The following is a 56,814-nucleotide window of genomic DNA, read 5'->3' as shown; positions in this document are numbered from 1 at the left end:
TGCGGGCGTAAAGGTGATGACGAGGTCGGCGCGGTCGCGAGTGGCCGCCACGACACGGGCGTTGGCCTCGTCCGAGGCATGCACGAACCGCTCGGCGTCGGCGCGCGGGCGCCCGAAGCGCTCATGGCGGTCGACCAGCCGCCGGATCCGCTCCGCGGCGTCCAGCTCCACGTACCAGACCTCGTCGAGCAGTGCGCGGATCCGCGACCAGGGAGGGGAGTCGAGGAGGAGGTAATTGCCCTCGGTGACGATGAGCGGGACATGCGGTGCCACGGGGATGCTGCCGGCGACCGGTTCCTCGATGCGGCGGTCGAAGGCCGGGGCGTAGACGGCGGTGTCCGGCTCCGGCGAGCGCAGGCGCGCCAGCAACGCCGCGTATCCGGCGGGGTCGAAGGTGTCCGGCGCGCCCTTGCGGTCCGTACGGCCGAGGCGGTGCAACTCCGCCTCGGCGAGGTGGAAACCGTCCATCGGGACGAGCGCCGCCTGTCCGGCCAGCTCGGCCACGAGGTGGGCGGCGAGGGTGGACTTGCCGGCGCCGGGCGGGCCGGTGATGCCGAGCAGCCGGCGCCGGGCGGGAGTCGCGGAGGCGGCGAGCCGACGGGCGCGGGAGAGGAGGTGCCGGGGATCCATGGTGCGTCCATCGTGCCCGATCGGCGGGTTGCCCGGTACGGCCCGATGCTCCCCGCGGCTCAGCCGTGGTACTCCATGCCGTATTGCGCGCCGATCTCGTTGAGGCGGCCGAGGTCGGGGTGGCCGCCCTTCATGACGACCGGTCCGGCCTCGAACATGTCCTCCACGAACTGCTCCCAGCCGCCCGGCGAGGAGATCTGCAGACAGCGGGCGGGCGGCTGCGAGGCGTTGCGCAGGGCGTGCGGGACGCCGTGCGGCAGCAGGGTGCACATGCCGGGGGTGAGGCGGTAGGTGGCGCCGTCGAAGTCGACCTCCATCTCGCCTTCGAGGACGTAGACGAATTCATCGGCGTCGTGGTGGATGTGCGGCGGGATGTCGACGTCGAGCTGGTTCTCCAGGATGGCGAGCCGGCCCTCGGTGTCGGTGGTACGGGCCTTGACGGCGAAGCCGGGCGGCAGGGGGATGCGTCCCGGTCGCCGTTCGCCGGGCTGTAGGACGTGGAAGCGCTCCTTGGACATGGTGATCGCCGGTCCTCTCTCCGGGGTTCTCCGGATCTTGTGCGGATCCGCCTTTGCTGCGCGCCGGATCCGCTGCGCGTCTGTGTGTGCATACGTGGAACCGGAATCCGATTCCGTTTAAGGAGCGTAGCAGTAGCATCGGCGATGTGGCACCCTCTTCGACCTCCCCCACCCCTCACCGCAGGCCGCGCGCCGACGCCGAGCGCAACCGCACCCGAGTGCTGGACGCCGCGCGGGAGGTGTTCCGTGCGCGCGGCGACGAGGCGCAGATGCCCGAGGTCGCCCGCGCGGCGGGGGTGGGCATCGGGACGGTGTACCGGCACTTCCCCAGCCGGGCCGCACTGATAGCCGCCGTGGGCGAGCAACGCCAGGCGGAAATCGTGGAGTTCGGCCGTACCCGCTGTCTGCCGAGTGCGGTGGCCGCCGACGGGCTGGCCGCCTATATCGAGCACATCGGCGAGGTACTCAGCGACGAGCGCGGGCTGTCGGCGTCGATCGAGGCGGCGTTCGGCTCCACCGAGCCGACCGGGGAGGGGCGGGCCCGGGCCGAGACGGTCGCGGGTCAACTGCTCGCCCGTGCCAAGGAGGAGGGCACGGTGCGCCCGGACGTCGAGGTCGGCGATGTGGTGATGATCGTGTGCGGGCTGGCGGCGGTGATCCGTAACAACGCCGGGGACTGGCGGCGTTACGTACGCAATGCGTGTGCGGGGCTGCGGCCTTAGGGCGTGTCTTTCGGATCGGCCCGGGATGGCGACCAAAAGACACGCTGGCGACCAAAAGACACGCCGGCGACCCAAAGGCATGCCTTCGGGCAAAAGGCACGCCTTGAGGTCGCGGCTTCAGGGCTTTCAGGCGGAGCGGGACGCGTCCTGGTGCGGGTCGGGCTCACCCTCGTGTGCGGCGCCCAGGCGCCACAGGGACGTGACCTCGGCCGCGCGGGCCACATGGAGCGGGTCGGAGGTGTCACGGGCGCGCGGATGGCGCGGGGTGATGTCGAGTCGGTCCAGGACTGTGAGGCCCGCCTTGGCGAACGCGTCGAGGAGTTCGGCGTGCGGGCGCAGGCCGAGGTGTTCCGCCAGGTCGGAGAGGATCAGCCAGCCCTCGCCGTCCGGGGTCAGATGGTCCGCGAGGCCGTCCAGGAAGCCGTGCAGCATGCGGTTGCCCGGGTCGTAGACCGCGTGTTCCACGGGGGAGGTCGGTTTGGCGGGCACCCACGGGGGATTGCAGACGACCAGCGGGGCGCGGCCGGCCGGGAACAGATCGGCCTCGACCACCTCCACCTGCCCGGCTACGCCCAGCCGTTCGGTGTTCTCCCGGGCGCAGGCCAGTGCGCGAGGGTCCTGGTCGGTGGCCACGACCCTGCGGACGCCGCGCCGGGCGAGCACCGAGGCCAGTACGCCAGTGCCGGTGCCGATGTCGAACGCCAGCTCCTGGGAGGGCAGTGGTGCCTCGGCGACCAGGTCGACGTATTCGCCGCGGGCCGGCGAGAAGACGCCGTAGTGCGGATGGATCCGGTCGCCGCCGAGCGCCGGGATCTCCACGCCCTTCCTGCGCCATTCGTTGGCGCCGATCAGGCCGAGGAGCTCACGCAGGGAGACGAGGGAGGCCGTGGGGTCCGAGGGGGCGGTGGGGTCCGGGGAGAGCGTCGGGTCCGAGGCGGCGAGGTCCGAGCCCTCGGTGGCGCCGGATGCCGTCCCGGGGGCGGGCTCCCCGGGGCCGTACGCCCTGGTGCAGGCCTCGCGGACGTCAGGGGCGCGGTGCAGCGGGACCGCGTAGGTCGCGTCGAGGGGGATCAGCAGCATGCCCAGGATGCGGGCGCGCTGGTTCTGCGCGGCGCGGTGCAGATGGAACGCCTGGGTGACATCGGCGGGCGGCGTCTTGCGGGGGCGGCGGTCGATGCGGCGGGCCAGCGCGGTCAGCAGCTGGCGGGCGTTGTGGAAATCGCCGCGCCACAGCAGCGCGGTGCCCTCGCAGGCGAGTTTGTACGCCTCGTCGGCCTTCGTCCGGTCGTCGGCGATGACGATACGGCGGGGCGGCGGGGAGCCGTTTTCGGAGCGCCAACGGGCGGAACGGGGCCGGTCGGCCTCGGTCCATTCGACGACCGGTGGTGCGTTCACCGAAGTGTGCCTCGCGTGTGTGGTTCGGACCCCTCCCATGGGGCCGCCCTGATGCGGCGCCGGTCCGGCGCCGGGGGAGCGGCGGGCGCTCGCAAGGGGCGGTGGGACGGGAGTGGTGTGACGCTCGACTTTACTCCGTATCGGGATCGCACCTGGTCCGCAGCGGGGCGGGAGCAGGACGGCCCGGCTCGGTGGCGGCGCGGAGGGGCGGCGCCGGGCCGAGGTCAGCCGATGCCGAACGCCTGCGCGTAGCGCACCGTGCCGCGTGGGGGTATGGAGCCGTCCAGGGACAGCGCCATGAAGGCCTCGTCGGGCCAGGGCTGCGGGGGCAGGATGCCGAACCGGTCGGCGGCCGGTGCGAACCCGAAGCGTGGGTAATACGGGGGATGGCCGAGCACGATCGCGGTCCGCTCGCCGGCCGCCCGGGCGGCCTCCAGGAGCGCCCGGATCACCGCACCGCCCGCACCGTGCTTCTGGTACTCGGGCAGCACCGCGCACGGGGCGAGCGCGACGGCCGGAGCATCGTCGATATGACAGCGCGTCAGCAGGGCATGAGCGGCCGGGGTACCGTCCGGTGCGTCGGCGACGTAGGAGAGTCCGGGCAGCCAGGCGGACGGGTCGCGGCGCAGGGCATCGACGAGATCCGCCTCTTCGGCCGTCCCGAAGGCGCCGAGGTTGACCCGGCGGACGGCCGGTATGTCGTCGGTGGTCTCGGGGCGCGGATGCCAGCTGCGGATGCTGACGGCAGGGGTTGCCGGGGCGTTGCCGCCGGCGTCGTTCGAGGCGTTGTTGTGCGGGTCGTTCGAGGCGTCGGTGTCGTTCGTACCGCTCATGTTCTTCATCGTCGCACCGGGGTCTGACAACCGGCCAGGAGTTTTCCGCCGTGCGGTCAGTGCGCGGTGCCGCGGTCCGGGCGGCGCATCAGGAAGGCCGCGGCCGATCCGGCGGCGAAGAGGGCGACGACGGAGAGCGCGGGGCTCACCCAGGACGTGCCGAGCCAGTGGCCGCCGAAGTAGCCGAGGCTCACGCTGTAGGCGGCCCAGGCGAGACCGGCCAGGGCGGACCAGGGGAGGAACTCGCGGACCGTACGGTGTGCGACGCCGGCGCCCAGGCTGACCACGGACCGCCCGGCGGGTGCGAAGCGGGCCAGGACGACGATGCCGCCACCGCCTCGCGTCAGCGCCGTGCCGAGCCTTTTCTGCGCCGCCGTCAGCCGGCGGGAGCGGCCGATGGTCCGGTCGAAGCGGTCGCCGCCGCGCCAGGCGAGCCGGTAGGCGACCATATCGCCGAGCACCGAGGCGGTGGCCGCGCAGAGCACCAGGGAGAACATCTGGGCCAGGGGGGCGCCACCGTGGACGGACGAGGTGACATCGACGCCGCCGACCGCGTCGGCGGCGGTGCTGGTACCGGCGGCCGTGGTGGCCGCGGCGATCACCAGGACCCCGCTGGGCAGGATCGGTACGAACACATCGAGAACGATCGAGAGGCTGACGATCACATAGACCCAAGGGGTGCCGCTGAGGGACCCCAGGCTTTCCAACAACGTCCTACTCCCGGTCCGAACCCCGCCGCGACGTCGCTCGGTGCGGCAGGGGCGGCTCTACAGCCATACAGCGTACGCCTGGCTTCTGTGGCCGGGAGGCGTGGGGTGGAATGTGTTGGAGGTGTCACCGCGCCCGCGGATGCGGCACGGCCCGTACGGCGGAGATGCCGTACGGGCCGTGAGGAAAGCACCGGGACGGGGTCCCGCTTGTCCGCGGATCAGGCGGCGGAGGCCACCGCCCGCTCGCGCTCGCCGAAGAAGACGCGGTCGAGCGCCCAGGCGCCGGGGCCGATGAAGAAGATCAGTAGGAAGGCCCAGCAGAACATCGCGGACGCCTCGCCGCCGTTCTGTATCGGCCACAGCGCCGTGCCCTGGTGGGCGGAGAAGTACGCGTAGGCCATCGAGCCGGAGCTGATGAACGCCGCGGCGCGGGTGCCCAGGCCGAGCATCACGAGGATGCCGCCGGCCAGCTGGATCACGGCGGCGAACCAGCCGGGCCAGGCGCCGGTGGGGACGGTGCCGCCCTGGCCCATCGCGCCACCGAGGACGCCGAAGAGCGAGGACGCCCCGTGGCAGGCGAAGAGCAGCCCGACGACGATGCGGAAGAGCGCGAGCGCGTGCGGGGTGACTCTCTGGGTGAACGAGTTCAACGGTGCGGACATGTGGGGGACTCCTACGGTTTCTGGGGACGAAGAGGTAACCGTGGAGGCATAGGTTAGGGGTACCTAACCTATACTTGCAAGTTCAACCGTTGGTCAAATGGGACCTTTGATCCGAACCAGCCGTGCCCGCGCCCTCGACGGCCTTCCCGACCGCGGCCCGCAGTGCCGCCCGCGCCACCGCGTCGGTGTCGGCCAGCGTGACCGACCCCACCCCGGGCCGCGCCCCCGCCGCCGTCACCCAGTGCACGCCCTCCGTAGGAACCCCCACCGCGAAACGCCGCGGATGGTGCCTACCGTCCGCCTCCACGAGGTGGTACGGACTGGGCGACACATCGAGCCCGCCGGTCTCGTAGCCGTCCGCGAGGTGCGGCCGGCAGCCGCCGTCGGTCAGCAGCCCGGCCAGCAGCTCGTCCGCGGTACGCCGTAGATCCGGCTCCGGCAGCCGCGCCTCGATCAGCGCCGTCGCCGTCACCTCGGACCCCGGAACGTCCGGCGAGTACGCCGTGAAACCGGGCCCGCGGCTGTCGTCGGCGCCGAGCCGGACCGTCATACGGGGGCCGACCACCTCCAGCACCCCCGCCTCGATCAGCGCGGCCATCTCCGCTATCCGGCGCCGCGGCGGCCCGATGGACAGAAAGGCGTTGAGCGGGGTGTACCAGCGGTCCAGATGGTCGCGGCGGGACGCGCCGGCCAGTCCGCCGTGGTCGACGATCTGCCGCAGCTCGTTGCGCAGATCCCGCAGCACATCGAGGGCCGCCTTGACCGGACCGGACACATTGCCCTGCCGGGCGTGAGCGACGTCCGTGCGCAGATGGTCCAGCAGCCACTCGCGGAACGCGGCCCGGTCGGCGAACGACCGCTCCGCGTGCGGCCGGGAGACCCGGTCCCAGTCCCAGCGCTCGGCGGGCGCGATACCGAAGGCGTCCAGGGCGGCGGCCTCTTCGGGGCTGCGGTGCGCGCTGCCCAGGAAGCGGTCGCGGAACCGGTCGTGGCACTTGGCGCGGCCGATCCCCCGCCGCACCAGCAGCGCCTCGTAATAGACCGTCTCCACCTCCTTGGCCACCAGGGGCCAGACCTCCGCCAGGAAGTCGGGGAGATCGCCGGAGTCGGCGCGCTTGCGGAAGCCGGCGATCACGTCCGGTGTGAGCAGCAGCGGCAGATGACGGCCGTGCGCGCCCTTCGCGTTGTCGCCGCGCGCGTGGTACGGGATGCCGCGCCGGGACCCCGCGAACAGCCGGGGCTCGCGGCCGGACGGCAGATACGTCAGCGCGCCGTCCCCGCCCGGTACGAACCGGCCGCCGCGGGCCGTTGTCAGCAGCGCCATGTGGTCGAAGAAGTTGAGGCCGAGACCGCGCAGCAGCACCGGCCGCGCGGGTGCCAGCGCCTCCAAAGGGGCGGAGAGATCGGCGGGGTTGGCGGGCGGCAGATAGCACAGCCCGTGCCCGGCGGCGTAGTCGGCCAAGTGCCGCTGCTCGCGGTCCAAAGCGGTCGGTAGATGGCCCTGCGCGAGGACCACCGCCCCCAGGCCGTGCAACGTCCGGCCGTCGTCCAGGGTGAGCGACTGGGTGCCGCCGAGGGCCTCGGCCAGCCGCACCGCGCGGGCCGTGTGCGCCACGACGGTCACATCCTCGGGGGCGGTGCGCACCGTGTGGCGGAACACCCACTCCAGATAGCGGCCGTACAGCGCGCGCCCCGGATAGTCGTCCGGTCCGACCTCGCACCCCTGCCAGGCGTACAGGCTCGGCCCGGTGCGTATCGGGCCCGCGCACTCCACGCTGTCGTCGGTGAACAGCGTGACCTGCGACGCCACGGTGTTCATCAGCAGCTCGGGCGGCTGGGCGGTGCGCCACACCTGGCCGGCGCCGGGCGGGGCGGGATCGATGACATGGACGGTCAGCCGGGCGCCCGGGGCCAGTTCGGCGGCCGAGGCGCAGATCCGCTCCAGCACACTCGTCCCACGCGGCCCCGCGCCGACGATGGCGATGGCGGGCCGGGGGTGGCGGTCGGCGATGTGGTCGGCTGCCAAGAGGGGCTCTCCCTGGGGCGGCGGACGGCCGGCGCGCGGGCGCGGGCCGGCCGAGAGTGCGGGCAACGAGCAAATGTGCGCCCCATCATCACCGCCGGCCCCCGTGGCGCAGCACCCGGGTAGGCAAAGAAATCCGCCGGATCCGCAGGTCGGCCGCCTGTGCGCCGGTGGCCGGCCGCGCGGTTACGGATGCGGAATCGCCCGCATCATCCGCTCTTCGGTCGGTCGGTTCCCCGGGCGGAAACGTCCGCATCACCGGTTTCCCCGGCAACCCGCGCACCGGCCGCCGCATCCCGCCAGACCGTGACGAGCCGGACGTCTCCCTGCTTCTCCCGGCGTGCCTGATCCAGGGCGATCCGCGCCGTACGGCCCGCCAGCGTCAGCGTCATCAGCTGATTGCCGAACCAAGGGCCGCCCGTACGCCGCCACTTCACCGGCGGCCGGGTCAGCCGCCCGTGCCGGGCCAGCAGCTTGCCCAGCCACCGGCCGGACCGGCTCCAGCCGAAGCGGAAACCGGCCTGCAGCGAGCCGGGGATGCTGTTGTGGACGGGGGAGCAGGTCAGCTGCAGCACCCGGCTCGTGGGCTCCTGGCCGGCGCCGCGCCAGTGCGGCTCCGCCACGTAGGCATGGTGCACGTCCCCGGACAGCACACAGACCGTGGCCGGGGCGTCCGCGCCGGAGCCGGCCTCGGCGATCAGCTCGGTGAGCGCGGTGAACGAATCGGGGAAGGCCGCCCAGTGCTCCAAATCGGCGCGCTGGCGCAGGAACTCGCTTCTACGGGCCCAGCGGGGGCCGCGTTCGCCGGCGCACAGGGCGGCGTTCCAGCCCTCCGCCGCGTGGATGAGATGCGGCAGCAGCCACGGCAGCGAACTGCCGAGCAGCAGATGGTCGTAGCTGCCGCGCCCCTCCAGCACCGCCTGCCGCAGCCATTCACCCTCGCTCTTGTCGAGCATCGCGCGGTTGCCCTCGTCCAGGACACGGGTGGCGCGGGTGTCGATCATGACCAGGCGCACCCGGCCGAAGTCGCGGCGGTAGCTCCAGCGCGCGCACGCCGGATCGTCGTTCGCGTCGGCCGCGAACTCCCGCACCAGGTCCGTGCCGTCGGGCACCGCCCGCACCTGGGCGTAGAGCTCGTCGACGGCCAGCTCGGCGGGCGAGAGATTGCCCAGATGCTGATGCACCCAGTACGACATCAGGCCGCCCAGTATCCGCTCGCGCCACCAGGTGGTGGTCCGCATCCGGGCCAGCCAGGCCGCCGAGGTGTTCCAGTCGTCGATCACATCGTGGTCGTCGAAGATCATGCAGCTGGGGACCGTGGACAGCAGCCAGCGGACCTCCGGGTCGAGCCAGGACTCGTAGTAGAGGTGGGTGTATTCCTCGTAGTCGGCGACCTGCTTCCACGGCGGCTCGGTGAGGTCGCGGTGGGCGGCCAGCGCCCGGGCGGTCGCCTCGGAGGTCTGGTCGGCATAGACCTGGTCGCCCAAGAGCAGCAGTACGTCCGGACGTTCGCGGTCCGGATCGGCGGCCAGAGTGGCGGCGAGGGTGTCCAGCGCGTCCGGGCCGACCGGGTCGTGGGCGGCCTTCGAGGGCGTCGCGGACCAGCGGCAGGAGCCGAAGGCGAGGCGCAGCGGCTGCTCCCCGGAGGCCGGGAGGGTGCGGATCGTGCTCCGCGGGAAGTGGCTGTCGGGCAGCGGCCAGACCTGCTGCTCGTCCAGCAGCACCTGGTAGGGCGTCGCGCTGCCGGGCACCAGACCGGTCACCGGGACCAGCGCGTAGTGGTGCCCGGCCACCTGCCAGGTGTGCTCGGCGCCGCCCGCCCCGCCCTCGCAGCGGATCCGTACCTCGCACGGCCGGTCGGTCTCCACCCACACCGTCGCGCTGTCCGCGTCGACATACCGCAGCAGCGGTCCCAAGCGCAGTCCGGCCATCGGTGTCCTCCCCTTGTCGTGGTCAGAGGATAGGAGCAGAAGCGGTGCGGCGGATGGCCGGGACGGCGGCGCGCCCGCCGGCCGGTGGTTTCCGGTCGACGGGCGCGCAGGATCGGTTCACCTGAGGAGCGCGGGTGCGTCAGCAGCCGTCCAGGATCTTCTTCAGGGCGGCCTTCTCCGCGGAGTCCGCGGTCATGCCGTACTCATGCTTCACCCACACCCACATCCGGGCGTACTCGCAGTGGTACGACGCCTTCGACGGCAGCCAGTTCGCCGGGTCCTTGTCGCCCTTGGCCTGGTTGACGTTGTCGGTGACGGCGATCAACTGGGAGTGCGTCAGGTCGTTGGCGAGCTCCTGACGCTTCGCGGTGGTCCACTGCGCGGCGCCCGACTTCCACGCCTCCGACAGCGGTACGACATGGTCGATGTCGAGGTCGGACGCCTGGGTCCAGGTCGCGCCGTCGTACGCGGAGACCCAGGTGCCGCCGACCGCCGCACAGCTGCCGTCCTGCTGCACGTTGGTGCCGTCACGCTTGAGCACCACCTCGCGGGTGTTGCAGTTGTTCCCCTGGTCGATCCAGTGCGGGAACTTGTCGCGGCTGTAGCCGTCCTGCGGGCCCTCGGGCTGCTCCTTGATCTCGGTGAGGTACGTCCGTGCGGTGGCCGCGCTGGGCGGGCTGGGCGGCGCTGCCTGGGCGGTCTGGCCGCTCAGCATCAGCGTGCAGACCAGGGCCGCGGCCGAACCTGCGGCGATGGAAACTCGACGCGCGTAGACCTTTGCCATCGAAACTCCCTTGGAGTGGGGGGAAGTTGCCGTGCGGTGCGCGCCCATGGTGGCGATGTGGGGTTTCCATGGGATGGGCACCAGGTAACAGGGTGGCGACATGCCCACGTCAGTTCAAGGGCTGACGGAGTGCCATAAGTGAATAACGGCACTCCGGTTGAGTCGCTCCCGCGCATGCGCCCCCTGTGGTCCCCCTACAGTGATCGCGTGCTGCTGCCGGTCAATGTCACGCTCGGGGTCGTCCTCGCCGTCCTGCTGGTCGTCGCCGTGACCGTCGCCGCACTGGCGCACCTCGGCCATGCCCGGGCCATCGCCGTCGCCGGACTGCGCGCGGCCGCCCAACTCGCCGCCGTCTCCTATCTCATCGGCTGGGTGGTCCACGCGGTCCCCTGGCTGCTGTGCTTCCTCGCGCTGATGTTCACGGTGGCGGTACGGACCGCGGGCCGCCGGATCACCCAGAACCGCACCTGGTGGTGGGCCGCCGCACCCCTCGCCGCCGGGGTCGTCCCGGTCGTCGGCCTGCTGCTCGCGACCGGACTGGTGCCGCCGCGCGGCCTCAGCCTGATCCCCGTCAGCGGCATCCTCATCGGCGGCGCGCTGACCGCCACGGTCCTGGGCGGGCGGCGGGCGCTGGACGAGCTGGAGACCCGGCGCGGGGAGTTCGAGGCGGGGCTCGCGCTCGGGCTGCTGGACCGTGACGCCCGGATGGAGGTCGCCCGCCCGGCCGCGTCGGATGCGCTGCTGCCGGGGCTCGATCAGACCCGGACGGTGGGGTTGGTCACACTCCCCGGGGCGTTCGTCGGCATGCTCCTCGGCGGCGCCTCGCCCGTACAGGCCGGTGCGGTACAGCTGTTCGTCCTGGTGGCCCTGCTGGCGGTGCAGGCGGCGGCGTGCGCGGTGGTGCTGGAACTGGTCGCGCGCGGATTGCTGCACCGCGTACCCTTGAGAACAGCAGAAGGGGAGTAGCTCTCTGCCGGACCGTCGACATAATGCCCTCCCGTCGCCCGACCACCGCCCTTGGTGGAGCGCGTTCCACGCGCTGTGACGACGTGGCGAGCCGGCGCCCGGAGCGCGGTATGTATCCGTACCGCGCCAGCGAGACCTTCGGCCGCAGTGTTTGACGCTGCCGTGCCGAAGCGACCCCTTTCCCGGGCCCCTTTGGTGCGGCCCGATCGATCGAGGTATTCCACCCTGTGTTCAGCTTGACCGTCGCCGCCGTCGTCTTCGGTGTCATTTTCCTCGCCGAGCTGCCCGACAAGACCGCCCTCGCCGGCCTGATGCTCGGCACCCGCTACCGCGCCTCCTACGTCTTCGCCGGTGTCGCCGCCGCCTTCCTGGTGCATGTCGCGCTCGCCATCGCCGCGGGCAGCGTGCTCACCCTGCTCCCGCACCGCCTCGTCCAAGGGGTGGTCGGTGTGCTCTTCCTGGCGGGCGCCGCCGTGCTGCTGTTCAAGAAGCACGACGACGAGGAAGAGGTGAAAAAGCCCGCCGACCAGAGCTTCTGGAAGGTATCCGGAGCGGGCTTCATGATGATCCTGGTCGCCGAGTTCGGCGATCTGACCCAGATCATGACCGCCAATCTCGCGGCCCGTTACAACGACCCCCTCTCGGTCGGCGTCGGCGCCGTCCTGGCCCTGTGGGCCGTGGCGGGCCTGGGCATCCTGGGCGGCCGTACGCTCATGAAGCATGTCCCGCTCAAGCTCATCACCAAGATCGCGGCGGGGGTGATGGCGCTGCTGGCGGGGTTCAGCCTGTATGAGGCGGTTGTGGGGTGAGGTGAGTTTTTTGGGGGGCAGGTTTTCCCGCTGGCCCGGGGGCTGAGGTTTCTCTCTGCCGGCCCTGGGTCTCCAGGTTTTCTCTGCCGCCCCTGGGCCTCCAGGTTTTTCCCCGCCGCCCACGCCCCCAGGTTTTTCCCCGCCGCCCACCCCCCTTCGGGGGGTGGGCGGGTGTAGTGAGGCGGTGTCGGCTTTTGGGTGCGGCGTCAGGTCCGCCCTCGGCCCCGCGCTGTCAGGCTCGCCGCCCCCGCTGTCAGGCCCTCGGCCCCCCGCCGTCAGGCTCGCCGCCCCCGCCGTCAGCCCCGCCCCTCGCCGTCAGCCCCGCCGGCCGCCGTGCGGCGTATGACGCCCAGGGTATTGCTCACCGTGCCCGGTCGTCGGCAGGTGACGTCGACGCGGATCACGGTGACTCCAAGGGGCGCGGGTGGGGCGGCGGATGTGCTGCCGGGCGGTGGCCCGGCAGTAGCGATCCTGCGCCCTCACGCGCGGTTGAGGTCAAGCGATCTTGGGTGGGCACCGGCGCGCCGTAACGCGTTCCGTGCGCTGTGATCGGGCCCGCCCCGGCGTCTCCTCGGCGTCTCCTCGGCGTCTGTCGGCGTCTCCCCGGCGGCTGCCTCAGCCCGTGATGTGTACGGCGATCGTGCCGTCCGCCAGCGGCTCGACGCGGATCTGGGTCAGGTCGCGTACCTGCGCCGTGGGCGCGAACGCGGCGGCGCGGTCCCCCACGCCGACCACCCGCATGCCGGCTGCCCGGCCCGCCTCGATGCCCGCCTCGGAGTCCTCGAAGACCAGGCAGTCCTCGGGGGCGAAGCCCAGCTCGGCGGCGCCCTTGAGGAAGCCCTCGGGGTCGGGCTTGCTGGCGCTCACGCTCTCCGCGGTGATCCTTACAGCAGGCATCGGCAGCCCGGCCGCGTCCATCCGGGCGTCGGAGAGCGGGATGTCGGCGGAGGTCACCAGGGCGTGCGGCAGATCGGCGAGGGCGGCCATGAAGGCGGGCGCGCCGGGGACCGGCACCACGCCGTCCACGTCGGCGGTCTCCTGCTCCAGCATCCGGCGGTTGTCCGCCAGGTTGAGCTCCATCGGGCGGTCCGGGAGCAGCGCGACCATCGTGGCCCAGCCCTGCCGGCCGGGTACGACCTTGAGGACCTCGTCCGCGTCCAGCCCCTGCTCGGCCGCCCAGCGGCGCCAGCAGCGCTCGACGACGGCCTCGGAGTTGACGATCGTGCTGTCCATGTCCAGCAGCAGGGCGCGGGCGGTGAGCGTGGTGGTGGCCGTCATTGGCGGGGCTCCTGAGCGCTACGGGCGAACGGACGGTGCGGATCGTACGAGCGGAAGGACAAGGCGGTTCCGCCCGCCGGTCAGGGAGTGCGGGCGGAACCACTTTGTTTGCTCACGATACAAAACAGATCCGGGTCTCGACAACCGGGCCTGGTCAACGCGCCGAGTGAAGGGCCCTGTGAAGGGTCCAGGGCCCGCTTTCGACAGCCCTCCTCCACGGCCCGTCGTCGTCTCTCCCCCCGTGGTCCACGGCCCGTCGTCGCCTCTACCTCCGTGCTCCACGGCCCGTCGTCGCCTCTACCTCCGTGCTCCACGGCCCGTCGTCCCCTCTACGCCCGTGGTCCACCGCCCGTGATCTACGGCTCCTGCGTGCGCGACTCCAGAGAAGCCCGGGTCTGCGCTCCGTAGACACCGTCCGGGTCGCCCTGCACCCCGTAGGCCTGCTGGTAGCGCGACACGGAGGCCCGTACGTCCGTGTCGTAGCGGCCGTCGTCCGCGCCCGGGTACAGCGCCAACTGCCGCAGCCGCCCCTGCAGCTCCACCACCTCCGGGCCGCTCGATCCTTCGCGCAGCACGATCGGGCCGGTAGGCGGCGCGCTGGGGCCGGGGCCGCTGGGGGAGGCCGTGACGCTGCCGGACGCCTGGGTAGGGGCGGGGGGAGGTGGTGCCGTGGTCCGGTACATCTTCACGGTGGCCTTGGGGGTGCCGATACCGGTCGCGCCCGACGACGGTGAGCGGGCCGCAGAGGGCGAAGCGGGGGCGCCGGTCCGGGTGGGGGCGGTGTCGCCGCTGGTGGGGAAGGCGGCGGTGGGGGAGGCCGTGCCGCGGTCGGGCGGCGCCGCACGGTCCTGCCTGTCGCCGGACAGGGCATCGGTGCTGATCAGGACCGCGGCGGCGGCCACTGCCGCCCCGGCGGCCACCAGGACGGCCGGTAAGGAGCGCTTACGGCGGGAAGCGGGGGTGGAGGCGAGGGCGGCCGGCTCCTCGGCGGCCGAACTGACGGTCCTGGAGGTCGGGCCGGAGCCGCGGCGCACTCGGGGTATCAGGGGCTCGCCGGAGGCGGCGAGGAACAACGGATCGGCGGCAAACGGCGGATCAGCGGCGCGGGGCCGCGTGTCGGCGGCGGAGGACGGGCCGTCGGCCGTACCGGCGGCCAGGTGCACCGCCGCATCCACCCCGGGTAAGTCGTCCAGCCGATCGCCCCGTCCGGTGCGGGTATCGCCCGCATCGCCCCCGGCGCCTTCGCCCCCGCCCCCGTCCTCGTCGGGCAGTGACACGTACGGCCGTATGCGCAGCGGATCAAAGTCGTCCGCATCGACCGCCGCACACAGACAGGTCGGCCGGCCGTCGCCGCGTACGGGGGCGAAGCAGTGCGGGCATGTCGGTAATGCCGTCACGAGTGGTCCCCTCCCTGGAGGCCTCGAACAGGCAGCGATTATCCAGACGCCCCGCCCGTCCGCGCAGGCGCTCAAGGACATCCGCCCGGCATACCCCAGGTGTCCCGTGTGCGACCACGGATGCCGATCGTCGCTCGGCGGGCCAGATCCGGCGGAACCGCCCAGGATGGAATAAATCCGAAGGGCCTCCCTAGAGGAAGGCCCGGCACCGCAATGGACACTCCGGAACCGAGGGAGACGCTCATGGCGCAGGAGACCAGCGCTCCTGCCGTCCCCGGCGAGAGCCGGTCCCAACGGACCGTCCTCGTCGCGATCGGCGCGCTGTTGCTCGGCCTGCTCATCGCGGCGCTCGACCAGACCATCGTCGCCACCGCGCTGCCCACGATCGTCAGCGATCTCGGCGGCCTCGACCACCTCTCCTGGGTGGTCACCGCCTACCTCCTCGCCTCGACGGCCGCGACGCCCCTGTGGGGCAAACTCGGTGACCAGTACGGCCGCAAGAGGCTCTTCCAGACCGCCATCGTGATCTTCCTGATCGGTTCTGTGCTGTGCGGCATCGCCCAGGACATGGGCCAGCTGATCGCTTTCCGCGCCCTCCAGGGGCTGGGCGGTGGCGGTCTGATCGTGCTGTCGATGGCGATCGTCGGCGACATCGTGCCGCCCCGCGAACGCGGCAAGTACCAGGGCCTGTTCGGTGCCGTCTTCGGCGGGTCGAGCGTCCTCGGGCCGCTGCTCGGCGGGCTGTTCGTGGACCACCTCAGCTGGCGCTGGGTGTTCTACATCAACCTCCCCATCGGCGTCATCGCGCTGGCCGTCATCGCCGCCGTGCTGCACATCCCGCGCCGCCGCACCCCGCACCGGATCGACTACCTGGGCACCATCGTGATCGCCGCGGTCGCCGCCTGCTTCGTCCTGATGACCTCGCTCGGCGGCGTCACCTTCGCGTGGGGCTCCTGGCAGATCATCGGCTTCGGTGTGCTCGGCGTCGTGCTGCTCGGTGCGTTCGTCCTCATCGAGCGCCGAGCCGCCGAACCCGTTATTCCGCTGCGCCTGTTCCGGCTGCGCACCTTCACCCTCACCGCCGTCATCGGCTTCGTCGTCGGCTTCGCGATGTTCGGCTCGATGACGTACCTGCCGACGTTCCTCCAGGTCGTCCAGGGCGTGACGCCGACCCTGTCCGGTGTGCACATGCTGCCGATGGTGTTCGGCATGCTGCTGGCCTCCACCGGCTCCGGGCAGATCGTCAGCCGCACCGGCCACTACAAGGTCTTCCCGATCGCCGGGACCGCCGTAGTGGCGCTCGGTCTGCTGCTTCTGCACCAGCTCGACCCGTCCAGCAGCGTCGCCGAGATGAGTGCCTACTTCTTCGTCTTCGGCTTCGGGCTCGGCCTGGTCATGCAGGTACTGGTGCTCATCGTGCAGAACGCCGTCGGGTACCAGGACCTGGGCGTCGCCACGTCCGGCGCCACCTTCTTCCGCTCCATCGGCGCCTCGTTCGGCGTCTCCATCTTCGGCACGATCTTCACCAACAATCTCCGTCCACGCATCGCGGACGCGCTCGCCGGAGTGCGACTGCCGCCCGGCGTCGACCCGTCGAAGATCGCCGAGGATCCGCGGACCGTCGCCCAGCTGCCGGCCCGGCAGGCGGCCGGTGTGCTGAACGCCTACGCCGTCTCGATCACCGATGTCTTCCTCTACGCCGTCCCGCTGGTCCTGGTCGCCTTCGCCCTGGCCTGGTTCCTCAAGGAGGAGCCGCTGCGCAGCAGCGTGACCGCCCCCGACACCAGCGAGGTGCTCTCCTCCAACCCCGTCGAGCGCTCCTCCCGTGACGAGTGCGCCCGCGCGCTGTCCAAACTCGGCAGCATGGAGGGCCGTAAACACATCTACGAGAAGATCACCGCACGGGCCGGCCTGGACCTCAAACCGGCCGCCAGCTGGCTGATCCTGCGCATCCATCGCTACGGCTCGGTGGAACCGGGGCTGCTCGCCGAGCGCAGCACCGTGCCGCTCGGCGTGATCTCCGAGAGCGTCCGCCAGATCGAGGAGCGCGGACTCGCCACCCGCGAAGGGCTGTTGCTGCTGCTCACCGACCGCGGACGGGAGGTCGCCGACCGGCTCTCGGCGGCCCGTCAGCAGTCGCTCGCGCAGATGCTGGGCGACTGGTGGACCAAGGACCGGCCCACCGACCTCACCGAGCTCGTGCAGGAGCTGACCGCGGAGCTGTGCGGTTCGGACGCGGAGGAACCGCACAACGGCGATGCCCGGCCACCGCTGCCGCGCACCCATCCGCCCACACCGCGGCCGCCCGACCTCGCGAAGTGAGCCCCGCCGGCGCCTGGTTGGCCGCTAGTCGGCCCACGGTTCCCCGTCCAGCCGCTTCTCGAAGAAGATCTCCGCGTACTTGTCGTCGTGGTACGGAGCGATCTCGACGAAACCGTGCCGCCTGTAGAGCGCGATGGCCTCCACCAGGTCCAGCCGGGTGTCCAGCCGGATCCGCTCGGCGCCCAGCTGCACCGCGACCCTCTCGGCGGCCGTGAGGAGCCCGCCCGCGCCGCCCAGGCCGCGCTTGGCGGGACGTACGAACAGCTGCTTGAGCTCGGCGGTGCGCGCGTCCAGCAGCCGCACCCCGGCGCAGCCCGCCACGGCATCACCGTGACGGGCGACCAGCAGGACGCCGTGGGGCGGCGTCAGATCGGCGCTGGGGTACTCCGCCAGCCCCTCGTCGATCTCCTCCGGCGTCGAGCGGCGCCCCTCGTACAGCTCGAAGTAGCGGTCCGCCACCTCGGTGTAGTACTCGCGCAGCAAAGCTCGGGCCTCCGGTGAGTCGACCGGTTGCGCGGCGACGGCCCAGGGGAGACGGAGGGTGGCGGCGTCACTCATGGCGCCATTGTTGCGCCCGGGACGGCGTGGCACGCAAGAGATTTGCGTGCCACGGACGCCGGGACGCCGGGACACGAGGTCACCCTGACGCTGGGACACGAGGACGCAGCCGGGGGGATCAGCCCTGCTTCGGGCCCGCCTGCTGCACCACCTCGAAGGACCACAGGGTGGAACCGGACGCGGCGGGCTTGGGCCGCTCGCCGCCCTCGGCGCCGCCGCCCTGGTGCGCGGCCTTCATCGGGCCCTCCATCCACGCCTGGAACGACTCCTCGTCCCGCCAGCGGGTGTAGACGAGGTACTGGTCGGTGCCCTCCACGGGGCGCAGGAGCTCGAACCACTCGAAGCCGTCCGAGGAGTCCACGGTGCCGGCGCGCGCCGCGAAGCGCTTCTCCAGGACCTCACGCTGCTCGGCGGGCACGGTCAGAACGTTGATCTTCACGATGCTCATACCGACCATCGTGCCGCACGGCCCTCAAGGGACGTGGATCAGGGCCCGGCCCCCGGGTGTCATCCGTGCAGTTTCAGCCCCTTGGCGATCTTGTCGACGATGCCGCGCGGCCCGTAGACGGCAAGTCCCACCAGATCGAGGGCGTCGCAGGCCACCGCGCGCACCGCCGCCCGGTTGTCGTCGTCGTTGCCCGACGTGAACATGTCGGCGGTGTACAGCGCGGTCGGTACGGCGCGGCTGAGCGCACGGGCGTGCGTACGGGCCAGCGACCCGGCATCGGCGGTGAAGCACAGCACCGGCTCCCGGAACAGCGCCAGGTAGTCCTGCCCGGAGGCGTCCTCGTAGCGCTTGCCCATGATGTCGTCGGAGGCGTGCGCGATGCCGCTGGCGAGAAAGGCGGTGACATTCAGCTTCTGCCAGACGGCGAGATCGTCCCGGACGATCACGGCGATCTTGGTGTCGAATCGGAGCGCGGAGGATCCGGAGGCTGCGGAGGCTCGGGAGGGCGCGGAAAGCCCGGGTGAGGCGGTGGAGGCAGTGGAGGCGGGGGTGGCGGAGGTGGCAGGGCTGGCGGGTGAAGCGGCGTAAGCAGCGGGGGAGTCGGAAGAATTCGTCGTCATGCGGGGAGTCTCGTCCGCCATACGGACCGCGGTCTTGAACGCTGGTGCGGCGCGGCAGACTGGAACGATGAGCCGGCAGCAGGACGAGGACTGGGCGCGGTACTGGCGCGATCCGGACCGGCCCCTGGAAGCGATGCATGCGCACTTCGTCCGCCATGTCTTCCACCCGCACAGCCATGACGCCTACTCCTTCGCCGTGACCGAGGCCGGTGCGCAGCGCTTCACCTGCCGCGGCGCGGGCCACACCAGCGCCGCCGGCATGGTGATGGCGTTCAATCCGGACGACCCGCACGACGGGGAGTCGGCCGTCGAACTCGGCTTCACCTACCGGATCATGCATATCGGCCCGGACGTCGTACGCGCCGTCCTCGACGATGTCACCGACGGCCGTGGCGTCATGCCGCTCTTCGACCGCCCGGTCGTCGACGATCCGGTGCTGGCCCGCGCCCTTCGCCGGCTGCACCCGGCGCTCGTCGGCGCCGCGGACCCTCTCGTACGGGAGGAGCGGCTCACCGCGGCCGTCGAGGCCATGGTGCGCCGCAACGCCTCCCGGGGCTCCGCGACCGCCGGGCCGCGCGAACTGCCCGTGGGCGCGCAGACCCGGGCGGCCCGGCGGGCACGCGATCTGCTCACGGCGGCCTACGGCCAGCCGCTGACCGCCCAGGACCTCGCCGACGCCGCCGGCTGCAGCCGCTTTGCGCTCTACCGGGCGTTCCGGGCCGAGTACGGCATGGCGCCCAGCGACTTCCAGCGGCTGCTGCGACTGCGGCGCGCCCGCACGCTGCTCATCGACGGCCGCCCCACCGCCGAGGCGGCCACCGAGGCCGGCTTCGCCGACCAGGCGCACTTCCACCGCTGGTTCGTCCGCTGTTTCGGCGTCACCCCGGGCACTTTCCGCCGGGCCGGCGCGCGGATCTGAAGGCGCCGGCCCCGTTGGCCCGTTGGCGCCGTCAGGGCAGCGGCGGTGGCACCTGCACCGCGGCCGGCGGCGTCACGGGACGGCGCCGGTGCAGCCCGATCACCAGCGCGGCCGCCGCCGCCAGGAGCAGCAGCGTCCCGCCGACCGTCAGCACCCAGACCGGGACACCGCCCACCACCAGCAGCGAGTACGTGTAGGTGATGCGCCGGAAGGCGGTGTCCTCGGGGGCGCGGAGCAATTCGTGGTCGCCGGTGATGTGTTGGGGCTGCGGGAAGCTCTGGTCGATGGCGGTCAGGAAGGTGCTGCCGGTGCCCTTGCGGCCGTTGCTGCCCTTGCGACCGTTGGTGCCGCTGGTGCCCTTGCCGCCGTCGGTGCCCTTGCCGTCGTCGGTGCCGTCGAGGTCGCGCAGCGCCCCCTCGGGGTGGATCCGGCCCGCGAAGAAGACCTCGGGCCGGGCCCCGCCGATCGCGCCGCGCGGCTCCATCCGGTGCGCCGCGAGGACGTAAAGCCCCAGCGACTGCGGCGTCTTGGCGAGGCGGGAGAGCCGCATGGGGTAGACGAGCCGGTCGCTGGCGAAGGACAGCCGCAGTGGATCGAGGGTGCCCGTCAGACGGCGGTCGGCCCCGGCGGGGGCGAGCCGGATCGCCACGTACTCCCATCGCTGTGCCACATACGGACGGAGCTCGGCCGCCAGCGACGCGGGCAGCTGAAAACCGTTCGCCTTCAGCCAGTTGCGGAGCGCCGCGGGATCGGTGGCGGTCAGCCGCGCGACATCGAAGGGACCCAGGCGTTCGCGGCCGACCACCCCGACTCCGGGGCGCTCGGCGGCGGGAGGCGGGGCCGCGGCGCCGTCCGAGGTGTGCTCGAACGGCCAGTCGCCGCTCCGGGGCCAGAAGTAGTGCCGCTGCTCGACGGCCGGCGCGGTCAGCGAGGTGAGCCGGTCGAACAGCTCGGGGTCGCCCAGCTTCACCGTGGCCCGGTGCGGTACGGGCATGATCCAGGCGGCGTCGGGAGCGGTGCCGTCCACCGTCAGGCTCATGACGATCTGCTCGGTCTTCCCGTCCCAGCGGACCACCGAGGTCTCCCGGTGCACCGCCATGATGGTCTTCGGGTCGTGCACCATCGCACCGCAGCCACAGGCGTACGCCGGCCTGGCCAGCGACACCAGCTGCACGGCCAGCAACATCAGCACCACCACCAACGCACGCCGCCGCCCAGCGGTCCGCGCCCCGGCAGCCGGTCTTGTAGCCACGCCCATCGTCGTCCCCCGTTCACTGCTCGCCGATCAACGCGATCGGCAGCGACACAGACGGCGACGACGGGATGGCCGGTTCCCGGGACGCCGCGGCCCCATGGGCCGCCCACCGGACGGCGTCCGACCGGCCGCGTCACAGCGGCCGCCGCTCCCCACCGGCCGGGCCTTCCGGAGGAACGCCTAGTAGGGCTTGGTCAGGTTGATGGTCGTGGTGCGTGTCCTCTGGGTGTGGTGTGGAGTTGTGGTGGCATGACACCGGATGAAATAGCGGAGGTACGTGGTGAGTTGGAGGGCTTCGCGGCTGAGGTCTTCGAGCCGTTCGCGCGTAACGATCAGCGTCGGTGGGGGCAGGTCTACCTGCGGGGACTGCTGACCGACGGGCAGCGCAAGTCGGTCGAGCCGATGGCTGCCCGACTGGGTGAGGACGGGAACCGGCAGGCCCTGGCCCATTTCGTGACGACCAGCCCGTGGGATCCGGCGCATGTGCGGGCCCGGCTGGCGTGGAAGATGGAAGCGGCGATCCGGCCGAGGGCACTGATCTTCGATGACACCGGGTTTTTGAAGGACGGGAACGCCTCGGCGTGTGTGTCGCGGCAGTACACCGGCACCGCGGGCAAGGTCACCAACTGCCAGGTGGGTGTCTCGCTGCACCTGGCCTCCGACCACGCCTCGGCGGCGGTCGACTGGCGGCTGTTCCTGCCCGAGACCTGGGCGCCCGGGTCCGCGAAGGCCGACCCGGACAAGGTCGCCCGCCGCACCGCTTGCCAGATTCCCGAGGACGTCGGGCATGTGGAGAAGTGGCAGCTCGCTCTGGATATGATCGATGAAACCCGCTCCTGGGGGATCGAGGTGCCTCTGGCCATCGCGGACGCGGGATACGGCGACGCGGCGGCCTTCCGGTTCGGCCTGCAGTCCCGCGGCCTCAACTACGTCGTCGGAATCTCCACCACGCTGTCGGCCCAGCCCGGCGAGGCCGTCCCGGTGACCGAGCCTTACACCGGCACCGGACGGCCGCCGGTGGCGAAGTACCCGGGCAAGCCGCAATCGGTGAAACAACTGGTCATCGAGGCGGGCCGGAAGGCCGCCAGGCCCGTGCAATGGCGGGAGGGCTCCCGCCCCGGCAAGAGCAAGAGCGGCTTGAAGCGGATGTACTCGCGGTTCACCGCCCAGCGGATCCGGCCCGCAGGACGCGAGATCGCCCGCGCCACCGACGGCCCCGCGCTGCCCGAGTGCTGGCTCCTGGCCGAGTGGCCCGCCACCGAGAACGAGCCAGTCCAGTTCTGGCTCTCCGACCTGCCCGCCGACACACCGCTCACCACGCTGGTCCGACTGGCCAAACTCCGCTGGCGCATCGAACACGACTACCGCGAAATGAAACAAGCCCTCGGCCTGGCCCACTTCGAAGGCCGCACCTTCACCGGCTGGCACCACCACGTCACCCTCGTCTCCGTCGCCCACGCCTTCTGCACCCTGCAACGACTGGCCAGAGCCCCAAAAGACACGGCGCCGGCCTGAGCCTCTACCAAGTCGTCCGTGAACTGCAGCTCCTACTCGCAACCTGGACCGGCGCCTGCCCCACCTGCCACCGCGACATACCCGCAACAACACCAACCTGACCAAGCCCTACTAGGGCCCGGCCGGAGATGTCCGGCCGGGCCCTTCGCGCTTCTCGGCTCCTCAGTACTTCGCAGTACGAGCCCGGGTAGCGGTGCCGGTAGTCAGACCGCCGCCGACCCGGCCGTGGCCGGGCGACCCGCCGCACGCAGGACCTGCTGTGCCTCCGCCTCGGTCTCGACGGCCGGCGGGGAGCCCGGCAGCGGCTTGCGGGCGGTCTCGGACATCAGCAGTACGGCGATGCCGCCGATCACGGCCGCCGCCATCATGTAGTAGGCGGGCATCATCTTGTTGCCGGTCGCGCCGATGAGGGCGGTGACCACCAGCGGAGTCGTACCGCCGAAGAGCGACACGGAGATGTTGAAGCCGATCGACAGGGAGCCGTAGCGCACCTTGGTCGGGAACAGCGCGGGCAGCGTGGCCGGCATCGTCGAGGTGAAGGCGACCAGCAGCAGTCCGAGCGCGGCCATGCCCAGCGCGATGGCGAGCAGCGACCCCTGCCGGATCAGCAGCAGTGCGGGCACGGACAGCACCAGGAAGCCGATGCAGCCCGCCGCGATGATCGGGCGGCGGCCGAAGCGGTCGCTGAGCCGGCCGGCGAACGGCTGGACGCACATCATCAGGACCATCACCGCGAGTACGACCAGCAGCCCGTGCGTCTCGTCGTACTTCAGCTCCGAGGTCAGATAGCTCGGCATGTACGAAAGCAGCATGTAGTCCGTGACGTTGAAGACCAGGACCAGCCCGATGCACAGCAGCATCGCCCGCCACTGACCGAAGATCATCTCGCGGATGCCGATCCGCTTCTCGGCCTCCCGGCGCGCCTTCTCCTTCGTCCGCGCCTCCTTCTCCAACTGGGCGAAGGCCGGGGTCTCTTCGAGCCGCATCCGCAGATAGAGGCCGATGATGCCCATCGGTCCGGCGATCAGGAACGGAATGCGCCAGCCCCAGGAGTTCAGGTCGTCGGTGGACAGCAGCGCGGTCATCAGCGTGACCAGGCCGGCGCCGCCGACGTAACCGGCGAGCGTGCCGAACTCCAGCCAGCTGCCGAGGAATCCGCGCTTCTTGTCGGGCGCGTACTCGGCGATGAAGGTGGAGGCACCGCCGTATTCGCCACCGGTGGAGAAGCCCTGTACCAGGCGGGCGGCGAGCAGCAGGATGGGCGCCCCGACGCCGATCGAGGCGTAGGACGGGATCAGACCGATGGCGAAGGTGCCCGCGGCCATCATGATCATGGTGATCGCGAGGACCTTCTGCCGGCCGATCCGGTCACCGAGCGGCCCGAAGACCATGCCGCCGATGGGGCGCACCAGGAATGCCGCAGCAAATGCTCCGAACGTCGACAGCAACTGCGCGGTCGGATTCCCGGACGGGAAGAAGACATGCCCGAGGGTGACCGCGATGTAGCTGTAGACGCCGAAGTCGAACCACTCCATCGCATTGCCGAGCGCGGCCGCCGACACCGCGCGCTTGACCATCGCGGGATCGACGACGGTCACCTCGCCCGAGGTCTGCCGCCCCGGATCCGCCTTCCGGTACTGCTGCGGATCGGTTGCGGCGTCGGCAGGACTGCCGACAGGGGTACGGGGCCCGGGTGCGACGGGGGACTGCGTCGGCACGTGTTCGCTCGCCTGCGCTTTCTTGGACGACTACATGACATCGCCCGCCATCGAGTGACGGGACGGAGCCCGCGCCATGGAGTGACGGGGCAAAGGTCGACCATAGGGGCAGACCGGATCATCACGGACAGTGTGCGAATGACCGCGCAGTCGCCCGCATACCCGCTCCTTGCAGGGGAAACTCCCTTTCGCAAAGCTTTGCTCGGGACTCGGGTCTGTGATCCATCTCGCGGCGATCGGCTGCAACCATTGCCGTGTTGTGACGCGCACCACGCAATAATCGGCGCCATCCGCGCGTACACAACGTCATCGGCGTGCGCACAAAGCGTCAACGCGAACGCAAGAAATGGCGCGGCGGGGCAGTGCGCCACCGCCGCACGAAAACGGCGCGGCGGCGCACTGCCCCGCCGCGCCGGTATGGATCGTCGCGTTCCCTCAAGGATCGGCCATGAACGGCCACCCCGCCACTCGGGCGCCGGCCCCGCCTCCCTGCGCGCCCCTCACGGCATCCACGCCTCGTACGACATCACCTCCCCCGCCTTGATCTTGAAGTCGGGGAGATCCTTGGTGAAGGTGACCTCCAGGCCCAGGAGTTGGCCGGTACGGGGATCGAGGATCACCATCTGCCGGGTGGCGTTGGAGGCGCCGTCGGGGCCGTCGTAGACATACGCCTGACCGCGCCGGCCCAGCCGGTCGGTCACCGTGCCCTCCTGTCGCAGCCCGTCCGCATCGGCCAGCATCCGTACGATGGCGGCCGTCTCCCGCGGCCCCGGCGTCCATTCCTGGCGGAACGAGGAGAGCGCCATCAGCAGTTGGGGCGTCGTGCTGGCGCCGTCCGCCCCGCCGTAGAGCCACCCCAGCTGTTCGCGCAGCGCCGCGGGGTCCGTCGGCGGCTTCGTACGGGAGGCCAGCCCGCTGTGCTGCGCCTCCGAGCCCGCCGGATAGGTCTTGCGGTGCAGGACCTTGCCGTCGCTGACGGTCTGCCAGTGGCCGTCGTTGTCGTGGATCACCGGACGGCCGGGGTGCCGCGGGTCGGTGGCCACGACGAGTTCCGAGCCGCTGCCGTCGGCGTTCCAGTGGGTGATGCGCTCCTCGGGCACGGTGACGGGCGGCGCGGCGTCCGGGCCGCTCTCCATGCTCAGGTACCAGCTCTGCAGATGGCTGCCACGGTGCGGCCCGTCCGAGGCGCCGGCCGCCCGCGCCCTGGCCTCCGCCCTGCGGGCGAGCGCGGCCAGCGATACGGAGCGGGCGTCGGAGTGCAGGACGAGCGCCACGGGCGCGGCGGCGGCCGGGCTGCTGCCGGCGCCGGACAAGGTGAAGGCGAGCACGGAGACGAGGGCGAGCACCGCGGCCTCGGCACGCAGCACGAGCCGCCGTCCGGCCCGCCGTGTGCGCTTGCTGTGCAGCAGGCGATGGAGGCCGCGTTCGGCGCGGGCGTCCAGCGGGCGGTCCTGCCAGGGGCCTTCGCCGGCCGGTACCGGATTGGCCGCGCGCAGCAGATCCAGTTCGTCAGACATTGCCGTCGCCTCCTGCTCGTACGGACACGGTCATCCGCGTACGGTCGATCTCCGCGCGTAGGCGGCGGCGCGCCCGGTGCAGCCGCATGGCCGCCGCGCTCTGACCACACCCGAGGGTCACCGCCAGCTCCTCGATGGTCAGTTCCTCCCAGGCAGTCAGCCGCAGCACCTCCTGGTCGGCGGGGGAGAGGCGGGCCAGCACCTCGTGCACCCAGGAGCCGGGCCGCTCCGCGTCCGGACTGTCCACGGTCTGCTGCTGGTGCGCCGCCTCGTGGTTGCCGAGCCGGTGCAGCAGCCGCCGGTAGCGGCCGAGCCCCCGCACCGTATTGGCCAGACAGTTCCGGGCCACCGCGTACAGCCAGGGCAGCGGAGCGTCGGGGAGCTCGGCGCGGCGTCTCCAGGCTATGGAGAAGACCTCCGACACCACTTCCTCGACCTCGTGTGCCTGGCCGTCCAGCCGTCGCGCCACAAAGCGGCTGACCGCCCAGTAGTGCGCTCGATAGGCCTCGGCGAAGGCGTCGTCCGTGCTCATGAACCCTTGGTGTCCGGCATGGCCCCGATCTTCACACCTCCACCGGGTGAGACTTCACACCCGGTCGCGAAGGCCCTCGGCACCCGTGGGCGGTGACGTTCACGGCGGCCCCGGACACCTACGGGGCATGAAGCTTCCCGTGAAGTGGTTGACGACCACCGACCACAAGACCATCGGCACGCTTTACCTGGTCACCGCGTTCGCCTTCTTCTGCGTCGGCGGGCTGATGGCCTTGGTGATGCGCGCCGAACTGGCCCGCCCCGGCCACCAGATCCTGTCGAACGAGCAGTTCAACCAGGCGTTCACGATGCACGGCACGATCATGCTGCTGATGTTCGCGACGCCGCTGTTCGCGGGCTTCGCGAACTGGATCATGCCGCTGCAGATCGGCGCGCCCGACGTGGCGTTCCCCCGGCTGAACATGCTCGCGTACTGGCTCTATCTCTTCGGCTCGCTGATCGCGGTGGGTGGTTTTCTGACGCCTCAAGGGGCCGCGGACTTCGGCTGGTTCGCGTATGCACCGCTCTCCGATGCCACACATTCCCCCGGTATCGGTGCCGATATGTGGATCATGGGTCTGGCCTTCTCCGGTTTCGGCACGATCCTCGGTTCGGTCAACTTCATCACCACGATCATCTGTATGCGCGCGCCTGGCATGACGATGTTCCGGATGCCGATTTTCACCTGGAACGTGCTGCTGACCGGTGTGCTGGTTCTGCTGGCCTTCCCGGTGCTGGCGGCGGCGCTGTTCGCGCTGGAGGCGGACCGTAAATTCGGTGCGCATGTATTTGACGCGGCCAATGGCGGTGCGTTGCTCTGGCAGCACCTCTTCTGGTTCTTCGGCCATCCCGAGGTGTACATCATCGCCCTGCCGTTCTTCGGCATCGTTTCCGAGGTCATTCCGGTCTTCTCCCGGAAGCCGATGTTCGGTTACATCGGTCTGATTGCGGCGACGATTTCGATTGCCGGTCTTTCGGTCACGGTGTGGGCGCACCACATGTATGTGACGGGCGGCGTGCTGTTGCCGTTCTTCTCCTTCATGACGTTCCTGATCGCGGTGCCGACCGGTGTGAAGTTCTTCAACTGGATCGGCACGATGTGGAAGGGCTCACTGTCCTTCGAGACGCCGATGCTGTGGGCGATCGGCTTCCTGATCACCTTCATCTTCGGTGGTCTGACCGGTGTCATCCTGGCCTCGCCGCCGATGGACTTCCACATCTCCGACTCGTACTTCGTGGTGGCGCACTTCCACTACGTCGTCTTCGGCACGGTCGTCTTCGCGATGTTCTCCGGTTTCCATTTCTGGTGGCCGAAGTTCACCGGCAAGATGCTCGACGAGCGGCTCGGAAAGATCACCTTCTGGACGCTGTTCATCGGCTTCCACGGCACCTTCCTCGTCCAGCACTGGCTCGGTACGCAGGGCATGCTGCGCCGTATCCCCGACTATCTGGCCGCCGACGGCTTCACCACCCTGAACACCGTCTCCAGCATCTTCTCCTTCCTCCTCGGCCTCTCGATCCTGCCGTTCCTCTACAACGTGTGGAAGACGGCGAAGTACGGCGAGAAGGTCGAGGTCGACGACCCCTGGGGCTACGGCCGTTCGCTGGAGTGGGCGACGTCCTGCCCGCCGCCGCGGCACAACTTCCGCACCCTGCCGCGTATTCGCTCCGAATCCCCGGCGTTCGACCTGCACCACCCGGAGATCGCGCGAGAGCTCGCGGCCACGGCGGACGCCGAGGACGCCCGTACCCACGAAATCGGGGCACGCACATGAGCGAGGGAACACGAAGAGGCGGAGGAATGCGCAGCGGTGGGGTAACAGGGGCCGACAGCGGAATGCGGAGGGGCGCAGGGATATCGATGGACCAGGCCATCAACGAGATCGAGGGATATCTCCTCTGGGAGGCGGAGAAGGACCGGGCCCGCACCCGCGCCAACGCCTTCTGCGCCGGTCTGCCCTGGCTCACCGACACCCAGCGGCGGGAGGTGGAACTGCGCTACTGCCAGGACCAGTGCGATGCCTCGCGCGCCTATCTGGAGCGCATCGCGGTCCGCAGCGCCACTCTGCGGACCGAGTACGAGAGCGTTTACCGGGCCCTTCGCCGCCGGCTGATCACCGCGTTCCTGAGCGGCACGGTGGCGGTGGCGGCACTGGTGACCGCGACGGCGATCGTCCTGACCGCACACTGAGGGGAATTTCCCTGCCGAGGGGGTGACGCCCGCTCGCCGAACGACCGTCACCCGTCGCTCACCGGCGCTCAGTCGTCGTTCGTCCTTCGCTCATCCTTCGCTCAGCCGGTGACGGTGATCTGGGAGGCGGGGGCGGTGGTGTCGCTGACCTTGTACAGGGCGTTGAACGTCGAGCTGGTCGCGCTGGTCGGGCAGCCGAAGCCGCCCACCACCTTCACCGGTACCGCGGCATGGGTGAAGGTGAGGATGGACGGTGCGCCATTGGTCCAGGTGCCGTTCACGGTCGCCGCGGAGGTCGGGGCCGCGGTCACCGTGCAGGACGCCAGCCCGCTGGTCTTGAGGACGAACCCGCCCGAGGGGATGGTCAGTCCGGCGGACGCCGGGTCCCCGTTCTGCATGGCCACGCCCCAGCTGCCGCTCGTGGTCACGGTCGCGCTGATGCCGGGCATGCTCGTCGTGCATGATCCGTAGGTGGCCGGGGTGGTGGCACTGCTCACCGGGCCGGCCGGGTTCTGGTTGTCGGGCGCGGCCGGGACCTGCCCGCTGGACGTCGAGGCCGTACAGGTGACGGTCACCGATCCCGCGGTGAAGGTCGCCTTGCCGCTGAGCGCGGCGGTAAAGCTGTGACCTGCGGGGCTCACGGTCGTGGAGGCGGCGGCGGACGGTGCTCCGGTGGTCGGTGCCGTGCCGGGCCGCGCCGCCGCGTGACCCGGTACGGCGAGCGACAGCCCCAGGGCCGCGGCGATTCCCGTGCCGGCGGTGAGTAATGCGCGCGTACGGGGCGTGCGGGATATCCGCCGCGCGGCGTGCGTCATCGTCATCGTGCTTCTCCTTCGCGAGGGGTGCCGGAGTTGCGGTGCGGTGCAGTGCGGTGCAGTGCGGCGAGTGGCGCGGGCGGCAGGCTCGGCCCGTACACGTACACAAGCGTGGGGGTACGCGTACGGGCGGGCGCCGGCCGGCAGGCGGCTAGGGTTCGGTGACCGGCTGCCAGGCAAAGATCATCGAGCCGCCGAGGATCCCGATGACCGTGCCGATCAGAAAGCCGCCTAGGTTGGACATCACCAGCGCGGCGGCCGCACACAGGACGGTCAGGACACCCGCGATGCCCCGGTAGTGGGGTGCGAACCACGCCGCGAGACCCATCACGATCATCACCAGCCCCATCAGTACCGACGGGATACCGGCGATGCCCTGTTGCAGCATGATCTTCAGCGGCGCCAGCGGGATGGCGCAGATCTCGGCGCCGGCGACGACGGCCGCCAGACCGCCCCAGAAGGGCCGCCCCGTCCGCCAGCGCCGCCAGGTCAGAAGCATTCCTTCTTGCCCTTGGAGATCTTCATGCTCAGACCGGTGAGCTTGAAGGTCCCCGCGTTGGTGGCCCAGGCGGTCTGTCGCAGCTTGCTGATGCTGACGTCGTCGGCCTGTTGGGCGAAGAGGTCCTGCATGCCCTGGGCGCTGGCCGGTCCCTTGTCGAGGGTGGAGGCGTCCCGGCCGATCTCGATGTTGTTGAAGGACGCATTGCCGGAGAGCTGGGTGGCATCCACGAAGAGATTGCTCGCCTCGACGGGCCTGCCGCCCGTACCGGCGCTGAGGTTGAGCGAGATATCGCCGATGACCGGCAGGTGGGTGACGACCGACTGGCACAGATGGTGCAGTTGGGCGGTCTTGATGGCGGTGACGGCGACCGGTAGGAAGTCGCCCCTGGCGTTGGTGTCGACGCTGCCGTACTGGGCGAATCCATCGCCCGTGAGGCTGTCCGCGGACACCTTGAACTGCTGTCCGGAGACGGCGAACGAGGCCGCCACCGCCCCGTTGGCCAGGGCGATGCCCAGGGCCGCGGTGCCGGCGAGGGCCGGGACGGACAGCACGGCGAACTTACGCCAGCTGATGCGTCCCGTGACAGGTCTGCCGTGTGCGTCCTTCATGGTGTGAGGTCCCCTTCGAAGAGCGGTGGAGCGCGCTGTCGAAACATGTGGGGGGAGGGCGGGTGCATGGTGCTGAAGATGCGCGTGGGGAGCCTGGGGCGTGTGCGTACATATACACACGGCGTAGATGGGGGCGTGCGGCTCTGGTCCACGCGCGCCGCTGAGCCATGCGCAAACGTGGCGAACTGCCAAGTGTTACCGGCGAGTTGAATGTAAGTCTGCCAATGCCTGCTGGCAAGGTTGAGCGAGGAACCGTTTTCGGACATAACACGGCCCCGGTGGCCGTCGCCGACCACCGGGGCCCTTGCGTCCGCCGCCGTGCCGCCCGGCGGCTCGACCGCCGGTCAGCCGTAGTGGACCCGCAGTTCCTTGACGCCGTTGAGCCAGGCGGAGCGGAGCCGGCGCGGGTCACCCGCCAGGGAGACGTCCGGCATGGCGTCCGCGATGGCATGGAAGATCAGGTTGATCTCCAGGACCGCAAGGGACTTGCCGAGGCAGAAGTGGGGGCCGCCACCGCCGAAGCCCAGATGGGGGTTGGGGTCGCGGGTGATGTCGAACAGCTCGGGGCGGTCGAAGACGTCCGGGTCGTTGTTGGCGGAGGAGTAGAAGATCCCCACCCGTTGGCCCTGCTTGATCTTCGCGCCGCCCAGTTCGGTGTCCTGGGTGGCGGTGCGCTGGAACGAGACCACCGGTGTGGCCCACCGCACGATCTCCTCGGCCGCCGTCGCCGGGCGCTCGCGCTTGTAGAGCTCCCACTGGTCGGGGTGGGTGAGAAAGGCGTGCATACCGTGCGTGATGGCATTACGCGTCGTCTCGTTGCCGGCCACTGCCAACAGCAGTACGAAGAAGCCGAATTCGTCGGACCCGAGATTCCCCTCGTGTTCCGCCGCCACCAGCTGGCTGACGATGTCCTTGGCCGGGCACTCCTTGCGCGCCGCGGCGAGGTTCATCGCGTACGAGATCAGCTCCATGGCCGCGTTGGTGCCGACCTCTTCGGTGATGGCCAGTTCGGGATCGTCGTAGGCGACCATCTTGTTCGACCAGTCGAAGATGCGGGTTCGGTCGTCCTGGGGGATACCGATGAGTTCGGCGATCGCCTGGAGGGGGAGCTCACAGGCGATGTCGGTGACGAAGTCCCCGGAACCCTTCTCCCGCGCCTCGGCGACGATGCGCGCCGCCCGGTGGCGCAGCGCCTCCTCCAGGGCGCGGATGGAGCGCGGGGTGAATCCCCGCTGCACTATCTGGCGGACCCTGGTGTGCTCCGGCGGGTCCATGTTCAGCATGATCAGCTTCTGTACGTCGATCTGGTCGCGGGTCATCGACTCGTTGAAGCGGATGATCGAGGTGTTGAGGTTCGCGGAGAAGATGTCCGGTTTGGTGGACACCTCCTTGACGTCCTGGTGGCGGGTGACGACCCAGTAGCCGTCGTCGTCGAAGCCGGCAATGCCGTGCGGCTGGGCGTTCCACCACACGGGCGCGGTCTGCCGCAGCTGCGCGAACTCGGGGAGCGGAACGCGGGTCTGGTAGACGTCGGGGTCGGTGAAGTCGAACCCTTCGGGCAACGCTGGGCATGGCATCGGCGACTCCTGGTCCATCGAATTTCTGACGGTACATCAGGTGTGGGTCGCGGTGAAGGTAGTAACGAGTTCTACAAGTGGCAAGGGTCGCGGCGACTCCTGTTGCGGACAAGGGTGTTGCACGCCCCTTGCGCCCCGGGGAGCGGCTCATAAGACTGTTTGTAGAACTAGAACGCGTACTAGTTCTTCTTCCGTGGGTGCCGGGACGCCCGCGGACGCGAGGAGAGGACGAGTCAGTCATGGCCGCGGAACCCGTCATCGTCGAAGCCGTACGCACCCCCATCGGCAAGCGCGGAGGCGCGCTCGCCAACCTCCACCCCGCCTACCTCCTGGGGGAGACCTACCGCGAACTCCTCGCCCGTACGGGCATCCAGCCCGACTGCATCGAACAGATCGTCGGCGGCACCGTCACCCACGCCGGCGAACAGTCCATGAACCCGGTACGCAACGCCTGGCTCGCCATGGGCCTCCCGTACGAAACCGCGGCGACCACCGTGGACTGCCAGTGCGGCTCCTCCCAGCAGGCCAACCACATGGTCGCCAACATGATCGCCGGCGGCGTCATCGACATAGGCATCGGCTGCGGCGTCGAGGCGATGTCCCGGGTGCCGCTCGGCAGCGGCTCCAAGCACGGCCCCGGCAAGCCCTGGCCCGACGAGTGGAACGTCGACCTGCCCAACCAGTTCGAAGCGGCCGAACGCATCGCCCGCAACCGGGGGCTGACCCGCGAGAACGTCGACTCGCTCGGCCTGATCTCGCAGGAGCGGGCGGCCATCGCCTGGGGCGAGGAACGCTTCAAACGGGAGACGTTCGCCGTCCAGGTCCCCACCACGGAGGACGAACAGGCCGCGGGCCAGGGCATGTGGCGGTTGGTCGACCGGGACGAGGGGCTGCGCGACACCAGTATGGAGGCGCTGGGCGGCCTCAAACCCGTGATGCCGACCGCCGTCCACACGGCGGGCAACTCCTCCCAGATCTCCGACGGAGCCGCCGCGGTCATGTGGGCCTCCAAACGGATGGCGCGCGCCCTCAAGCTCAAGCCACGGGCCCGCATCGTGGCCCAGGCGCTGGTCGGTTCCGATCCGCACTTCCACCTGGACGGGCCGATCGACGCCACCCGCGCCGTGCTCGGCAAGGCCGGGATGTCCCTCAAGGACATCGACCTCGTCGAGATCAACGAGGCTTTCGCCTCCGTAGTCCTCTCCTGGACGCAGGTCTTCGAACAGGACCTGGAGAAGGTGAACGTCAACGGCGGCGCCATCGCCCTGGGCCACCCCGTCGGAGCCACCGGCGCCCGGCTCATCACCACGGCCCTGCATGAACTCGAACGCAGGGACAAGGAATTCGCCCTGATCACGATGTGCGCGGGCGGAGCGTTGGCTACGGGGACGATTATTCAGCGGTTGTAGCGGTTGTAGGGGTTGTGGCGGTTGTAGCGGTTGTAGGGGTGTAGCGGTTGGTCGGGGCGGCTGTGGTGGTTGCCGCGGGGTGTAGCGGTTGCCGTGGTTGAGGCGGCTGTTCTGCCCCGCCGCCCACCCTCGGTTTTGTTTTTCCCCGCCGCCCACCCCTCGTTTTGTTTTTTCCCCGCCGCCCACCCCCCTTCGGGGGGTGGGCGGGTGTTGTGGGTACCTTGCGGTGGTGGGGCGAGGTGTCCTTCCCAACCTGCGGAAAACCACAGGTGAGTTGGGTGGGAAGCCGCATACTGCGATGCGCGTGATCTCCGTACCGTCGATGACATGACGAACAGAACCCAGCAGCATTCACCTTCATCCACACCTTCATCCACACCTTCATCCGCATCTTCATCCGCATCCGGTGTGTCGGCCGCATCGATCCTGACGGGTGCACCGGACGGGCATCGCCGGCGCCGCGCATCGCGCAGTCTGGCCGCCGGCGCCGCTGTCCTGCTGGCAGCGCTCACGACGGCCCCGGCCCTTGCCGCGCCGTCGGCGGTCGCGGCGCGGACGGCCGACGAGGGGCCGACGACGGCGACCACAGTGGGGGAGACTGCGCACGCGGCGCAGGCCGCCGACACCGCCCCGCGGACCGATCATGGTCGCGGAACGCTCCTCTCCATCACGCCCCTCGGCCGACAGAACCGGGCCGAGATCATCGCCCAGGCACAGAAAGTCGGCATGGAAGCCGGCACCGCCCGGCACGGCGTCGCCGCATACCGCCTGACCTACCGCACGATCACCCCCGACGGCCGCCCCACCACCGCATCCGGCCTGCTCGCCCTCCCGACCGGCACCAGTCACCGCCCCCTCCCGCCAGTCGTCCACACCCACGGCACCCTCGCCTACCGCGGCTACGCACCCTCGGTGGGGGAAGGCCCCGACCGAGCGGTGTCGGTGCTGTACGCCTCGGCCGGCCGCGCCGCCATCGCCCCCGACTACCTCGGCCTCGGTACAAACCCCGGCCGCCATCCCTACATGGACGCCCGATCCGCCGCATCGGCCTCCCTGGACATGCTCCGGGCGGCCCACTCGGCCGCCCCGAAACTCGGCGCCGTCCTCGACCGCACGGTGTCCCTCACCGGCTTCTCGCAGGGCGGGCAGGTTGCCATGGAACTGGGCCGTGAGCTGGACCGCGGGGCCGATCCCCGGTTCCGCCTCGGAATGCTTGCACCGGTCGGCGGGCCGTACGACCTCGACGGCAGCGAACTCCCCGGCATGTTCGACGGCCGCATCAACCCCCAATCCGCCGTCTTCTACATCTCCTTCTTCCTCACCGCCCAGAACCGCTTGCACCCGCTCTACAAGGACCCGAGCGAGGTGTTCCGCGCCCCCTACGCCGACCGTGTCGAGGACCTCTTCGACAGCGACCATCCGGCGGAAGAGATCGCCGGGAAGCTGCCCAGCCGTCTCGAAGACCTGCTCACGGACGCTTGGTACGCAAAACTCCAGCACCCCTCCGGTGCCCTGCTGGAATCCCTCCGCGCCAACGACCGCAGCTGCGACTGGAAGCCGGACCGAGGCGTGCGGATAACCCTCTACTCAGCGTCCGGCGACCGCGACGTCCCGATAGCCAACACCCGTAGCTGTGCGAAGGAACTGACGGACCACGGCGCCAAGGCCACGGTGGTCGACCAGGGCGCCGACGCCGACCACAACACTTCGTTCCTGCGCTCGGAGCCGTCCATAGCCCGCGCTCTGCCCGTCGCCCGCTGACTCAGTCCGGCGGAGGGCGTTGCTGGCGGGAGCTGGTGAACCGGTGAACCGGTGATTCCGCCGGTCGGAACGGCGGTCGTTACGGAGCCGCGGACCCTCTCGGCGGATCGGGGGCGAAGGAAACGGGGGCGTCGAAGGCGGCGCGGCGGGTGGCCCGGCGCAGGGCCTTGAGGGCGGTGCCGCCCAGGGTGAAGGTGAGGATCACGGTGACCAGGGCTCGGGGCAGGTCCCAGCCGAGGGAGGTGGCAAGGCAGTAGGCGATATAGCGGGCGAGGTTCTGATCGAGCGGATCGCCGGGAACGAAGGAGACGCCTGAGGCCATGCCGGCGATATAGGGCCATCCCTGGAGGTTCATGATCAGGCCGTAGAGGACGGCGGAGACGGCGCCGTAGGCGGCGAGCATGGCCAGCTCGCGGCGACCGCGGAGCCGGTCGGGCCCCGGCAGCAAGCCGGCGCCCATCGACACCCACCCCATCGTCAGCATCTGGAACGGCATCCAGGGGCCGACGCCCCCGGTCAGCAGTGACGACGCGAACATCGCCACGGAACCCAGGACAAAGCCGAAGCCGGGACCGAGCACCCGGCCCGACAACACCATCAGGAAGAACATCGGCTCGATACCGGCCGTCCCCGCGCCGAGCGGGCGCATCGCGGCCCCGGCCGCGGCCAGTACGCCGAGCATGGCGATGGCCTTTGCGTCCAGGCCCGCGTCGGCAATGGTCGCCACGACAACGGCGAGCAGCATCGGCAGCAGCGCGGCGAACAGCCAGGGGGCGTCCTTGGAATGGGCGAGCCCGGAGGCGGAGTCGGCGAGCAGTGGCCATCCGAACGCCATCACGCCGATGGCCGAGATCAGGACCAGGGCGGCGATGGAGCGGGGGCCGAGCCGCACGGCACGGGCTTGGCGGCCGGAGCCGACGCCGGTGCCAGAGCTGACATCGGCGTCGGAGTCGGTTTGGGAGTCGGGCCAGGATTCGGTGCTGGTGCTGGTGCTGGTGCTGGTGCCGGTGCCGGTGCCGGTGCCGGAGCGGGGGCCGGAGCCGTCCGGGCCGTGTGGGTGTGCGCGGTTCATGCGGTGGTCTCCAGGGCGCGGGCCACCTGAGGAACGGTCAGCCAGGGCAGCGGAGCGAGGACCTTGGCGACCTGTGGAGCAAAGGAGGGGGAGGAGACGACAACCTCGTCGGTGGGACCGTCGGCGACGATCTCGCCGTCCGCCAGGATGACGACGCGGTGGGCGAGTTCGGCGGCGAGTTCCACGTCATGGGTGGCCAGGACGATGGCGTGGCCCTCGGCGGCCAGGGTGCGCAGCACCTCGACCAGGCGGGCCTTGGCCGCGTAGTCCAGGCCGCGGGTGGGCTCGTCGAGGAGGAGCAGCGGGGGCCGGGCGGTCAGTACGACCGCAAGGGCGAGGGCGAGGCGTTGGCCCTCGGACAGATCGCGGGGGTGGACGGAGTCCGGGACATCGGGAAGCAGCTGAGTGACGAGAGCCCGGCAGCTGCCGGCGGGGGCGCCCGCGTCCTGATCGGCCGCGGTGCACTCGGCGGCGACGGTATCCGCGTAAAGGAGGTCACGAGGTTCCTGCGGCACCAGGCCGACATGCCGCAGGAGGGTGCGGGGGCTGGTGCGGTGCGGAGTGGCACCACCGACGCGCACCGTGCCGGAGGACGGTGGGTGCATACCGACGAGGGTGCTGAGGAGGGTGGACTTCCCGGCGCCGTTACGGCCCATCAGGGCAATGGTCTCGCCGGCCCGGACGGTGAGATCGACCCGGTGCAGTGCATCGATCCGGCCCCGGCGAACGCTGAGCCCGGAAACGTCCGCGGCGACCCCGCTGGCCGGGCCGCCGGTGGGCACGCCCGGCGAAGCGTCCGCGCCCGGCAGCGTGCTCCCGACACCCACCTCCGGCGGGGCGATCCCTGCCAACCGCTCGCGCAGCGGGGCGGCCTTGCGGCGGGCGTCGCGTACGGAGAGGGGGAGAGGGGTCCAGTGGGCGAGGCGGCCGAGGGCCACTACCGGAGGGTGGACGGGGGAGACGGCCATGATGTCGGCGGGGGTGCCCATGAGGGGGGCGGCGCCGGGTGAGGGGAGGAGGATGACCTGGTCGGCGTACTGGACGACGCGCTCCAGGCGGTGTTCGGCCAGCAGGACCGTGGTGCCGAGGTCGTGGACCAGGCGCTGGAGTACGGAGAGCACCTCTTCGGCGGCGGCCGGGTCGAGTGCCGAGGTCGGTTCGTCGAGGACCAGGACCTTGGGGTGGGTGGTGAGGACCGAGCCGATCGCCACCCGCTGCATCTGGCCGCCCGAGAGGGTGGTGATCGCCCGGTCGCGCAAGTCGGCCAGGCCCAGCAGGTCCAGGGTTTCCTCGACGCGCCGGCGCATCACGTCGGGGGCGAGGCCGAGCGATTCCATACCGTAGGCGAGTTCGTCCTCGACGGTGTCGGTGACGAAGTGCGCGAGCGGGTCCTGGCCCACGGTGCCGACGACATCGGCGAGTTCGCGCGGCTTATGGGTGCGGGTGTCACGGCCGTCGACGGTGACGCGACCGCTCAGGGTGCCGCCGGTGAAGTGCGGAACGAGCCCGCAGACCGCGTTCAGGACCGTGGACTTGCCGACGCCGGAAGGGCCTACGAGGAGGCACAGTTCGCCCTCGGGGACGATCAGGTCGATGCCTTGGACGGCGGGCGCCGCGGCGTCGCCGTAGGTGACCGACACCTGCTCGAACCGGATCACTGGGTGGGCTCCTTCTCGCAGGGTTCGGTATCGGTGGGTGGGTTGGTGGACGGGTTGATAGATGGGCCTGTGGGTGGGGTGGTAGGTGGGGTGGTTTCAGGGGTACGGCCCTGGCCCGTCGCCGCGTCCGCAGTCCCGGCTCGGCCCGCCGCCTTGTCCGCACGCTCCGCTCGGCTCGTTCGGTCGGCGCGGTCCGCTCGCCCGGCACGGCCGGTACCCTCCGTGCTTCCCGGGGTCGGGGCGGCGAACGCCGGCAGTAGGCCTACGAGAAGGGAGGCGGCCGGCCAGAGGGGGAGAACGGGGGCGGTGAGGGGGACGGCGGGTGGGTGGAGGGCTGCGGGTGCGTAGTCGTTCGCCCACATCATCAGGGCGGCGACGGCGATGCCGGAGCCCGCGACCAGCCAGGCGCGGACGCCCCATCGTTCGGGACGGTAACGGCTGCGTACCGACCGGCGGCCACCGAGCCAGAGCCCGGCGAGCGCGGCGGCCAGTCCGGCGAGCAGCAGCGGCAGCCCGTAGCCGCCCCCTGTGTCGCCCAGCAGACCGTACGTACCCGCGCAGATGCCGAGCAGCCCGCCGAGGGTGAGGACGGAGGTGGTGTGGCGTACGGCGCGCGGCACTTGGGCGGTACGGCCGTAGCCACGCGCGTCCATGGCGGCGGCCAGTGCCACCGAGCGCTCCAGCGCGCCCTCCAGCACCGGCAGCCCGACCTGGAGGAGCGCCTTGAACCCGCGGTCGGGGCGGCCGCGCAGCCGTCGGGCCGCGCGCAGCCGCTGTACGTCGGCGACCAGATTCGGTGCGAAGGTCATCGCGACGACGACCGCGACGCCCGCCTCGTAGAGCGCGCCCGGCAGGGATTTCAGGAGCCGAGAGGGGTTGGCGAGTGCGTTGGCGGCGCCGACGCAGATGAGGAGGGTGGCCAGCTTCAGCCCGTCGTAGAGCGCGAAGATCATGCCCTCTGCCGTGACCCGGCCGCCGATGCGGACGCCCTTCGCCCAGTCCGGCAGCGGCACTTCGGGCAGGGTGACGAGGGTGTGCGTGCCGGGGATCGGCGAGCCGAGGACGAAGGCGAAGACCAGCCGGATGGTGATCACGACCAGGCCGAGCTTGACGAACGCGCCGTACGAGCGGGCCCACGGCGCATCCGTACGGCGGGCCGCGACGACATAGCCGGCCACCCCCACCAGCAGCCCCAGCAGCAGGGGGTTGGTGGTGCGGGAGGCCGCGGTGGCCAGTCCGAGCGCCCACAGCCACCAGGCGCCGGCGTGCAGCGCGGTGCTACGGGTCGCCTGCGGGGCGCTCATCCGCGCCGGCGGCGGGCCTGCCAGACGGCCGCCGCGCCCAGTGCGATGACGGCCGCGATACCGCCGAGCAGCCCGGCGGACGGGCCGCCGTCGTCGTTGCCACCACTGCCGTTGTCCCCGCTGCCTGCGGCGTCACCGCCGTGACCGTCCGCCGCCGTCCCCGAAGACGACGACGCGGACGATCCGGTCCCCTTCGAACCGGCCTCCGTCGAACCGGCCTCCTTCGACCCGCTCACCTGCTCCGCGCACCCCGACTTCGGGTAGCCGGCGATGGCGCACAGCAGCGCGTTGGAGTCGTAGCGCAGCGGGCGGGCGACCGCGGCCAGCGCCTCGCCCGCCGAGGCGTCCTCGGCCACCTGGGCGCACTCCGTCCGAGCCGCCGGCGGCCGTTCGTCGCCGGGCGCGTCCGCGGCGGTGCCGAAGTCGATGACGATGCCGATCCGCTTGCGGCCGTCCTTGGCGGGCGTATCGCGGCAGATCGCCTCGAAGTCGGCGGCCGCACGTGGCTTGCCGGCCGCCGCGGAGTCGGCGCTGACGGTGAAGCGGAAGCCCTCGACCGCGCCGTCGGCCGGCCGCATGGTGGCCGGCCCCTCGGTGGCGTACGCCCAGGAGCCGCCCTTGCCGCCCTTGCCGCCGGTCCCGCCGCCGTCGCCGGTCCCGCCCTTGCCGTCCCAGAAGGACCAGTAGCGGTACTCCTGCGCCTGGGCGGGCCCGGCGGCCAGACCGGTGACCGTGCCGGCCAGCAGCAGCGCGCCGGCGATCCTGGTACGCCGCATCAGAGCTCGTTCTTCTTCTTACGGCCGCTCATCAGGAAGCCGATGCCGGCGCCGATGGCGAGCCCGACGGCGACCACCCACCACACACCGATGCCGCCGCCGTTGTCGTCGGAGTCCTTGGCGTTCTTGTCCGGTGCGGTGGACGGTGCGGCGCTGCCGGCCGGCTTGGGGCCGGTGGCGTTGAGCGCGGCCACCAGATCGGTGCCGCCGAAGGAACGCGGGTCGGTGCCGGTGGCGTGCGCGGTCAGCACCAGCTGGGCGTACGCGGCCGGGCCGCTCTGCTTGGCCCAGTCCGCCGAGTTCTTCTCCAGCCACTTCAGCGGCTTCTGCGCGGCGGCGCCGTGCCCGCCGGCCGCCAGCGCCACCACGGCGTCGGCGGTGTTGCCGACGTCCGGCTGCTTCTCCGCGCCCGGCATCGCGGAGAGCAGATGCTGTCCGTTCTTGTCGAGCTGCGCGACGAGGTAGGCGGCGCCGCCCTCCGCGGCCTGCGCCGGCCCGGTGCCGGCGGGCTTACCGTCCTTGCAGCTCAGCGGCTTGACCGGCCGATCCGCTCCCTTGCCGGCGGGCTCGACGACAAAGCCCTTGCCCAGTGCGCCGGTGGCGGCGGCCGCGGTGGCATCGGCGTTCGGGGCCGCGCCCTTGAGCTGGAAGGTGAACGCGCCGCGCTCACCCTCCTTCGCATGGCAGCCCAGCTGGAAGGTGAGCAGCCCCTCGTAGGGGGTCTTGCCGCCCTTCTTCGACGTCACGGACTCCGGCTTCTCGCCCGCCGCCGCAAGAGCGCCGATGACCACGGAGGTGGAGTTGGCGTCGCTGGGCGAGCCGGCCATCGAGCTCCAGCCGCCGTCGTCGTTCTGTACCGACTTCAGCCAGTTCACGGCCTTCTTCACGGAGTCACCGTGCCCGCCGAGTGCGGCCAGCGCCTGCACCGCGGCCGCCGTCTGGTTGGTGTCCCGCATCGTCTTGGCGTCACAGGCCTTGCCCGGCTCGGCGCGGTAGGCGGTGAAGGAGCCGTCGGCGCACTGCTGCCCGACCAGCCAGTTCACGGCCGACGCCGCGGGCCGTACGCCCACCGTGTCCTGGGCCAGCAGCGCGAGCGACTGCCGCCAGACACCGTCGTACTGCGGCTCCTTGGTGCCGTACAGCCCCTCGGGCAGCTTCTTGGGGGACGGGGTGTCGGCGAACGCGGCGGGGGCAGCGGCCGCGCCCAGCACCACCGCGGCCGCCAGCGCCGTGGCGGCACGGCGCGCCAGGAAGGCGACGGAATGCGTCAAAGGGGCCTGGTGAGCCATGGAAGCCATGGGGGCCATCGGGTCTGGTGCCTCTCGGGTCGGGTCGCGGCGGTGCTACGCAGCCACGCTCGGCCGGCCACCCGCACACCGATCCTCCGATCGGGCGCGGTGGCACCGGGCTCAGCTCCGTATACCTCGACGGTGCCGCGCACCGGCCGTCCGCGCGGGCAGGCGGTTCCGGTGGCGGGAGCCTTGGTCGTGTCCCATCGGGTGCTCCGGCTCGTACGGCCGTGTGTGCCGCGCGGGTCGCGGTGCGCGGACGGGCCGTCCTCACGGTTGCGGGTCAGCGCCGGATTTACACCGGCTTCCCCCGATCGGATACGGATGAAGTTGTCCCGCACACCCTAACCGGCGCCCGGCCGGCCCTGGCTCGCACGTACGAACCGGGGGCGGGCCGGTCCGTGCGGAGATCGGCGGTGGGGCGTCCGTGCGGAGATCGGCGGCCGGAGCGGGCCGGTCCGTGCGGAGACCGGCGGCGAGGGCGGTAGGCGCACAGCCCGACCGGGCCGCCTGCCCGTTCGGCGAGGGCGGTACGCGCACGCCCGGCAGCCGTACACCGTCGGGCCACAGCAGCCACCACGCGCGGCCATCCCGCGATCACACCGCCTGATACCTCACCGGATCCGAACCCGTCACCATCTCCACATACCCCTGCTTCACCAGCCGGCGCAGATGTGCCTCGGCCTCCGAGACGGCGATGTTGCGGGACCCGTAGGGGATCTGCTCCCAGGGGCGGTTCCACTCCATGGCCACCGCGAGCTGCCAGGGGGTGCGGGGTTCGCGGAGCAGTGTGCGCAGGCCGGAGAGCCGGTCCTCGTGGTGGGTGATGAGCTCGCGTACGCGCCCTTCGGCGTCGGTGAAGGCGTGCTGGTGGGCGGGCAGCACCTCGGCGGGGGCGAGTCGGCCGATGCGTTCGAGGGAGTCGAGGTAGTCGCCGAGGGGGTCGGTGCCTTCCCCCAAGCTCTCAACTCTTCGCCCACTCTCGGCTTCGCCCGAGCGGGGGGACCCCCATGAGCAGGGGGGACCCCCATCGTCGTCCGGGTCCTCGTAGAGGCCGATGTGCGGGGTGATGCCGGGCAGGAGGTGGTCGCCGGAGAACAGCCGGCCGAACCCCTGGGGCAGCCCCGAGGGGTGGTCCTCCTCCAGGTGCAGGCAGACGTGTCCCGGAGTGTGTCCCGGCGTCCAGATGGCGCGTACCCGGCGTCCGGGCAGATCGAGCAGCTCGCCGGGGTCGATCTCGCGGTCCGGCAGCGCCGCCCGTCGGCCGGGCAGCTTGCGGCCGCTCCCTTTGGCGCGCGCCTCCCGCAGCGGCGCCAGATGGTCGTCCGGTGCGCCCGCCGTCGTGAGCTTGGCGATCAGGTAGTCGAGCCACCGGCCCGGTTCGGCCTCGCGGGTGCGGCGGACCACCGCGGTGTCCGCGGCGTGCATCGCGATCCAGGCGCCGGACGCCTCCCGGACCTTGGCGGAGAGACCGTGGTGGTCGGGGTGATGGTGGGTGATCAGGACGCCGTGGATGTCGGTGAGGGTGAAGCCGCAGGCGGCGACGCCGGCGACGAGGGTGTCCCAGGAGTCCGGGTCGTCCCAGCCGGTGTCGATGAGCACCGGTCCGCGGTCGGTCTCCAGGAGGTGGACGAGGGTGTGGCCGAGCGGGTTGTCCGGGATGGGGACGGCGATGCTCCATACCCCGCCCCGGTGGTCGGTCACCTGCGTCGTCATCCCGTTCCCCTCTCGGTGTGGCATACACCTGGTCCCCGCCCCCTCACTATAACTAGAACTGGTTTCAATACGGCCTGAAGTGGCCCTTCCTCTCCGGGGAGTTGGGATTCTGCTGCCGTCGTGGACTCCTTCAACTAGAACTGGTATCAGTTCCTGATGCAGTGAGAATTCTGACGCAGCGTCAGACAGTCAGGGAGCACACGTCGGACAGGCGGCCAACCCGCAGGAGGCGGCAGCGATGAGCGACCTCGTCGAGCACGGAAAGCTCTACATAGGCGGAGAGTTGGTCGATCCGGCCGGCCGGGACACGATCGAGGTCGTCTCCCCGCACACCGAGCAGGTCATCGGCCGCGTCCCGCACGCCTCCCGGGCCGATGTCGACCGCGCGGTGGCCGCGGCCCGTACGTCCTTCGAGTCCGGGGTGTGGGCGAACGCCCCGTTGGCGGACCGGATCGCGGTGGTGACCCGTATCAAGGACGCCTTCGCGGCGCGCAGCGAGGAGATCGCCAGGGTCATCAGCTCCGAGAACGGCACCCCGTTCACCTCGGGCGTCATGGTGCAGTCGCTGGCCGCGATGCTGGTGTGGGACTCCGCGCTCACGGTGGCGCGTGACTTCACCTTCGAGGAGCGCCGGGCCGGGGTGCTGGGGCCGCTGCTGGTGCGGCGCGAGCCGGTCGGGGTGGTCGCGGCCGTGGTGCCCTGGAACGTCCCGCAGTTCACCGCCGCCGCCAAGCTCGCGCCGGCCCTGCTGGCCGGCTGCTCGGTGGTGCTGAAGGTCTCGCCGGAGACCCCGTTGGACGCCTACCTCCTCGCGGAGATCGCGACCGAGGCCGGACTGCCGAAGGGCGTGCTGTCGATCCTGCCGGCCGACCGCGAGGTGAGCGAGTACCTGGTCGGGCACCCGGGCGTGGACAAGGTGTCGTTCACCGGCTCGGTGGCGGCGGGCAAGCGGGTCATGGAGGTCGCGTCCCGCAACCTCAGCCGGGTCACGCTGGAGCTGGGCGGCAAGTCCGCCGCGGTGATCCTGCCGGACGCGGATCTGGACGCGGCGGTGGCCGGCATCGTGCCGTTCGCCTGGATGATCAACGGCCAGGCCTGTGTGGCCCAGACCCGGATCCTCGCGCCGCGCAGCCGCTACGACGAGATCGCCGAGCGGTTCACCGCGGCGGCGGGCGCACTGGCCGTCGGCGACCCGCTGGATCCGGCCACCGAGGTCGGTCCGCTGGTCGCCTGCCGGCAGCAGCAGCGCTCGCTGGACTACATCGCGCTCGGCCAGCAGGAAGGCGCCAAGGTCCTGACCGGCGGCGGCCGCCCCAAGGGGCAGCCGACGGGCTGGTACGTCGAACCGACACTCTTCGGCGAGGTCGCCAACTCCATGCGGATCGCCCGCGAGGAGATCTTCGGCCCGGTCATCTGTCTGCTGCCGTACGACGACGAGGCGGAGGCGGTACGGATCGCCAACGACTCCGACTACGGGCTCTCCGGCTCGGTGTGGACGGCCGACGTCGACCACGGCATCGACCTCGCACGGCAGGTGCGCACCGGTACGTACTCGGTGAACACCTTCAGTATCGACATGCTCGGCCCGTTCGGCGGCTACAAGAACTCCGGGATCGGGCGGGAATTCGGCCCCGAGGGTTTCGGTGAATATCTGGAGCACAAGATGATCCATCTGCCGGCGGGTGCCTGATGGCGGACCGCTGGCAGGTGGAGGTGGACCGGAGCGTGTGCATCGGCTCGGGGATGTGCGTCGGCGCGGCACCGGACGACTTCCGGCTGGACTCGGCCCGGCAGTCGCACCCCGTGACGCCGGTGGCGGATGCCGCGGAGAGCGTGCTGGCGGCGGCCGAGGGGTGCCCCGTGGAGGCGATCATCGTCACCGTCGCCGGCAGTGGTGAGGCGGTCTTCCCGCCGGAGGAGTGAGTGGCTCGGGGCGGGGCGGGGGCTCCCTAAGGGGTGGGGGCGGTGGTCCCGTAGGGGTTCGGAGGGCCCCCTACGGGCCAACTACCCGCGTCGGCGGTGGGGTTAACGTGAGTGATCGGGCGCGGTGACATCGATCAGCCGGCACACCGTCTCGATGTCTATCTTCACCTGCGCGATCGAGGCCCGCCCCGACAGCCAGGTGATCAGCGCCGAGTGCCAGGTGTGCTCGATGACCCGGACCGCGGAGAGCTGCTCCGGGGTGGCCGGGCCGTCCAGCCCCATGGCGTCGAGGATGATCGCGGTGGTCAGCCGGGAGACGGTGTCCACCTCGGGGCTGACGGAGCGGTCGGCGAAGGTCAGCGCGCGCACCATCGCGTCCGCGAGATGCGGCTCGCGCTGCAGTGCGCGAAACGCCCGCATCAGGGTCTGGGCGACCCGTGCGCCCGGGTCCTGCTCCGACGGCGGGCGCTTGCGCAGCGTCTCGTGCATGTGCTGGAGCTGGTCCTGCATGGTGGCGACCAGCAGATGCACCTTGGAGGGGAAGTAGCGGTAGAGGGTGCCGAGCGCGACGCCCGAGGACTCGGCGACCTCGCGCATCTGCACGGCGTCGAAGCCGCCACGGGACGCCAGCTTGGCGCTGGTGTGCAGGATGCGGCGACGCCGGGCCTCCTGACGCTCGGTCAGGGGAGGACTCGCGGGAAGCGCCGGCTTGGCCGCCTTGGATTCCGTAGTCATATTTCCCATTCCGTGGCATTCCCTCCGCGATGCGGTGAGTGCCGGTGGTGTGATCGGCACAGCATGGCAGGGGGGCGGGTGGTGGCGCGAATCACCTGGTGCGGCTCTTTTCGCATCGTTCTCGGCCGGTAGATTCGAAGTTCGGTGAACTGATCAGTAGCCAATCAGTTCTGAAACTTGTTCTAGATTACCGCCAGCGGTTACGCTCCGGCGAAAGTCCAGTGAGAAGGGGGCCGAGCGTGACCGCAGAGGCCGTCCAGACAGCCGCGCCTCGCCCCGCAGAGGCCCTCTCGGCCTCCGCTCCGACGAACGGCGAGCGTCCCCTGCGCATTGCGATGCTCACGTATAAGGGGAACCCGTTCTGCGGCGGTCAGGGTGTCTATGTACGCCACCTCTCGCGCGAACTGGCCCGCCTCGGTCACACCGTCGAGGTGATCGGTGCCCAGCCCTATCCCGTCCTCGACGACGGGGTGACGCTGACCGAGCTGCCGAGCCTGGACCTCTACCGTCAGCCCGACCCGTTCCGTACGCCCGGGCGCGGCGAGTACCGCGACTGGATCGACGCCCTTGAGGTCGGCACGATGTGGACCGGCGGCTTCCCCGAGCCGCTGACCTTCTCGCTGCGGGCCCGGCGCCACCTCGCCGCCCGCCGCGGTCAGTTCGATGTCGTCCACGACAACCAGACCCTCGGCTACGGCCTGCTCGGCGGCCCCGGCGCGCTCGGTGCCCCGCTGGTCACCACGATCCACCACCCCATCACCGTCGACCGGCGGCTCGATCTGGCTGCCGCCGGCGACTGGAAGCGCCGCGCCTCGGTCCGCCGCTGGTACGGCTTCACCCGTATGCAAAAGCGTGTGGCCCGCCGGCTGCCGTCCGTGCTGACCGTCTCCGGCTCCTCCCGCCAGGAGATCGTCGACGATCTCGGCGTGTCGCCCGGCCGGATCCATGTGGTGCACATCGGCGCCGACACCGACCTGTTCTCGCCGGATGCGTCGGTGCCCGAGGTGCCGGGCCGGATCGTCACCACCTCCAGCGCGGATGTGCCGCTCAAGGGCCTGATCCACCTCGTCGAGGCGCTCGCCAAGGTGCGCACGGAGAACCCCGACGCGCATCTGGTGGTCGTCGGCAAGCGCGCCGACGACGGTCCGGTCGCCGCCGCCATCGAACGGCTGGGGCTCGCCGGCGCCATCGAGTTCGTCAAGGGCATCAGCGACACCGAACTCGTCGACCTCGTCCGCAGCGCCCAGATCGCCTGCGTGCCCTCCCTCTACGAGGGTTTCTCGCTGCCCGCCGCCGAGGCGATGGCCACCGGCACCCCGCTGCTGGCCACCACCGGCGGCGCCATCCCCGAGGTCGCCGGCCCGGACGGCGAGACCTGCCTCGCGGTGCCCCCGGGCGACGCCGGAGCGCTCGCCGGCGGACTGCTCCGCCTCCTGGGCGACGAGACGCTGCGCCGCCGGCTGGGTGCGGCCGGCCGGGAGCGGGTGCTGGCCAGCTTCACCTGGCGGCAGGCCGCCATCGGCACCGCCGAGCGCTACCGCGAGGCGATCGCCCTGAACGAGGGCCGGGCCGCCGCCCGCACCCCGCGCACCGTGCCCGCGCCGAGCACCGCCGGACGTCTCTAGTGGCCGGAGCGGCCACGGACCGTACTTCTTCTCGCAGCCATCACCGCCACCCACCGCCGGACGAAAGCAGAACGCCGTGCTGACCGTCGACTTTTCCCGTTTCCCGCTCGCCCCGGGCGATCGCGTGCTCGACCTGGGCTGCGGCGCCGGCCGGCATGCCTTCGAGTGTTACCGGCGCGGCGCGCAGGTCGTCGCCCTCGACCAGAACGGCGACGAGATCCGTGAGGTCGCCAAGTGGTTCGCCGCGATGAAGGAGGCGGGCGAGGCCCCGGCAGGCGCCTCCGCCACCGCGATGGAGGGCGATGCGCTGGCCCTGCCCTTCCCCGACGACAGCTTCGATGTCGTGATCATCTCCGAGGTCATGGAGCACATCCCGGACGACAAGGGTGTGCTCGCCGAGATGGTCCGGGTGCTGCGCCCCGGCGGCCGGATCGCCGTCACCGTTCCCCGTTACGGCCCCGAGAAGGTCTGCTGGGCGCTCAGCGACGCCTACCACGAGGTCGAGGGCGGCCATATCCGCATCTACCGCGGTGACGAGCTGCTCGGCAAGATGCGGGAGGCCGGCCTGGAGCCGTACGGCACCCACCATGCGCACGGGCTGCACAGCCCCTACTGGTGGCTCAAGTGCGCCTTCGGAGTGGGCAGGGACGGTAAGGACGCAGCGCTGCCGGTGCAGGCGTACCACAAGCTGCTGGTCTGGGACATCATGAAGAAGCCGCTGGCCACCCGGCTCGCCGAGCGTGCGCTCAACCCGGTCATCGGCAAGAGCTTCGTCGTCTACGCCACCAAGCCGCATCTGCCGGATACCTCGACCGCCGCCGGGCCCGCCGCCGAGGGGGCGAGCGAGTCCGCCAAGGCCCCCGCCAAGTCCGGTGCCAAGGCCCCCGCCAGGTCCGGCGCCAAGGCCCCCGCCAAGTCGGCTGCCAAGACCTCCGCGAAGACCTCCGCCGGGGCCGCCAAGTGACAAGTCCCGGGCGTACCGAACGGCTTGTCCTGCCGGGGGTGCTCACCGCCGAACAGGCGGCCCGTACGGTCGCCGGCATCCTGGCGACCCAGCGCGAGGACGGCGCGATCCCCTGGTTCCGGGGCCACCACCTCGACCCGTGGGACCACACCGAGGCCGCCATGGCCCTGGACGCGGCCGGTGAACACGAGCGCGCCGAGGCCGCGTACCACTGGCTGGCGCGGCATCAGAACCCGGACGGGTCCTGGTACGCGGCGTACGCCGACGGGGACGCCGCCGCGCCCACCGACCGCGGCCGGGAGACCAACTTCTGCGCGTACATCGCGGTCGGCGTCTGGCACCACTTCCTGTCCACCGGCGACGAGACCTTCCTCGACCACATGTGGCCCGCGGTCTACGCGGCCATCGAATACGTCGTGGAGCTCCAGCAGCCCGGCGGTGAGATCGGCTGGAAGCGCGAGGACGACGGCACGCCCGTCAACGACGCGCTGCTGACCGGCTCGTCCTCCATCTACCAGGCGCTGCGCTGTGCGCTCGCGCTCGCGGAAGCGCGCGAGGAGCCGCAGCCCGACTGGGAGCTGGCGGTCGGCCGTCTGGGCCATGCGATACGCAGCCACCCCGAGCGGTTCCTGGACAAGGCCCGCTACTCCATGGACTGGTACTACCCGATCCTGGGCGGTGCGCTCCGTGGCGAGGCGGCCAGGAACCGTATCGACGCGGACTGGGAGCAGTTCGTGGTGCCGGGCCTGGGAGTGCGCTGTGTGCTGCCCAACCCCTGGGTCACCGGCGGCGAGAGCGCGGAACTGGCGCTCGCGCTGTGGGCGATGGGGGAGTCCGAACGGGCCGTGCAGATCCTCAAGTGGATGCAGCACCTCCGCGCCGAGGACGGCATGTACTGGACCGGTTATGTCTTCGACGACGACGCGATCTGGCCCCGCGAACTGACCTCCTGGACCGCCGGTTCGCTGCTGCTCGCGGTGGCCGCGCTGGGTGGCGACGAGGCCACCACCTCGGTCTTCGGGGGCGAGCGGCTGCCGACCGGGCTCGATCCGGACTGCTGCCGGTAGACGGGGCCCCGTACGGGCCACCCCAGGTGGCGGGAATCCGGCGGGCGGGTCAGGCTGCGGACGAGTGTCCGCAGACGACCGAGCCCGCCGGAGGCGCGCCGTGCCCTTCTCCCCGCCCCTCGCCGATGCCCGTGCCGCCTTCCGGCGGGCCGCCCTCGCGCTCCTGCTGGTCTGCACCCTGACGCTCGGCGGCGTGGCCTGCGGCAGCTCGGGCAAGGGCACCGGCGCGGGTACGACGCCCAGCGGCACCGGCTCCGCGGAGCGGCAGAAGTTCGCCAAGACCCGCTTCGTGGCCAACGCGGGACTGGCGGCGGGCGCCACGTACCAGTGGATCGTGAAGCCGTACCAGGAGGGCAAGTTCACCAAGGGTGCGAAGGGGCGGACATTCGCGCTGGCCAAAGCGGGGCTGGCCGGTGTCTTCACCTACCGCAGGCTCAAGGCCGCGGTGAACAACGCCAAGGGTGACCCGACCCTGACCAAGGCGCTCGCCCCGCTCTCCAGCGGGATCGACTCCCTCAAGAACCTGGGCATCAAGCTGCGCAAGGGCGATGCCGGCGCCGCCGATGTCAGTTCGTTCGAGAAGGTCATCAACAACGTCAAGAGCGCGGGCCGGAGCGCGGGCGCGGAGGTCACCGACGAGGTGCCGACCACCGCACAAATGGGAGGCTGAGCCGGCGGGCCGCACACTACTGTGCGCCGCATGACTCTCCACGGCTCACTCTCCCACGACCGCTATTGCGCCGAACTCCTCAGCGAGACCGCGAAGTTCCGGGCGCTGCTGCACGACACCGACCTCTCCGCGACGGTGCCGACCTGCCCCGACTGGACGCTGGCCGATCTCGCCCGGCATGTGGGCGGCGCGCACCGCTGGGCCGGCACCATCGTCGCCACCCGCGCCGCCAAGAATGTCGACGAAGCGGATGTCCCCGAGGGTGACGGGCCCGAGGGCAACGAGGCGAAAGCCCTGGACGCCTGGCTCGCGGCCGGCGCCGAACTGCTCGTGAGCGCGCTGCGCGAGGCCGGCCCGGACACCGAGGTCTGGAGCTGGTCGCCGGTGCAGAAGGCGGGATTCTGGGCCCGCCGGATGACCCATGAGACGGTGATCCACCGCGCCGACGCGGCACGCACCACGGGCGCCGTATTCGACGTCCCGCCGGAGGTCGCCGCCGACTGTCTGGAGGAGTGGCTGCAACTGTGCGCCCTGCCGCTGGTCACCGCGCACCATGCGGAGCGCGGTGCGCAGCTCTTCGGCCCCGGCCGCACCCTCCACCTGCACGCCACCGACACCCCGCCCGAGCTGAACGCCGAGTGGCTCCTCGACCTGACGGGCGAGCGGCTCACCCACCGCCGCACCCACGAAAAGGCGGCGGTCGCGCTGCGCGGCCCCCTCACCGACCTCCTCGCCGTCATCTACCGCAGGCTGCCCGCGGACAGTGACCGGGTCGAGGTGCTGGGCGATCGCGCACTGCTCGACCAGTGGCTCCGGTGGGCGTCGTTCCAGTGAGCGGCCCGCTCCGCTCAGGCGTTCAGCTCGGCCAGCACCCGTAGCGTCCGCGGGTCCGGGGCGGTGACGAGCAGGTCGGTGACCGGGCCCGTGCGCCACAATTCCAGCCGCTCCGCGATCCGTTCGCGCGGGCCGACCAGCGAGATCTCGTCGGCGAAGGCGTCGGGGACGGCAAGTACGGCCTCCTCCTTGCGGCCCTCCAGGAAGAGCTGCTGCACCCGCCGGGCCTCCTCCTCGAAGCCCATCCGTGCCATCAGGTCGGCGTGGAAGTTCTTGGCCGCGTGGCCCATCCCGCCGATGTAGAAGCCGAGCATGGCCTTGACCGGCAGCAGTCCCTCGGCGACATCGTCACAGACCACGGCGCGTGCCATGGGGGCGATGAGAAAGCCGTCCGGGGCGTTGGCCAGCGACGCCTGGTAGACGCCGGTGCGCAGCGGCGACCAGTACAGCGGCAGCCAGCCGTCCGCGATCCGGGTGGTCTGGGCGATGTTCTTGGGGCCCTCGGCGCCCAGGAGCAGGGGGAGGTCGGCGCGCAGCGGGTGGGTGATGGGCTTGAGCGGTTTGCCGAGGCCGGTGCCGTCCGCGCCACGGTAGGGGTGCGGGTGGAAGAGTCCGTCCACCTCCACCGGCCCCTGTCTGCGCAGGACTTGCCGGATCACCTCGACGTATTCGCGGGTGGCGGTCAACGGGCTCTTGGGGAACGGCCGCCCGTACCACCCTTCGACGACCTGCGGCCCGGACAGCCCCAGGCCCAGCAGCAGCCGGCCACCGGAGAGATGGTCGAGGGTGAGGGCGTGCATGGCGGTCGCGGTGGGGGTGCGGGCGGCCATCTGCGCGATGCCGGTGCCCAGTTTGATGCGCGAGGTGTGGGCGGCGATCCAGGTGAGCGCGGTGAAGGCGTCCGAGCCCCAGGCCTCCGCCGTCCATACCGAGTCATAGCCCAGGCGCTCGGCCTCGCGGGCGAGTTCGAGGTGCCGGGGGTCCGGGCCGCGGCCCCAGTAGCCCAGTGCCAGACCGAGTCGCATGCCGATCGCCTCTCTCCGACGGTGCCCCATCGCGCGGTTCCGACGTACGCCTGAATCTTCTGACGAAGCGTCAGTTGCGTTCGCCCGGCGAACTGTACGACCGGGTCGCGAACAGCGCAACGGCCCCCCGCCCGTGAGGGCGAGGGGCCGGAAAGGACCGTGGTGCGTCCGGTGTCAGCCGCGCTGGATGCCGGTGGTGTCCTGCAGGACACCGCGCCGGCCGTCCTGGGTCTGGGCGATCAGGGCCTGGCCGCGCTGCTCCACCGCGAGGTACCAGGTGCCGGGCGCCAGTTCGGCGATCGGCGACGGCGAGCCGTCCTCGCCGTACAGCGGGCGCGCGACGGGCACCGCGAACCAGAACGGCGCGAAGTCCGCCGGGCCGCCGGCCGCCGGGGTGGCTCCGGCCGGGCCGCCGGCCGAGGCGTCGGCCGGCGCCTGCTGGCCGTAGGTCTGGCCGGCCTGCGGCTGCTGCTGCTGGCCGCCCGGGTAGCCGTAGCCCTGGCCCGTCTGCTGCTGCTGCTGCGCGCCGGGGTAGCCGTAACCCGGGTTGGGGCCCGCCCCGTACGGGGCGGCGGCCTGCGGCTTGGGGGCGCCGATCAGGGCGACCTTGAGGGCCGGGACGAGCGGGGTGGCGAGGGCGCCACCGGCCAGGACCAGCGCGGCGATCAGACCGAGGATCAGGCCGGCGCCGGCGCCACGGCTGTCGATGATCGTCCAGAAGGAGGTCCAGGCGGCGAAGAGGGCCAGGGAGGCGCCCACTTGGCCGATCTCCAGCCCGGCGAACTTCCGCGGCTGCGGCAGCGCACGCGCGACAACGATCAGCGCGGCCGCGATCACCCCCGCCAGATAGACGCTCATCAGCAGCGCGAGCCCGTCCCAGGCGTTCGGGCCGGAGGTCTGGGGGCAGTACTTGCCGACGCAGGTGTCGCCGGCCGAGTAGGTCGAGAGGAACGAGGCGATGAACAGCAACACCGCTGCTCCGATCACCACGCCGTCGCCTCGAGTGAGGGAGCGGATGTTCACGTAAGGGTCCTTTGTCTTTTTCGTGGGTCTGGTCGTCGCTGTCGCGGTGCGCGCGGTGCGAGGCACGGCGGTGGCCACCCATCGTAAAGGGGAACCTATCGCCGAATCCGGCGGGCCGTCCTGTTCGTTTCGGCGCGGTGCGGATGCCGTATCGGATCCGGTATCGGGCGGGTATCGGATCCGGCGCCGGCGGCCGCGGTCAGCCCGTCAAGAAGTCCGTAATGCCCTCGGTGATCCCGCGGGCCGCTTTTTGCCGCCACTGGGCGTCGGTCAATTGCGCGGCGTCCTTGGGGTCGCGCATATTGCCGCACTCGATGAACACCTTCGGCACCGTGGAGAGGTTGAGGCCGCCGAGATCGGAGCGTACGTCGAGCCCCGTGCCGCCGCCGATGTAATTGGACGGCGCGCTTCCGGTTGCCGCGATGAACCGGCCGGCCAGCCGTTCGCCCAGTCGCCGCGACGGCGCCACGATCGTGGAGGTGTCGGCCGGGCCGGCCGTGACACGGGCGGGAAGGATCACATGGAAGCCGCGGTTGCCGGCGCCCGAGCCATCGGCGTGGATCGAGATCGCGGCATCGGCGTGCGCCTTGTTGCCGATGGCCGCGCGCTCGTCCACGCACGGGCCGTACGGGCGGTCGCCGTCCTGGGTGAAGACGACCTTGGCGCCCTGCTCCTGGAGGAGTGTGCGGGCGCGGCGGGCGACGTCCAGGGTGAAGGAGGCCTCGGCGTAACCACCGTTGGTGGAGGTGCCGGTGGTGTCGCACTCCTTGCGCTCGTTGCCGATGTCCACCGGCCGGGCGATCTCCTGCCCGTGATCGCGGTTGTCCGGATTATGGCCGGGGTCGATCACGACGACCTTGCCCTTGAGGCTGTCGTGCGGATCATCCTTGCCGGAGTCGCCACCGGAGTCGCCACCGGAGTCGCCACCGGAGTCGCCACCGGAGCCGTCGCCCGGGGAGTCACCGGAACCCTTGCCGCCCGGTTCGCCGTCCCGCTTCCCCTTGCCGCCGTCCTTGCCGTCGGCGCCCTTCGCCGCCGACTCGCTCGGTCCCGGCTGCCCGGCTCTCGGCGGCCCGCCGCCGTCGCCGCCCGGCGACCGCCAGGCCAGCCAGCCTCCGAGGCCGGCCACCACCATGGCGGCCAGCACGATCAGGAGGGTGCCGCGCAGGCGGCGGTGCGGGGGGAAAGTGCTGCCGTTCGACACGTCCGCGATCGTAGCCCGCTCAGATGCCGGCGCCGGTGCGCCGCAGTACGTGCAGCGACCGGTGCGCCGAGATCTCGGTGAACGCGCCGGACTCCAGGGCTCTGCGGTAGATGCGGTACGGGGCCTGGCCGCCGTCCGCCGGATCCGCGAAGACATCGTGGATGACCAGCAGCCCGTCGGGCGCGATGTGCGGTGCCCAGCCCTCGTAGTCGGCGGTGGCGTGCTCGTCGGTGTGCCCGCCGTCGATGAAGACCAGGCCCACCGGGGCCTGCCAGACCGCCGCGGCCTGCGGCGACCGGCCCACCAGGGCGATCACCTGCTCCTCCAGGCCCGCGGCGTGCAGGGTGCGGCGGAAGGTGGGCAGCGTGTCCATCCGGCCGACCTCGGGGTCGACGACCGTCGGATCGTGGTACTCCCAGCCGGGCTGCTGCTCCTCGCTGCCCCGGTGGTGGTCGACGGTGACGGCCATGACCCCGGCGCCGCGCGCGGCGTCCGCGAGCAGGATCGTGGAGCGGCCGCAGTAGGTGCCGACCTCCACCAGCGGCAGTCCGAGCGTCGCCGCCTCGGCCGCCGCCGCGTACAGGGCCAGGCCCTCGTCCACGGGCATAAAGCCCTTCGCCGCCTCGAACGCGGCGAGGATCTCCGGCTGTGGAGCGGTCGGAGCCGTGGGAGCGGACATGGGCTTCCTCCTGGTGGTGCGGTCAGGTGGCTCATCGTGCCGTATGGGGTGGGGCGGGTGGTGTGCGGGTGGCGCGCGGGTGTCGCTGCGCCGGTATTTTTCGGATATCGGAACGCGGGTTCGCATTCCCTTCCGGCCCGAGTTCTCGCTCGTCCCCACGCGTTCCCGCCTGTTCCCGCCCGTTCTCGCTCGTTCCCGTCGGGTTCCGCTCCGTTCCCGCCGGGTTCTCGTCAGGTTCTCGTCGGTTTATCGCCGGCCGTTTCCCCGATGCCCGAAAGTGGCGAATGCGCATGGGGGAAGTCCGTAGGGGCGGGAATGGCGATCCGTACCGGAATTCACCGGACCGTTTCCTGCGCGCACCCCCACCGTTCCACCGGCGGCACCACCTGGACCTCGTCCGGGCTCCGCCCGGGGCCTCATCCATCCCACTCCGTATCTGACCTTCCGTCAGAATGGAACGTGTTCTAGTCTGCCGGTATGGGCATCGGAATCACGCAAGACCACCGTGACCTCGCCGAGGCGGCGGGCGGCTGGGCCGCGCGGGCCGTGCCGCCCGAAGAGGTACGCAAACTCCTCGACACGGCGCCGGGACGGCACGGGCGGCCCGCCTACTGGGACCAGCTCGCCGCGCAGGGCCTGCTCGGTCTCCATCTCCCCGAGTCCGACGGCGGAGGCGGCGGCGAACTGCTCGACCTCGCCGTCGTGCTGGAGGAGCTGGGCCGCGCCGCGCTCCCCGGCCCGTACCTGCCCACCACCCTCGCCGCCGCACTGCTGCACCGCGGCGGCGCCCGGACCCTCGTACGGGCCCTGGCCACCGGCGAACTCCTCGGCGCCGTCGCGCTCGGCGCGGGCTCGCTCACCGCCGTCGAGGGCGCCGACGGCTATGTCCTGGACGGCACCGCGCCCCCGGTCCTCGCCGGCGGCGACGCGGATCTGATCGTGCTGGCGGCCAAGGCGTCCACCGGCACGGTCCGGCTCGCGGTCGACGCCGAGGCGCTGTCCGTACGCGTCCAGGAAAGCGCCGACCCCACCCGGCCGACCGCCGAGGTGAGCGCGGACGGTGTCCTGGTGCCCGGCGAAAGGTTGCTGACGGTCGACGGCGCCCTCGTCCGTGACCTGGCCGGGGTACTGTTCGCCGCGGAGAGCTGCGGCACCGCCGCATGGGCGCTGCACACCGCCGCGGAACATGCCGCGGTACGCGAACAGTTCGGCCGTCCGATCGGCCAGTTCCAAGGCGTCAAACACCTCTGCGCCGACATGCTCGTACGCTGCGAACAGGCCCGCGCCCTGGTGTGGGACGCGGCCCGCGCGGCGCACGAGCCGCCCGAAGTCCGCGGGCTGGTCGCGGCACTGGCCACCGCCACCGCCCTGGACGCCGCCGTCAGCTGCGCCAAGGACTGCATCCAGATTCTCGGCGGCATCGGCTTCACCTGGGAACACGACGCCCATCTCCATCTGCGACGGGCGACCGTGGCCCGCCAGCTGCTCGGCAGCGGCGACACCCACCGGCTGCGCGCCGCCCGCCACGCGGCCGACGGCGCCCGGCGCACACTGCGGCTGGAACTCCCCGCCGAGGCCACGGAGTACCGCGCCCAGGCCCGTACGGCCATCGACGCCGTACGCGGCCTCGACCCCGCCGCCGTACGCCGCGAGCTGGCACCCACCGGCTATGCCGCGCCGCACCTCCCCCGGCCCTACGGGCTGGGCGCGGGGCCCGTCCAGCAGCTGGCGATCCAGCAGGAGTTGGCGGCCGCCGGGGTCAGGATCAGCGATCTGGGCATCGCCACCTGGGTGGTCCCCTCGCTGATCGCCCACGGCACCCAGGAGCAGCAGGAGCGCTATCTGCTGCCGTCGCTGCGCGGTGATCTGCTGTGGTGCCAGCTGTTCTCCGAACCCGAGGCCGGCTCCGACCTGGCGTCGCTGCGGACCCGCGCCGAGCGGGTGGACGGCGGCGGCTGGCGGATCAACGGCCAGAAGGTGTGGACATCGGCCGCGCAGTGGTCGAGCCACGGGATCCTGCTCGCCCGCACCGACCCGGAAGCGCCCAAGCACAAGGGGCTGACGTGCTTCCTCGTCGACATGAAGACCCCCGGCATCGACATCCGCCCCCTGAAGGAGATCACCGGCGACGCGCTCTTCAACGAGGTCTACTTCGACGACGTGCTGCTGCCGGCCGACGCGGTGGTGGGCGAGGTCGACAAGGGCTGGCAGGTCGCCCGCACCACCCTGGACAACGAACGCGTCCACATGGCCGACCAGTTGACCTTCGACACCGGTCTGCAGGCGCTCATCGACCGCGCCGCCGAGCTGGACGGATCGGTGCGCG

At 71.2% G+C, this 56,814-nt stretch carries 50 protein-coding genes, 1 pseudogene and 1 riboswitch (2 of these 52 running past the window's edge); of the genes and pseudogenes, 18 read left to right on the top strand and 33 right to left on the bottom strand.

Going from position 1 to position 56,814, the window contains the following annotated elements; genetic code table 11:
* Both KI385_RS14825 and KI385_RS14820 read right to left on the bottom strand, forming a co-directional pair.
* Positions 1–630: the 5' portion of a nucleoside/nucleotide kinase family protein gene (locus KI385_RS14825; RefSeq protein WP_238572686.1), read on the bottom strand. 27 nt of this gene lie to the left of the window's left edge; 630 of the gene's 657 nt are visible here — the first part of the coding sequence; its start codon is at positions 628–630; its stop codon lies off the left edge, out of view.
* A gap of 59 nt (positions 631–689) precedes the next feature.
* Positions 690–1,148 (bottom strand): cupin domain-containing protein, encoded by a 459-nt coding sequence (locus KI385_RS14820; RefSeq protein WP_238572685.1) that lies wholly within the window; start codon positions 1,146–1,148, stop codon positions 690–692.
* A gap of 146 nt (positions 1,149–1,294) precedes the next feature.
* Between KI385_RS14820 and KI385_RS14815 the strand changes: the two genes are divergently transcribed.
* Positions 1,295–1,870: a TetR/AcrR family transcriptional regulator gene (locus KI385_RS14815; RefSeq protein ID WP_238572684.1), complete on the top strand. Its 576-nt coding sequence runs from the start codon at positions 1,295–1,297 to the stop codon at positions 1,868–1,870.
* A 126-nt stretch (positions 1,871–1,996) separates the two neighbouring features.
* Here KI385_RS14815 and KI385_RS14810 read toward each other — a convergent pair whose 3' ends face one another.
* The 7 genes from KI385_RS14810 to KI385_RS14780 form a co-directional block, all read right to left on the bottom strand.
* Entirely contained in the window at positions 1,997–3,265 is a 1,269-nt protein-coding gene (locus KI385_RS14810; protein WP_238572683.1) for a methyltransferase, read from the bottom strand.
* Between the two features lie 224 nt (positions 3,266–3,489).
* Positions 3,490–4,098 (bottom strand): GNAT family N-acetyltransferase, encoded by a 609-nt coding sequence (locus KI385_RS14805; RefSeq protein WP_238572682.1) that lies wholly within the window; start codon positions 4,096–4,098, stop codon positions 3,490–3,492.
* Positions 4,099–4,154: 56 nt separating this feature from the next.
* Positions 4,155–4,808 carry a DedA family protein gene (locus tag KI385_RS14800; protein ID WP_238572681.1) on the bottom strand — a complete coding sequence of 218 codons (654 nt, stop codon included), beginning with the start codon at positions 4,806–4,808 and terminating at the stop codon, positions 4,155–4,157.
* 218 nt (positions 4,809–5,026) lie between these two features.
* Positions 5,027–5,470 (bottom strand): DoxX family protein, encoded by a 444-nt coding sequence (locus KI385_RS14795; protein ID WP_238572680.1) that lies wholly within the window; start codon positions 5,468–5,470, stop codon positions 5,027–5,029.
* A gap of 82 nt (positions 5,471–5,552) precedes the next feature.
* On the bottom strand, positions 5,553–7,496 hold the full coding sequence (locus KI385_RS14790; protein WP_238572679.1) for an FAD/NAD(P)-binding protein: 1,944 nt from the start codon (positions 7,494–7,496) through the stop codon (positions 5,553–5,555).
* A 206-nt stretch (positions 7,497–7,702) separates the two neighbouring features.
* Positions 7,703–9,424 (bottom strand): alkaline phosphatase D family protein, encoded by a 1,722-nt coding sequence (locus tag KI385_RS14785; RefSeq protein WP_238572678.1) that lies wholly within the window; start codon positions 9,422–9,424, stop codon positions 7,703–7,705.
* Positions 9,425–9,563: 139 nt separating this feature from the next.
* Positions 9,564–10,208, bottom strand: a complete 645-nt coding sequence (locus KI385_RS14780) for an HNH endonuclease family protein (RefSeq protein ID WP_238572677.1) — start codon at positions 10,206–10,208, stop codon at positions 9,564–9,566.
* A gap of 207 nt (positions 10,209–10,415) precedes the next feature.
* On the opposite strand from KI385_RS14780, the gene KI385_RS14775 reads away from it, so the two are divergent.
* Together KI385_RS14775 and KI385_RS14770 are read left to right on the top strand one after the other, a co-directional pair.
* Complete coding sequence (locus KI385_RS14775; RefSeq protein ID WP_238572676.1) at positions 10,416–11,174, top strand: ABC transporter permease; 759 nt, start codon at positions 10,416–10,418, stop codon at positions 11,172–11,174.
* A gap of 227 nt (positions 11,175–11,401) precedes the next feature.
* Positions 11,402–11,983 (top strand): TMEM165/GDT1 family protein, encoded by a 582-nt coding sequence (locus KI385_RS14770; protein ID WP_128505825.1) that lies wholly within the window; start codon positions 11,402–11,404, stop codon positions 11,981–11,983.
* A gap of 615 nt (positions 11,984–12,598) precedes the next feature.
* Here KI385_RS14770 and KI385_RS14765 read toward each other — a convergent pair.
* Both KI385_RS14765 and KI385_RS14760 read right to left on the bottom strand, forming a co-directional pair.
* Positions 12,599–13,261 (bottom strand): HAD-IA family hydrolase, encoded by a 663-nt coding sequence (locus KI385_RS14765; protein WP_238572675.1) that lies wholly within the window; start codon positions 13,259–13,261, stop codon positions 12,599–12,601.
* A gap of 356 nt (positions 13,262–13,617) precedes the next feature.
* Complete coding sequence (locus tag KI385_RS14760; RefSeq protein ID WP_238572674.1) at positions 13,618–14,658, bottom strand: peptidoglycan-binding domain-containing protein; 1,041 nt, start codon at positions 14,656–14,658, stop codon at positions 13,618–13,620.
* Positions 14,659–14,901: 243 nt separating this feature from the next.
* Between KI385_RS14760 and KI385_RS14755 the strand changes: the two genes are divergently transcribed.
* Entirely contained in the window at positions 14,902–16,980 is a 2,079-nt protein-coding gene (locus KI385_RS14755) for an MDR family MFS transporter (protein ID WP_238572673.1), read from the top strand.
* Between the two features lie 24 nt (positions 16,981–17,004).
* Here KI385_RS14755 and KI385_RS14750 read toward each other — a convergent pair whose 3' ends face one another.
* The 3 genes from KI385_RS14750 to KI385_RS14740 all read right to left on the bottom strand — a co-directional run bounded on the left by KI385_RS14750 (position 17,005) and on the right by KI385_RS14740 (position 18,438).
* Positions 17,005–17,538: a GNAT family N-acetyltransferase gene (locus KI385_RS14750; RefSeq protein WP_238572672.1), complete on the bottom strand. Its 534-nt coding sequence runs from the start codon at positions 17,536–17,538 to the stop codon at positions 17,005–17,007.
* Between the two features lie 118 nt (positions 17,539–17,656).
* A complete protein-coding gene (locus tag KI385_RS14745) occupies positions 17,657–17,986 on the bottom strand; it encodes an antibiotic biosynthesis monooxygenase family protein (RefSeq protein WP_238572671.1) in 330 nt (109 codons plus the stop codon).
* A 59-nt stretch (positions 17,987–18,045) separates the two neighbouring features.
* Positions 18,046–18,438 (bottom strand): DUF2000 domain-containing protein, encoded by a 393-nt coding sequence (locus KI385_RS14740; RefSeq protein WP_238577695.1) that lies wholly within the window; start codon positions 18,436–18,438, stop codon positions 18,046–18,048.
* A gap of 235 nt (positions 18,439–18,673) precedes the next feature.
* Here KI385_RS14740 and KI385_RS14735 point away from each other — a divergent pair, with 235 nt between their 5' ends.
* Positions 18,674–19,525, top strand: coding sequence for an AraC family transcriptional regulator (locus KI385_RS14735; protein WP_238572670.1), 852 nt, complete (start codon positions 18,674–18,676; stop codon positions 19,523–19,525).
* Between the two features lie 31 nt (positions 19,526–19,556).
* On the opposite strand, the gene KI385_RS14730 is transcribed toward KI385_RS14735, so the two are convergent.
* A complete protein-coding gene (locus tag KI385_RS14730; protein WP_238572669.1) occupies positions 19,557–20,783 on the bottom strand; it encodes a DUF2330 domain-containing protein in 1,227 nt (408 codons plus the stop codon).
* Between the two features lie 246 nt (positions 20,784–21,029).
* Between KI385_RS14730 and KI385_RS14725 the strand changes: the two genes are divergently transcribed.
* Complete coding sequence (locus tag KI385_RS14725; RefSeq protein WP_238572668.1) at positions 21,030–22,295, top strand: IS701 family transposase; 1,266 nt, start codon at positions 21,030–21,032, stop codon at positions 22,293–22,295.
* 203 nt (positions 22,296–22,498) lie between these two features.
* On the opposite strand, the gene proP is transcribed toward KI385_RS14725, so the two are convergent.
* From proP to KI385_RS14710, 3 genes are all read right to left on the bottom strand, one after another.
* On the bottom strand, positions 22,499–24,013 hold the full coding sequence (gene proP, locus KI385_RS14720) for a glycine betaine/L-proline transporter ProP (RefSeq protein WP_238572667.1): 1,515 nt from the start codon (positions 24,011–24,013) through the stop codon (positions 22,499–22,501).
* Between the two features lie 500 nt (positions 24,014–24,513).
* The gene (locus KI385_RS14715) at positions 24,514–25,530 is read right to left on the bottom strand and encodes a CU044_5270 family protein (RefSeq protein WP_238572666.1); all 1,017 of its coding nucleotides are present in this window, start codon (positions 25,528–25,530) and stop codon (positions 24,514–24,516) included.
* Positions 25,523–26,062, bottom strand: coding sequence for an RNA polymerase sigma factor (locus KI385_RS14710; RefSeq protein ID WP_238572665.1), 540 nt, complete (start codon positions 26,060–26,062; stop codon positions 25,523–25,525). The genes KI385_RS14715 and KI385_RS14710 overlap by 8 nt, the downstream gene beginning before the upstream one ends.
* 139 nt (positions 26,063–26,201) lie before the next feature.
* Here KI385_RS14710 and ctaD point away from each other — a divergent pair.
* Positions 26,202–27,767 (top strand): annotated as a pseudogene (gene ctaD, locus KI385_RS14705) (aa3-type cytochrome oxidase subunit I); the annotation flags it as partial.
* A gap of 155 nt (positions 27,768–27,922) precedes the next feature.
* Positions 27,923–28,252, top strand: a complete 330-nt coding sequence (locus KI385_RS14700; RefSeq protein ID WP_238572664.1) for a hypothetical protein — start codon at positions 27,923–27,925, stop codon at positions 28,250–28,252.
* A gap of 101 nt (positions 28,253–28,353) precedes the next feature.
* Here KI385_RS14700 and KI385_RS14695 read toward each other — a convergent pair whose 3' ends face one another.
* The 4 genes from KI385_RS14695 to KI385_RS14680 form a co-directional block, all read right to left on the bottom strand.
* Positions 28,354–29,073: a hypothetical protein gene (locus tag KI385_RS14695; RefSeq protein WP_238572663.1), complete on the bottom strand. Its 720-nt coding sequence runs from the start codon at positions 29,071–29,073 to the stop codon at positions 28,354–28,356.
* A 145-nt stretch (positions 29,074–29,218) separates the two neighbouring features.
* Entirely contained in the window at positions 29,219–29,566 is a 348-nt protein-coding gene (locus KI385_RS14690; RefSeq protein ID WP_238572662.1) for a DUF6114 domain-containing protein, read from the bottom strand.
* Positions 29,557–30,177, bottom strand: coding sequence for a DUF6230 family protein (locus KI385_RS14685; RefSeq protein ID WP_238572661.1), 621 nt, complete (start codon positions 30,175–30,177; stop codon positions 29,557–29,559). Before KI385_RS14685 ends, KI385_RS14690 begins: the two co-directional genes overlap by 10 nt.
* A gap of 344 nt (positions 30,178–30,521) precedes the next feature.
* Positions 30,522–31,754: a cytochrome P450 gene (locus KI385_RS14680; protein ID WP_238572660.1), complete on the bottom strand. Its 1,233-nt coding sequence runs from the start codon at positions 31,752–31,754 to the stop codon at positions 30,522–30,524.
* A 239-nt stretch (positions 31,755–31,993) separates the two neighbouring features.
* On the opposite strand from KI385_RS14680, the gene KI385_RS14675 reads away from it, so the two are divergent.
* On the top strand, positions 31,994–33,163 hold the full coding sequence (locus tag KI385_RS14675; RefSeq protein ID WP_238572659.1) for a steroid 3-ketoacyl-CoA thiolase: 1,170 nt from the start codon (positions 31,994–31,996) through the stop codon (positions 33,161–33,163).
* 408 nt (positions 33,164–33,571) lie between these two features.
* Positions 33,572–34,924 carry an alpha/beta hydrolase family protein gene (locus KI385_RS14670; protein WP_238572658.1) on the top strand — a complete coding sequence of 451 codons (1,353 nt, stop codon included), beginning with the start codon at positions 33,572–33,574 and terminating at the stop codon, positions 34,922–34,924.
* 79 nt (positions 34,925–35,003) lie between these two features.
* On the opposite strand, the gene KI385_RS14665 is transcribed toward KI385_RS14670, so the two are convergent.
* The 6 genes from KI385_RS14665 to KI385_RS14640 all read right to left on the bottom strand — a co-directional run bounded on the left by KI385_RS14665 (position 35,004) and on the right by KI385_RS14640 (position 42,739).
* On the bottom strand, positions 35,004–35,996 hold the full coding sequence (locus KI385_RS14665) for an ECF transporter S component (protein ID WP_238572656.1): 993 nt from the start codon (positions 35,994–35,996) through the stop codon (positions 35,004–35,006).
* Positions 35,993–37,654, bottom strand: coding sequence for an ABC transporter ATP-binding protein (locus KI385_RS14660; RefSeq protein WP_238572655.1), 1,662 nt, complete (start codon positions 37,652–37,654; stop codon positions 35,993–35,995). The genes KI385_RS14665 and KI385_RS14660 overlap by 4 nt, the downstream gene beginning before the upstream one ends.
* Complete coding sequence (locus tag KI385_RS14655) at positions 37,651–38,958, bottom strand: energy-coupling factor transporter transmembrane component T (RefSeq protein ID WP_238572654.1); 1,308 nt, start codon at positions 38,956–38,958, stop codon at positions 37,651–37,653. Before KI385_RS14655 ends, KI385_RS14660 begins: the two co-directional genes overlap by 4 nt.
* Complete coding sequence (locus KI385_RS14650) at positions 38,955–39,734, bottom strand: SCO2322 family protein (RefSeq protein WP_238572653.1); 780 nt, start codon at positions 39,732–39,734, stop codon at positions 38,955–38,957. The genes KI385_RS14655 and KI385_RS14650 overlap by 4 nt, the downstream gene beginning before the upstream one ends.
* Positions 39,734–41,041 carry an SCO2321 family membrane protein gene (locus KI385_RS14645; RefSeq protein ID WP_238572652.1) on the bottom strand — a complete coding sequence of 436 codons (1,308 nt, stop codon included), beginning with the start codon at positions 41,039–41,041 and terminating at the stop codon, positions 39,734–39,736. The genes KI385_RS14650 and KI385_RS14645 overlap by 1 nt, the downstream gene beginning before the upstream one ends.
* Positions 41,042–41,264: 223 nt before the next feature.
* A riboswitch (cobalamin riboswitch) is annotated at positions 41,265–41,391 on the bottom strand.
* 229 nt (positions 41,392–41,620) lie between these two features.
* Positions 41,621–42,739: a Strvi_7410 family MBL fold metallo-hydrolase gene (locus KI385_RS14640; protein WP_238572651.1), complete on the bottom strand. Its 1,119-nt coding sequence runs from the start codon at positions 42,737–42,739 to the stop codon at positions 41,621–41,623.
* 238 nt (positions 42,740–42,977) lie between these two features.
* On the opposite strand from KI385_RS14640, the gene KI385_RS14635 reads away from it, so the two are divergent.
* Both KI385_RS14635 and KI385_RS14630 read left to right on the top strand, forming a co-directional pair.
* The gene (locus tag KI385_RS14635; protein WP_238572648.1) at positions 42,978–44,429 is read left to right on the top strand and encodes an aldehyde dehydrogenase; all 1,452 of its coding nucleotides are present in this window, start codon (positions 42,978–42,980) and stop codon (positions 44,427–44,429) included.
* Positions 44,429–44,662 (top strand): ferredoxin, encoded by a 234-nt coding sequence (locus tag KI385_RS14630; protein WP_238572647.1) that lies wholly within the window; start codon positions 44,429–44,431, stop codon positions 44,660–44,662. The genes KI385_RS14635 and KI385_RS14630 overlap by 1 nt, the downstream gene beginning before the upstream one ends.
* A gap of 102 nt (positions 44,663–44,764) precedes the next feature.
* Here the strand turns inward: KI385_RS14630 and KI385_RS14625 are convergent, their stop codons facing one another.
* The gene (locus KI385_RS14625) at positions 44,765–45,397 is read right to left on the bottom strand and encodes a TetR family transcriptional regulator (protein WP_238572646.1); all 633 of its coding nucleotides are present in this window, start codon (positions 45,395–45,397) and stop codon (positions 44,765–44,767) included.
* A gap of 239 nt (positions 45,398–45,636) precedes the next feature.
* On the opposite strand from KI385_RS14625, the gene KI385_RS14620 reads away from it, so the two are divergent.
* The 5 genes from KI385_RS14620 (at position 45,637) to KI385_RS14600 (ending at position 50,557) form a co-directional block, all read left to right on the top strand.
* Positions 45,637–47,022, top strand: a complete 1,386-nt coding sequence (locus KI385_RS14620; RefSeq protein WP_238572644.1) for a glycosyltransferase family 4 protein — start codon at positions 45,637–45,639, stop codon at positions 47,020–47,022.
* A 76-nt stretch (positions 47,023–47,098) separates the two neighbouring features.
* Entirely contained in the window at positions 47,099–47,986 is an 888-nt protein-coding gene (locus tag KI385_RS14615; protein ID WP_238572643.1) for a class I SAM-dependent methyltransferase, read from the top strand.
* Complete coding sequence (locus KI385_RS14610) at positions 47,983–49,053, top strand: prenyltransferase/squalene oxidase repeat-containing protein (RefSeq protein ID WP_238572642.1); 1,071 nt, start codon at positions 47,983–47,985, stop codon at positions 49,051–49,053. Before KI385_RS14615 ends, KI385_RS14610 begins: the two co-directional genes overlap by 4 nt.
* Before the next feature lie 100 nt (positions 49,054–49,153).
* The gene (locus tag KI385_RS14605; protein WP_238572640.1) at positions 49,154–49,723 is read left to right on the top strand and encodes a hypothetical protein; all 570 of its coding nucleotides are present in this window, start codon (positions 49,154–49,156) and stop codon (positions 49,721–49,723) included.
* Between the two features lie 30 nt (positions 49,724–49,753).
* Complete coding sequence (locus KI385_RS14600; protein WP_238572639.1) at positions 49,754–50,557, top strand: maleylpyruvate isomerase family mycothiol-dependent enzyme; 804 nt, start codon at positions 49,754–49,756, stop codon at positions 50,555–50,557.
* A 14-nt stretch (positions 50,558–50,571) separates the two neighbouring features.
* Here the strand turns inward: KI385_RS14600 and KI385_RS14595 are convergent, their stop codons facing one another.
* The 4 genes from KI385_RS14595 to KI385_RS14580 all read right to left on the bottom strand — a co-directional run bounded on the left by KI385_RS14595 (position 50,572) and on the right by KI385_RS14580 (position 54,488).
* A complete protein-coding gene (locus tag KI385_RS14595; RefSeq protein WP_238572638.1) occupies positions 50,572–51,582 on the bottom strand; it encodes an LLM class F420-dependent oxidoreductase in 1,011 nt (336 codons plus the stop codon).
* A 174-nt stretch (positions 51,583–51,756) separates the two neighbouring features.
* Complete coding sequence (locus KI385_RS14590; protein ID WP_238572637.1) at positions 51,757–52,605, bottom strand: DUF5336 domain-containing protein; 849 nt, start codon at positions 52,603–52,605, stop codon at positions 51,757–51,759.
* A gap of 199 nt (positions 52,606–52,804) precedes the next feature.
* The gene (locus tag KI385_RS14585) at positions 52,805–53,809 is read right to left on the bottom strand and encodes an N-acetylmuramoyl-L-alanine amidase (RefSeq protein ID WP_238572636.1); all 1,005 of its coding nucleotides are present in this window, start codon (positions 53,807–53,809) and stop codon (positions 52,805–52,807) included.
* Between the two features lie 19 nt (positions 53,810–53,828).
* Complete coding sequence (locus tag KI385_RS14580) at positions 53,829–54,488, bottom strand: class I SAM-dependent methyltransferase (protein ID WP_238572635.1); 660 nt, start codon at positions 54,486–54,488, stop codon at positions 53,829–53,831.
* A gap of 477 nt (positions 54,489–54,965) precedes the next feature.
* Between KI385_RS14580 and KI385_RS14575 the strand changes: the two genes are divergently transcribed.
* A protein-coding gene (locus tag KI385_RS14575) for an acyl-CoA dehydrogenase family protein (RefSeq protein ID WP_238572634.1) crosses the window boundary here: on the top strand, positions 54,966–56,814 show its 5' portion. 335 nt of this gene lie beyond the right edge of the window; the window shows 1,849 of its 2,184 coding nt (coding positions 1–1,849); it begins with the start codon at positions 54,966–54,968; its stop codon lies beyond the right edge, outside the window.

The organism is Streptomyces inhibens (genome assembly GCF_022221585.1).
Lineage (GTDB): Bacteria > Actinomycetota > Actinomycetes > Streptomycetales > Streptomycetaceae > Streptomyces > Streptomyces inhibens.
The sequence above is the reverse complement of the archived record's forward strand: the minus strand, read 5'-3'. Positions and strand labels throughout refer to the sequence as shown.

Bases quoted from the DNA above. Each gene is read 5' to 3' on its own strand.
- KI385_RS14755 (WP_238572673.1), top strand. From the start codon at position 14,902: ATGGCGCAGGAGACCAGCGCTCCTGCCGTCCCCGGCGAGAGCCGGTCC.
- KI385_RS14795 (WP_238572680.1), bottom strand. From the start codon at position 5,470: ATGTCCGCACCGTTGAACTCGTTCACCCAGAGAGTCACCCCGCACGCG.
- KI385_RS14655 (WP_238572654.1), bottom strand. From the start codon at position 38,958: ATGAGCGCCCCGCAGGCGACCCGTAGCACCGCGCTGCACGCCGGCGCC.
- KI385_RS14680 (WP_238572660.1), bottom strand. From the start codon at position 31,754: ATGCCATGCCCAGCGTTGCCCGAAGGGTTCGACTTCACCGACCCCGAC.
- KI385_RS14780 (WP_238572677.1), bottom strand. From the start codon at position 10,208: ATGGCAAAGGTCTACGCGCGTCGAGTTTCCATCGCCGCAGGTTCGGCC.
- KI385_RS14785 (WP_238572678.1), bottom strand. From the start codon at position 9,424: ATGGCCGGACTGCGCTTGGGACCGCTGCTGCGGTATGTCGACGCGGAC.
- KI385_RS14745 (WP_238572671.1), bottom strand. From the start codon at position 17,986: ATGAGCATCGTGAAGATCAACGTTCTGACCGTGCCCGCCGAGCAGCGT.
- KI385_RS14710 (WP_238572665.1), bottom strand. From the start codon at position 26,062: ATGAGCACGGACGACGCCTTCGCCGAGGCCTATCGAGCGCACTACTGG.
- KI385_RS14595 (WP_238572638.1), bottom strand. From the start codon at position 51,582: ATGCGACTCGGTCTGGCACTGGGCTACTGGGGCCGCGGCCCGGACCCC.
- KI385_RS14725 (WP_238572668.1), top strand. From the start codon at position 21,030: ATGACACCGGATGAAATAGCGGAGGTACGTGGTGAGTTGGAGGGCTTC.
- KI385_RS14600 (WP_238572639.1), top strand. From the start codon at position 49,754: ATGACTCTCCACGGCTCACTCTCCCACGACCGCTATTGCGCCGAACTC.
- KI385_RS14685 (WP_238572661.1), bottom strand. From the start codon at position 30,177: ATGAAGGACGCACACGGCAGACCTGTCACGGGACGCATCAGCTGGCGT.
- KI385_RS14625 (WP_238572646.1), bottom strand. From the start codon at position 45,397: ATGACTACGGAATCCAAGGCGGCCAAGCCGGCGCTTCCCGCGAGTCCT.
- KI385_RS14630 (WP_238572647.1), top strand. From the start codon at position 44,429: ATGGCGGACCGCTGGCAGGTGGAGGTGGACCGGAGCGTGTGCATCGGC.
- KI385_RS14635 (WP_238572648.1), top strand. From the start codon at position 42,978: ATGAGCGACCTCGTCGAGCACGGAAAGCTCTACATAGGCGGAGAGTTG.
- KI385_RS14750 (WP_238572672.1), bottom strand. From the start codon at position 17,538: ATGAGTGACGCCGCCACCCTCCGTCTCCCCTGGGCCGTCGCCGCGCAA.
- KI385_RS14700 (WP_238572664.1), top strand. From the start codon at position 27,923: ATGGACCAGGCCATCAACGAGATCGAGGGATATCTCCTCTGGGAGGCG.
- KI385_RS14665 (WP_238572656.1), bottom strand. From the start codon at position 35,996: ATGAACCGCGCACACCCACACGGCCCGGACGGCTCCGGCCCCCGCTCC.
- KI385_RS14715 (WP_238572666.1), bottom strand. From the start codon at position 25,530: ATGTCTGACGAACTGGATCTGCTGCGCGCGGCCAATCCGGTACCGGCC.
- KI385_RS14820 (WP_238572685.1), bottom strand. From the start codon at position 1,148: ATGTCCAAGGAGCGCTTCCACGTCCTACAGCCCGGCGAACGGCGACCG.
- KI385_RS14805 (WP_238572682.1), bottom strand. From the start codon at position 4,098: ATGAGCGGTACGAACGACACCGACGCCTCGAACGACCCGCACAACAAC.
- KI385_RS14695 (WP_238572663.1), bottom strand. From the start codon at position 29,073: ATGACGATGACGCACGCCGCGCGGCGGATATCCCGCACGCCCCGTACG.
- KI385_RS14730 (WP_238572669.1), bottom strand. From the start codon at position 20,783: ATGGGCGTGGCTACAAGACCGGCTGCCGGGGCGCGGACCGCTGGGCGG.
- KI385_RS14580 (WP_238572635.1), bottom strand. From the start codon at position 54,488: ATGTCCGCTCCCACGGCTCCGACCGCTCCACAGCCGGAGATCCTCGCC.
- KI385_RS14645 (WP_238572652.1), bottom strand. From the start codon at position 41,041: ATGGCCCCCATGGCTTCCATGGCTCACCAGGCCCCTTTGACGCATTCC.
- KI385_RS14735 (WP_238572670.1), top strand. From the start codon at position 18,674: ATGAGCCGGCAGCAGGACGAGGACTGGGCGCGGTACTGGCGCGATCCG.
- KI385_RS14690 (WP_238572662.1), bottom strand. From the start codon at position 29,566: ATGCTTCTGACCTGGCGGCGCTGGCGGACGGGGCGGCCCTTCTGGGGC.
- KI385_RS14675 (WP_238572659.1), top strand. From the start codon at position 31,994: ATGGCCGCGGAACCCGTCATCGTCGAAGCCGTACGCACCCCCATCGGC.
- KI385_RS14650 (WP_238572653.1), bottom strand. From the start codon at position 39,734: ATGCGGCGTACCAGGATCGCCGGCGCGCTGCTGCTGGCCGGCACGGTC.
- KI385_RS14640 (WP_238572651.1), bottom strand. From the start codon at position 42,739: ATGACGACGCAGGTGACCGACCACCGGGGCGGGGTATGGAGCATCGCC.
- KI385_RS14765 (WP_238572675.1), bottom strand. From the start codon at position 13,261: ATGACGGCCACCACCACGCTCACCGCCCGCGCCCTGCTGCTGGACATG.